At 66.5% G+C, this 57671-nt stretch carries 51 protein-coding genes (2 of these 51 cut by a window edge); 9 read left to right on the top strand and 42 right to left on the bottom strand.

The window, feature by feature from the left end; all coding sequences use genetic code 11:
* The 3 genes from G3545_RS26725 to G3545_RS26715 form a co-directional block, all read right to left on the bottom strand.
* A protein-coding gene (locus tag G3545_RS26725; RefSeq protein ID WP_170017334.1) for an LLM class flavin-dependent oxidoreductase crosses the window boundary here: on the bottom strand, positions 1-366 show its 5' portion. The gene continues 981 nt to the left of window position 1, outside the view; 366 of the gene's 1347 nt are visible here — the first part of the coding sequence; its start codon is at positions 364-366; its stop codon lies off the left edge, out of view.
* A gap of 197 nt (positions 367-563) precedes the next feature.
* A complete protein-coding gene (locus G3545_RS26720; RefSeq protein WP_170017333.1) occupies positions 564-2726 on the bottom strand; it encodes a xanthine dehydrogenase family protein molybdopterin-binding subunit in 2163 nt (720 codons plus the stop codon).
* Positions 2727-2736: 10 nt separating this feature from the next.
* Entirely contained in the window at positions 2737-3189 is a 453-nt protein-coding gene (locus G3545_RS26715; protein WP_170017332.1) for a (2Fe-2S)-binding protein, read from the bottom strand.
* Positions 3190-3432: 243 nt separating this feature from the next.
* Here G3545_RS26715 and G3545_RS26710 point away from each other — a divergent pair, with 243 nt between their 5' ends.
* A complete protein-coding gene (locus tag G3545_RS26710; RefSeq protein WP_170017331.1) occupies positions 3433-3882 on the top strand; it encodes a MarR family winged helix-turn-helix transcriptional regulator in 450 nt (149 codons plus the stop codon).
* A 66-nt stretch (positions 3883-3948) separates the two neighbouring features.
* On the opposite strand, the gene G3545_RS26705 is transcribed toward G3545_RS26710, so the two are convergent.
* From G3545_RS26705 to G3545_RS26680, 6 genes are all read right to left on the bottom strand, one after another.
* Positions 3949-5325 carry an FAD-containing oxidoreductase gene (locus tag G3545_RS26705; RefSeq protein ID WP_170017330.1) on the bottom strand — a complete coding sequence of 459 codons (1377 nt, stop codon included), beginning with the start codon at positions 5323-5325 and terminating at the stop codon, positions 3949-3951.
* Positions 5326-5445: 120 nt separating this feature from the next.
* Positions 5446-6510 carry a siderophore-interacting protein gene (locus G3545_RS26700; protein ID WP_170017329.1) on the bottom strand — a complete coding sequence of 355 codons (1065 nt, stop codon included), beginning with the start codon at positions 6508-6510 and terminating at the stop codon, positions 5446-5448.
* A complete protein-coding gene (gene fhuB, locus G3545_RS26695; protein WP_246702579.1) occupies positions 6503-8473 on the bottom strand; it encodes a Fe(3+)-hydroxamate ABC transporter permease FhuB in 1971 nt (656 codons plus the stop codon). The genes G3545_RS26700 and fhuB (G3545_RS26695) overlap by 8 nt, the downstream gene beginning before the upstream one ends.
* The gene (locus G3545_RS26690; protein WP_170017327.1) at positions 8466-9365 is read right to left on the bottom strand and encodes an iron-siderophore ABC transporter substrate-binding protein; all 900 of its coding nucleotides are present in this window, start codon (positions 9363-9365) and stop codon (positions 8466-8468) included. The genes fhuB (G3545_RS26695) and G3545_RS26690 overlap by 8 nt, the downstream gene beginning before the upstream one ends.
* Positions 9365-10165: an ATP-binding cassette domain-containing protein gene (locus G3545_RS26685; RefSeq protein ID WP_170017326.1), complete on the bottom strand. Its 801-nt coding sequence runs from the start codon at positions 10163-10165 to the stop codon at positions 9365-9367. Before G3545_RS26685 ends, G3545_RS26690 begins: the two co-directional genes overlap by 1 nt.
* Before the next feature lies 1 nt (position 10166).
* Positions 10167-12407: a TonB-dependent siderophore receptor gene (locus G3545_RS26680; RefSeq protein WP_170017325.1), complete on the bottom strand. Its 2241-nt coding sequence runs from the start codon at positions 12405-12407 to the stop codon at positions 10167-10169.
* A 248-nt stretch (positions 12408-12655) separates the two neighbouring features.
* On the opposite strand from G3545_RS26680, the gene G3545_RS26675 reads away from it, so the two are divergent.
* On the top strand, positions 12656-13546 hold the full coding sequence (locus G3545_RS26675; RefSeq protein ID WP_246702578.1) for an AraC family transcriptional regulator: 891 nt from the start codon (positions 12656-12658) through the stop codon (positions 13544-13546).
* Between the two features lie 83 nt (positions 13547-13629).
* On the opposite strand, the gene G3545_RS26670 is transcribed toward G3545_RS26675, so the two are convergent.
* On the bottom strand, positions 13630-14505 hold the full coding sequence (locus tag G3545_RS26670) for a LysR substrate-binding domain-containing protein (RefSeq protein ID WP_170017324.1): 876 nt from the start codon (positions 14503-14505) through the stop codon (positions 13630-13632).
* A 124-nt stretch (positions 14506-14629) separates the two neighbouring features.
* Between G3545_RS26670 and G3545_RS26665 the strand changes: the two genes are divergently transcribed.
* Positions 14630-15244 carry an urea carboxylase-associated family protein gene (locus tag G3545_RS26665; RefSeq protein WP_170017323.1) on the top strand — a complete coding sequence of 205 codons (615 nt, stop codon included), beginning with the start codon at positions 14630-14632 and terminating at the stop codon, positions 15242-15244.
* 43 nt (positions 15245-15287) lie between these two features.
* Positions 15288-16223 (top strand): LysR family transcriptional regulator, encoded by a 936-nt coding sequence (locus G3545_RS26660; RefSeq protein ID WP_170017322.1) that lies wholly within the window; start codon positions 15288-15290, stop codon positions 16221-16223.
* On the opposite strand, the gene G3545_RS26655 is transcribed toward G3545_RS26660, so the two are convergent.
* From G3545_RS26655 to G3545_RS26645, 3 genes are read right to left on the bottom strand one after another with little or no spacing between them, the layout of a single operon-like run.
* Complete coding sequence (locus G3545_RS26655; protein WP_170017321.1) at positions 16201-17088, bottom strand: polysaccharide deacetylase; 888 nt, start codon at positions 17086-17088, stop codon at positions 16201-16203. The two genes, G3545_RS26660 and G3545_RS26655, sit on opposite strands and share 23 nt — an antisense overlap.
* Positions 17085-18446, bottom strand: coding sequence for an amidase family protein (locus G3545_RS26650; protein WP_170017320.1), 1362 nt, complete (start codon positions 18444-18446; stop codon positions 17085-17087). Before G3545_RS26650 ends, G3545_RS26655 begins: the two co-directional genes overlap by 4 nt.
* 20 nt (positions 18447-18466) lie before the next feature.
* A complete protein-coding gene (locus tag G3545_RS26645) occupies positions 18467-19138 on the bottom strand; it encodes an NAD(P)H-dependent oxidoreductase (protein ID WP_170017319.1) in 672 nt (223 codons plus the stop codon).
* A 334-nt stretch (positions 19139-19472) separates the two neighbouring features.
* On the opposite strand from G3545_RS26645, the gene G3545_RS26640 reads away from it, so the two are divergent.
* Together G3545_RS26640 and G3545_RS26635 are read left to right on the top strand one after the other, a co-directional pair.
* Positions 19473-20936 (top strand): cytosine permease, encoded by a 1464-nt coding sequence (locus tag G3545_RS26640; RefSeq protein WP_170017318.1) that lies wholly within the window; start codon positions 19473-19475, stop codon positions 20934-20936.
* A gap of 49 nt (positions 20937-20985) precedes the next feature.
* Positions 20986-21552, top strand: a complete 567-nt coding sequence (locus G3545_RS26635) for a VOC family protein (RefSeq protein WP_170017317.1) — start codon at positions 20986-20988, stop codon at positions 21550-21552.
* A gap of 25 nt (positions 21553-21577) precedes the next feature.
* Here the strand turns inward: G3545_RS26635 and G3545_RS26630 are convergent, their stop codons facing one another.
* From G3545_RS26630 to G3545_RS26565, 14 genes are all read right to left on the bottom strand, one after another.
* Positions 21578-21772: a hypothetical protein gene (locus G3545_RS26630; protein ID WP_170017316.1), complete on the bottom strand. Its 195-nt coding sequence runs from the start codon at positions 21770-21772 to the stop codon at positions 21578-21580.
* A gap of 29 nt (positions 21773-21801) precedes the next feature.
* Positions 21802-22932 carry a hypothetical protein gene (locus G3545_RS26625; RefSeq protein WP_170017315.1) on the bottom strand — a complete coding sequence of 377 codons (1131 nt, stop codon included), beginning with the start codon at positions 22930-22932 and terminating at the stop codon, positions 21802-21804.
* A 28-nt stretch (positions 22933-22960) separates the two neighbouring features.
* On the bottom strand, positions 22961-23239 hold the full coding sequence (locus G3545_RS26620; protein ID WP_170017314.1) for a hypothetical protein: 279 nt from the start codon (positions 23237-23239) through the stop codon (positions 22961-22963).
* Entirely contained in the window at positions 23236-23709 is a 474-nt protein-coding gene (locus G3545_RS26615) for a hypothetical protein (protein WP_170017313.1), read from the bottom strand. The genes G3545_RS26620 and G3545_RS26615 overlap by 4 nt, the downstream gene beginning before the upstream one ends.
* A 29-nt stretch (positions 23710-23738) precedes the next feature.
* A complete protein-coding gene (locus G3545_RS26610) occupies positions 23739-25817 on the bottom strand; it encodes a sigma-54-dependent Fis family transcriptional regulator (RefSeq protein WP_246702576.1) in 2079 nt (692 codons plus the stop codon).
* A gap of 83 nt (positions 25818-25900) precedes the next feature.
* Positions 25901-26407 (bottom strand): hypothetical protein, encoded by a 507-nt coding sequence (locus tag G3545_RS26605; RefSeq protein ID WP_170017312.1) that lies wholly within the window; start codon positions 26405-26407, stop codon positions 25901-25903.
* Between the two features lie 255 nt (positions 26408-26662).
* Entirely contained in the window at positions 26663-28294 is a 1632-nt protein-coding gene (locus G3545_RS26600) for a molecular chaperone GroEL (protein ID WP_170017311.1), read from the bottom strand.
* Positions 28295-28356: 62 nt separating this feature from the next.
* Positions 28357-29217 (bottom strand): iron-sulfur cluster assembly protein, encoded by an 861-nt coding sequence (locus tag G3545_RS26595; protein WP_170017309.1) that lies wholly within the window; start codon positions 29215-29217, stop codon positions 28357-28359.
* A gap of 4 nt (positions 29218-29221) precedes the next feature.
* Positions 29222-30244, bottom strand: coding sequence for an amidohydrolase family protein (locus tag G3545_RS26590; protein ID WP_170017307.1), 1023 nt, complete (start codon positions 30242-30244; stop codon positions 29222-29224).
* 109 nt (positions 30245-30353) lie between these two features.
* Positions 30354-30725 carry an MmoB/DmpM family protein gene (locus tag G3545_RS26585; RefSeq protein WP_170017306.1) on the bottom strand — a complete coding sequence of 124 codons (372 nt, stop codon included), beginning with the start codon at positions 30723-30725 and terminating at the stop codon, positions 30354-30356.
* A 6-nt stretch (positions 30726-30731) separates the two neighbouring features.
* Positions 30732-31802 (bottom strand): aromatic/alkene monooxygenase hydroxylase subunit beta, encoded by a 1071-nt coding sequence (locus G3545_RS26580; RefSeq protein WP_170017305.1) that lies wholly within the window; start codon positions 31800-31802, stop codon positions 30732-30734.
* A 40-nt stretch (positions 31803-31842) separates the two neighbouring features.
* On the bottom strand, positions 31843-32901 hold the full coding sequence (locus G3545_RS26575) for a 2Fe-2S iron-sulfur cluster binding domain-containing protein (protein ID WP_170017304.1): 1059 nt from the start codon (positions 32899-32901) through the stop codon (positions 31843-31845).
* 76 nt (positions 32902-32977) lie between these two features.
* A complete protein-coding gene (locus G3545_RS26570) occupies positions 32978-34648 on the bottom strand; it encodes an aromatic/alkene/methane monooxygenase hydroxylase/oxygenase subunit alpha (RefSeq protein WP_170017303.1) in 1671 nt (556 codons plus the stop codon).
* Between the two features lie 663 nt (positions 34649-35311).
* Positions 35312-36364, bottom strand: a complete 1053-nt coding sequence (locus G3545_RS26565; protein WP_170017302.1) for an NAD(P)-dependent alcohol dehydrogenase — start codon at positions 36362-36364, stop codon at positions 35312-35314.
* Here G3545_RS26565 and G3545_RS26560 point away from each other — a divergent pair.
* On the top strand, positions 36363-38465 hold the full coding sequence (locus G3545_RS26560) for a sigma-54-dependent Fis family transcriptional regulator (protein WP_170017301.1): 2103 nt from the start codon (positions 36363-36365) through the stop codon (positions 38463-38465). The two genes, G3545_RS26565 and G3545_RS26560, sit on opposite strands and share 2 nt — an antisense overlap.
* A gap of 37 nt (positions 38466-38502) precedes the next feature.
* On the opposite strand, the gene G3545_RS26555 is transcribed toward G3545_RS26560, so the two are convergent.
* The 10 genes from G3545_RS26555 to G3545_RS26510 all read right to left on the bottom strand — a co-directional run bounded on the left by G3545_RS26555 (position 38503) and on the right by G3545_RS26510 (position 49334).
* Positions 38503-39768, bottom strand: a complete 1266-nt coding sequence (locus tag G3545_RS26555; RefSeq protein ID WP_170017300.1) for an FAD-dependent oxidoreductase — start codon at positions 39766-39768, stop codon at positions 38503-38505.
* Between the two features lie 7 nt (positions 39769-39775).
* Positions 39776-40558, bottom strand: coding sequence for an aldolase/citrate lyase family protein (locus tag G3545_RS26550; protein ID WP_170017299.1), 783 nt, complete (start codon positions 40556-40558; stop codon positions 39776-39778).
* 19 nt (positions 40559-40577) lie between these two features.
* Entirely contained in the window at positions 40578-42269 is a 1692-nt protein-coding gene (locus G3545_RS26545) for a GMC oxidoreductase (protein ID WP_170017298.1), read from the bottom strand.
* Positions 42270-42279: 10 nt separating this feature from the next.
* The gene (locus G3545_RS26540; RefSeq protein ID WP_170017297.1) at positions 42280-43761 is read right to left on the bottom strand and encodes an aldehyde dehydrogenase family protein; all 1482 of its coding nucleotides are present in this window, start codon (positions 43759-43761) and stop codon (positions 42280-42282) included.
* 1 nt (position 43762) lies between these two features.
* Positions 43763-45202, bottom strand: a complete 1440-nt coding sequence (locus tag G3545_RS26535) for an aldehyde dehydrogenase family protein (protein ID WP_170017296.1) — start codon at positions 45200-45202, stop codon at positions 43763-43765.
* A 17-nt stretch (positions 45203-45219) separates the two neighbouring features.
* Positions 45220-46038 (bottom strand): amino acid ABC transporter ATP-binding protein, encoded by an 819-nt coding sequence (locus tag G3545_RS26530; protein ID WP_170017295.1) that lies wholly within the window; start codon positions 46036-46038, stop codon positions 45220-45222.
* A gap of 14 nt (positions 46039-46052) precedes the next feature.
* On the bottom strand, positions 46053-46709 hold the full coding sequence (locus tag G3545_RS26525; RefSeq protein WP_170017294.1) for an amino acid ABC transporter permease: 657 nt from the start codon (positions 46707-46709) through the stop codon (positions 46053-46055).
* 71 nt (positions 46710-46780) lie between these two features.
* Positions 46781-47623, bottom strand: a complete 843-nt coding sequence (locus G3545_RS26520; RefSeq protein ID WP_170017293.1) for a transporter substrate-binding domain-containing protein — start codon at positions 47621-47623, stop codon at positions 46781-46783.
* A gap of 44 nt (positions 47624-47667) precedes the next feature.
* Positions 47668-48651 carry a proline racemase family protein gene (locus G3545_RS26515; RefSeq protein ID WP_170017292.1) on the bottom strand — a complete coding sequence of 328 codons (984 nt, stop codon included), beginning with the start codon at positions 48649-48651 and terminating at the stop codon, positions 47668-47670.
* Positions 48652-48653: 2 nt separating this feature from the next.
* A complete protein-coding gene (locus tag G3545_RS26510; protein WP_170017291.1) occupies positions 48654-49334 on the bottom strand; it encodes a GntR family transcriptional regulator in 681 nt (226 codons plus the stop codon).
* A gap of 223 nt (positions 49335-49557) precedes the next feature.
* Between G3545_RS26510 and G3545_RS26505 the strand changes: the two genes are divergently transcribed.
* Positions 49558-50388: a transporter substrate-binding domain-containing protein gene (locus G3545_RS26505; protein WP_170017290.1), complete on the top strand. Its 831-nt coding sequence runs from the start codon at positions 49558-49560 to the stop codon at positions 50386-50388.
* A gap of 294 nt (positions 50389-50682) precedes the next feature.
* Complete coding sequence (locus tag G3545_RS26500) at positions 50683-52140, top strand: PLP-dependent aminotransferase family protein (protein ID WP_170017289.1); 1458 nt, start codon at positions 50683-50685, stop codon at positions 52138-52140.
* Between the two features lie 62 nt (positions 52141-52202).
* Here the strand turns inward: G3545_RS26500 and G3545_RS26495 are convergent, their stop codons facing one another.
* The 5 genes in view from G3545_RS26495 to G3545_RS26475 are tightly spaced (at most 23 nt apart) and all read right to left on the bottom strand, a layout consistent with a single transcriptional unit that may run on beyond the window.
* Entirely contained in the window at positions 52203-53009 is an 807-nt protein-coding gene (locus tag G3545_RS26495) for an ATP-binding cassette domain-containing protein (protein WP_170017288.1), read from the bottom strand.
* A 23-nt stretch (positions 53010-53032) separates the two neighbouring features.
* The gene (gene fhuF, locus G3545_RS26490) at positions 53033-53782 is read right to left on the bottom strand and encodes a siderophore-iron reductase FhuF (RefSeq protein ID WP_170017287.1); all 750 of its coding nucleotides are present in this window, start codon (positions 53780-53782) and stop codon (positions 53033-53035) included.
* The gene (fhuB, locus tag G3545_RS26485) at positions 53779-55791 is read right to left on the bottom strand and encodes a Fe(3+)-hydroxamate ABC transporter permease FhuB (protein ID WP_246702575.1); all 2013 of its coding nucleotides are present in this window, start codon (positions 55789-55791) and stop codon (positions 53779-53781) included. Before fhuB (G3545_RS26485) ends, fhuF begins: the two co-directional genes overlap by 4 nt.
* Entirely contained in the window at positions 55784-56686 is a 903-nt protein-coding gene (locus G3545_RS26480) for an ABC transporter substrate-binding protein (protein WP_170017285.1), read from the bottom strand. The genes fhuB (G3545_RS26485) and G3545_RS26480 overlap by 8 nt, the downstream gene beginning before the upstream one ends.
* Before the next feature lie 5 nt (positions 56687-56691).
* Positions 56692-57671: the 3' portion of a TonB-dependent siderophore receptor gene (locus tag G3545_RS26475; RefSeq protein ID WP_170017283.1), read on the bottom strand. It continues 1354 nt past the right edge of the window; 980 of the gene's 2334 nt are visible here — the last part of the coding sequence; the start codon falls outside the window, past its right edge — the gene reads right to left on this strand; the stop codon is at positions 56692-56694.

The following is a 57671-nucleotide window of genomic DNA, read 5'->3' as shown; positions in this document are numbered from 1 at the left end:
GGCGCGCCCGCGGCTGACATGGTCGAGCGTCGCGAAACGGCGGGCGATGCCATAGGGGTCGTTATAGGTGGTCGAGCCGGTGGCGACGAGGCCGATCCGGCTGGTGACGCCGGAGAGCGCCGTGATCAGCGTGAACGGATCGAGCGAATCCCAGGGGCGATCCTCGGAGCGATCCTTCAACGCGGGGTGGTCGGCGAAGAAGATCGCATCGAGCTTGCCTTGCTCCGCAATCTGCGCGAGGCGCTGATAATGGCCGATGTCGGTGACCGCCTTGGTGTCGGTCTCCGGCAGCCTCCAGGCCGCTTCGTGCTGGCCGACATTGCGCAGGAAGGCGTTCAAGTGGATCTGCCGCGGGGTTTCGACCATCTGTCTCAGCCTATTTTTCCATAGTTTATGTAGACTATATGCAAAGTGACTGGTCCGACAACAGCTATCTTCCGTGGCTGATGAAATGCTCTCACGTCATGGCCGGGCTTGGCCCGGCCATCCACGGTTGCTCCTTCGTCAAGGACGTGGATCCCCGGGACAAGCCCGGGGAAGACGACGCGAATTGACTGGCAGCCTCAGCCGCTGGAGCCTTCATCGAGCTTGAGCGGAAGCTTGCGCAGGCGCTTGCCGGTGGCGGCGAACACTGCGTTGGCGAGCGCCGGGAAGGACGCCGCCGTACCGGTTTCGCCGAGGCCGCCGGGCGTCTCAGTGCTGTTGACGATGTGCACCTCGATCGGCGGCACTTCGTTCATGCGCAGCATCTGGTAGGTGTCGAAATTGGCCTGCTCGACCTGGCCCTGATCGAGGGTGATCTCGCCATAGAGCGCGGCGGTGAGGCCGAACACCAGGCCGCCTTCGAGCTGCGCGCGCACCGAGTCGGGGTTGATTGCCTGGCCGCAATCCATCGCCGCCACCAGCTTGCGCAGCTTGATGTCGCTGCCGTTGGAGACATCGGCCTCGCACACCACCGACAGGAACGAGCCGAAGGCGTTCTGCACCATGACGCCGCGCCCGATGCCCTTCGGCAGCGGCGAGCCCCAGCCGGACTTCTCGGCCGCAAGATCGAGCACCGCGCGGGCGCGTGGGTTCTTCGCCAGCAGGCCGCGGCGGAACTCGACCGGGTCCTTCTTCGCCGCGTTGGCCAGTTCGTCGATGAAGCTCTCCACCACGAAGATGTTGTGGGCCGGGCCGACGCCGCGCCACCAGGCGGTGACGACGCCGGGCGGCTCGTGACGAACCCAGGAGACCCGCAGCGTATCCATGTCGTAGGGCGTCTCTTCGGCGCACTCGACTGCATCGGGATCGATGCCGTTCTTGCGCATGCCGGGGGGCGCCCAGCGCGCCAGCACGCTGGAACCGGTCACCTTGTGGGTCCAGCCGACTAGGCGGCCCTGGCTGTCGAGGCCGGCGGAGAGCCGGTCATAATAATAGGGTCGGAAGCGATCGTGCTGGATGTCCTCCTCGCGGGTCCAGATCAGCTTCAGCGGATAGTCGACCTGCTTGGCGAAAGACGCGGCGATGCCGGCGTACTCCCATTCGAGCCGACGGCCGAAGCCACCGCCGATCAGATGATTGTACACCTTCACCTTGTCCACCGGCTGGCCGGTGGCCTCCGCCGCGGCGGACTGGCAACGGGTCGGTACCTGCGTGCCGACCCACACCTCGACGCCGTCAGGCCGCACATGGACAGTGCAATTGACCGGCTCCATCGGCGCATGGGCGAGGAAGGGCAGTTGATAGACCGCCTCGAGCTTGGTCGCCGCGCCGGCAATGGCGGCGACGGGATCGCCCTCCTCGCGCGCGACGATGCCGTCGCCATGCGAGGCCTCCTCATGGCCGCGCACGATGTCGGCCTGGGTCAGCTTCGCATTGGGGCCGAGGTCCCATTTGATGTCGAGCGCGTCGACGCCTTGCTTGGCGGCCCAGAAATGGTCACCGACCACCGCTACCGCGTCGTCGATCTTCAACACCGCGCGCACGCCCGGTATTTTCATCGCGGGCGCCTCGTCGACCGAGACCAGCTTGCCGCCGAGCACCGGACAGCGCGCCACGGCGCCGATCTTCATGCCGGGCAGCTTCACGTCGATGCCGTAAGTCACCCCGCCATCGACCTTGTGCCGGGTGTCGACCCGCTTCTGCGGCGTGCCGATCAGCTTCCAGTCCGCGCGATCCTTCAGCGGAGCATCGGTCGGCAGTGGCGCCGCAGCCGCGGCCGCGACCAGCGAGGCATAGGGCGCGCTGCGCCCGGAGGCGGCGTGCGTCACCGTCCCGCGATCGACCTTGCAATCGGCGGCATTGACGTTCCATTGCTTGGCGGCAGCCTGCACCAGAGCGAGCCGGGCGATCGCCGCGGCTTTGCGCAGGCTCTCCCAATCGCCGCGGATCGAGGTGGACCCGCCGGTCGCCTGGAAGCCGATGAGCGGATTGGCATAGAGCTTGTCATTGGGCGGCGAGGCCTCCGGCGTCACCTGGTCGAGCCCGACATCTAGTTCCTCGGCGAGCAGCATGGAGGCACCGGTCCAGATGCCCTGCCCCATCTCCGCGTCGCGCATCACCAGCGCGATGCGCCCGTCGGTGCCGATGCGGATGAAGGCGTTGGGTTCGAAGCTCGCTTCGCCCGCGGCCTGCGCCATGCGCCCGCCGAACGGCAGTGAAGCCGCCACCACCAGCGCCGTGCCGCCGGCGATGAAGGAGCGACGGTCGAGGCGGAATTCGTCCTGTTTCACGATCTTGGTCATTGCCGCCCCCTCACGCTGCCGAAGCTTGCTTGATGGCGGCGCGGATCCGCCGATAGGTCCCGCAGCGACAGATATTGCCGCTCATGGCGTCATCGATATCGCTGTCCGAGGGCTTCGGATTGGCTTTCAGCAGCGCCGTCGCCGACATGATCTGGCCGGACTGGCAATAGCCGCACTGCACCACTTCGAGGTCCAGCCATGCCTTCTGGATCGCCGCACCCTGCGGGGTCGCGCCGACGGTCTCGATGGTCGCGATCTTGTGCCCGACGGCATCGCTCACCGCGGTCTGGCAGGAACGCACTGCCTCCCCGTCGAGGTGGACGGTGCAGGCGCCGCACAGCCCGGCGCCGCAGCCGAACTTCGTGCCGGTCAGGCCGGCGACGTCGCGCAGCACCCACAGCAAGGGCATGTCGGCCGGGACGTCGAAATTATGGTCCTGTCCGTTGATGTTGAGGGTTGCCATCCGGTTCTCCCATGGGTTGGGCGCGCCTCCGGCCTGAGCCCGTAGCGAGGCGCAATGGAGCGTGAAAGCCTGCTGGCGAGATAGCGCCACGCACTGCTCTGGCCAGCCGTAGATTTGAATATTTCCAGCTACGATGGCATATGCCACTATCTTGTCAAGCTAACGCCCCGATGGCACCGTGCTTTCAGACAAAGGTGGTGTGCTGCCTGTCTGCGACAGCATCGTCCGAGAGGAGCACCGGCCGTGGCGGCTGTCGATCCCAACCTCTGTAACAATGCCGTGCTCCGCAAGGCGACACGCCGGCTCGGTCAGTTCTATGACGCGGCCATTGCGCCGAGCGGCCTGCGCGCGACGCAATTCGCGCTGCTGGCAGAAATCGTCGCCCTGGAAGGGCCGACCTTGCGCCAATTGGCGGGTGCCCTGGTGATGGACCTCTCCGCCCTGGGCCATACGCTGAAACCGCTCGCCCGCGATGGCCTCGTCACCATCACCGCCGACCCGCACGACCGGCGCGCCAAGCGCGCGCTGCTGACCGAAGCGGGTATGGCGAAGTTCAACCACGCGCGGCGGCTCTGGCTCGGTGCGCAGCGCCGCTTCGAGTCGACGCTTGGCAATGAGCGCGCCGCCGAGCTGCGCTCGGTCCTCGGCTACATCGCCTCGGAAAGCTTTACCGAGGCTTATCTGGACGGCTGAAGACGCCCGGAACCGCTGGAAAGATCCGCTGGAGATCGCAATGGAGGCAGACCAACCGCAAGGAGCCTAGCCCGGCTTCATCTCACCCAGCATGGTGGGGATGAGCTCGGAGACGGTCGGGTGGATCGGCACGGCGCGCTGCAGCGTCGTGTACGGTGCGCCGGCATTCATCATGTCCAGGATGCCGTGGATCGCCTCGTCGCCGCCAGTGCCGAGGATCGCGGCGCCAAGGATCCGCTTGGTCTCGGCGTCGACGGCAACTTTCATGAAGCCCTGCGTCTCGCCTTTCTCCACCGCGCGGCCGACCCGCGTCATCAGTCGCTTGCCGATGAGCAAGGGGCGACCGGTGGCGCGCGCCGCCGTCTCCGTCATGCCGACCCGCCCGAGCGGCGGATCGGTATAGAGCGCGTAGCCGGGCACGCGCTCGCTCAGCTTCCAGTCCTGCCCGTCGAGCAGATTGGCAGCGACGATCTCGAAGTCGTTATAGGCGGTGTGGGTGAAGGCGCCGCGGCCGTTGCAATCGCCCATCGCCCAGATGCCGGGCACATTGGTGGCGAGGTGGTCGTCGACCTTGATGTAGCCGCGCGCATCGGTCTCGACGCCGGCGATCTCCAGGCCGAGATCGTCGGTATTGGGCCGGCGACCGACCGCCAGCAGGACGTGCGATCCCACGATCTCCGGCGCGCCGCTCACGCAGTCGACCGCGACCGCCACCCCTTCGCCATGCGGTGCGAGCCGGATGCACTTGGCACCAACGCGGATGCCGACGCCTTCCGCCGCCAATATGTCGGCGATCGCTGCCGAGACATCCTCGTCCTCGCGCGAGACCAGGCGGTCATTCATCTCCACGACCGTGACATCGGCGCCGAAGCGGCGATACATCTGCGCGAATTCGAGCCCGATATAGCTGCCGCCGATCACCACGAGATGCTTCGGCAGATGGTCGAGTTCGACCATGTTGCTGTTGGTCAGGAACGGCACGGTGTCGACGCCGGGCATGTCCGGCACCGCGGCGCGCCCGCCGACATTGAGGAAAATGCGCGGCGCGGTGAGCATCTCGTCGCCGACCCGGAGCCTGTCCGGTCCCTCGAAGCGGGCATGGCCGCGCAGCACGGTACAATTTGCCATGCCGCCCAGCCAGCTCTCGATCCCCTGGCGCGAGTCGGTGATCACCTTGCCGGCACGCGCCTTCACGCGCGCCATGTCGATGCGCGGCGGCCCATCGATGACTACGCCATACTCCGCCGCGCGGGCGGCCATGCGGGCCGCATAGGCGCTTGCCACCAGTGTCTTGGTCGGCTTGCAGCCGGTGTTGACACAGGTGCCGCCAAAGAACTTGCGCTCGACGATGGCGACGCTCATGCCGGCGTCGGCGAGGCGGCCGGCAAGCGATGGCCCGGCCTGCCCGGCACCGATGATGATCGCGTCGAAGGTAACGCTCATGGCAATACCCGCGCTATTGGGCAGAGCAAGCTGCCGCTCGCCGCGCATGATGTCAAAGATATCTTCGCATAGTACCCGCAGGCGCCCGACCTCGGGAGCCGGCAGAGTGGCTCACTCGTCTCACTCCTGTTGGCAGCCACGGTTCCAATAGGCGGCGACGAGGACGTTCTTTTTTGCCAGGCCGCGTTCCTTCTGGAGGAAGCTGCGGATGTTGCGCGCTGCCGCCTGTTCGCAGCCGACGAATACGAAAACGTCGTCGCTATCGGACCAGTCCGCTCCGCGCAGCGCGGCCTCGACATGGCGTGTCGTGCCCGGCGCGGCACCGTTGCGGTGCAGCCAGACCGTCTCGAGCCGCGCGGCGGACGCGAGCGGCTGCTCCTCGGCGGCGTTGGCAATCTCGATGAACGCGGTTGCCTGGACGGTGGCCGGCAAGCCTTCGGTGATGCGCGCAATGGCGGGAAGCGCCGTCTCGTCGCCGGCGAGCACATAGCGTTTCGCCTTCGCGATTTCGCCACCGCCAGGCCCCATGAGCCCGACCCGGTCGCCGGGTGCGGCAGTCGACGCCCAATGGGAGCCGGGCGCAGCTTCGTCACCGTGCAGCACGATGTCGATATCGACCTCGCGGCAGGCATGATCGATGCGGCGGATCGTATAGACCCGCGCCGTGAGTTCGTCCTCGCCCTTCGGCCATAGCGTGCGCCCGTCAGGCGCAGCTTCGGGCCAGCGCGGCTCGCGTCCAGCCGGCGGAATGAGTACGCGGACATGCAGCCCGCCGGTTTCGAAATGTGCCACATCCTCGCCCGTCAGTGTCACGCGGCGCATCAGCGGCGTCACATTGCAGGCCCGGCGCACCGTCATCTCGCGGAAGAACGGGATGCGAAGCTGATCCGAGCCGTCGCCGCTCCAGGTGAACGCCGCGACCTCCTCGCCGGCCAGCAGGAAGACGTGCTCGGAGACCGACATCTTCACCACATAGAGCGCGGTGTCGTTGGTGCCGCCAGCCTCGATCCGCAGTGCGCCCGTCTCGGGCACGAGAGTGGCATAGCCGAACTCGGTCTCGATCCGCCCGCCGTGCTCGGTCATCGTCACGGCGCCGTGCTCGGCGAAATGGGTGCAGAGCCTGTGCAGCACGCCGTGCGGGTCGTTGAGCGCGATGCGGGTCGACGCCGTGCGGGTATCAGCCATGGTTTGCGTCTCCATGCCGGAGCAGCCGAAGCAGATACGGCCCGCCGATGAGCGCGGCGAACAGTCCGACCGGCACCTGATAGGGGAAGGCGACAATGCGGGAGAGCCAGTCGGCGCCGATGAGCAGCGTCGCCCCGATCAGCATCGCGGCCGCCAGCCGGGTGCGTCCGCGCGGGAAGCGGGCGGCGAGATGCGGCGCGAGCAGCCCGACGAGGCTGAGCGGGCCGACGATGAAGGAGGAGATCGCCGTCAGCCCGGCGGCGAACAGCGCCAGCACCAGCCGCGCCCGGCCGACCTTCAGCCCGACGCAGCGCCCGACATCGGCGCCGAGCGGCAGGATGTCGAGCCAGCGGGCGAACAGGAAGAGCGGCGCCGCCAGCACCAGCGCTGCGACGAGGGCCGTCGTCGCTTCGAATGGGCCGACCCGGTTGGTGGAGCCCGACAGCCACACCAGCAGCGCATAGGCGCGCATGCCCCCACCGGCCAGCACGGCGGAAAGGATCGCCATCGAGAAGGCGCCCACCGCGATGCCTGCCAGCAGCAGCCGCTCCGGACCGAAACTGGACCGCGCAGCGACGATGAGCATGACAATGAGCGCCACCAGGGCGCCGGCCGCCATGCCGCCCAGCATGAGGATGGGACCGGGGAATCCGACGAGGAACAGCACCGCGGCGAGGCCGACGCCGCTGCCGGCGCCGACCCCGAGCAGTTCCGGACTTGCCATCGGATTGGCGGTGATGCGCTGCATCAGCGTGCCGGCGGCGGCGAGCATGACACCGGCTGCACCGGCCGCCACCAGCCGCGGCCCGCGGAACGCCAGCAACTCGCTGAACAGGTCTCCGGTGGCGATGTCCCAGCCGTCCGGTCCGCGCCCCACCAACAGGGCAAGGACGATCAACGCGGCCGCCAACAGGAGCAATGGTGTGGCATTGCCAGAGCTTGGCTTCAGCATTGACAGCGGCGCGACGAGACCCGCGGGTGCCCGGTCAGTGGAGCGCACGCGCGGCAGCAGCCACAGCAGCAGCGGCCCGCCGAGCAGCGCGGTGGCGGCGCCGGTCGGCGCCAGATCGGCGAAGCCGGAGCCGGCAAGCTGCACCGCGCTGTCGGTGATGGAGAGCACGACGGCGCCGGCAATCGGCGCGACCAGCAGGATCTGGCGCGGCGTGCGCGCGCCGGCGAGCCGGGCGAAGGCCGGCGCTGCGAGCCCGACGAAGCCGATGATGCCGACCTCCGCCGTCACCGTGGCGGCAAGCCAGACGGCGAGAAGCATGACCATCAGCCGCGTCGCCAGCAGGCCGACGCCGAGGCTGCGCGCGCCGGCATCGTCGAGGCCGAGAATGGCGAGCGGGCGCAGCAGCAGCACCGCGGCCACCACGCCGACGGAGAGCCGGGTGGCGATGGTGATCGGCGCGTCCCAGCTCTGCAGGCTGAGCGAGCCGGCGCCCCAGATGTAGAGCGACATCAGATACTCGCCGCGGGCGAGCACGACGAAGGCGCCGAGGGCCGCCGCGATCATCGAGATCACCATGCCGGACAGCACGACGATGACCGGATCGAGCCCGCGCTTCCAGGAAAGCGCCAGCACGCCCGCCGCGGCGGCAGCGCCTCCGGCCAGCGCCACGCCCTCGCGCGAGACGGCGACCAGTGCCGGCGCAAAGGTCATGGCCAGCGTCAGCGCAAGCTGCGCGCCGGCGGCGATGCCGAGCGTCGAGGGATCGGCGATCGGATTGCGCAGCACCCTTTGCAGCAGCGCGCCGGAAAGCCCGAGCGCGGCGCCGCACAGCAGCGCGGTCGCGGCCCGGGGCAGCAGGGAGTGCATCAGCAGGATGCGGTCGAGCGCCAACGCATCCGGACCCAGCAGCGACGGCCGCGTCTCCAGCACTGCGGCGAACAGAGCCAGAGCAAGGAGGCCAAGCCCGACCCAGGGCCGCAGCAGGCGCAGCGAGGAGCCGATGTCAGCCAAGGCCACGGCCCTTCGCGACGAGTGCCTCGACCAGCAGCCGGGCGAAGCGCGCCATGGCCGGCAGCGCACCGAACGGATTGACCGGGCCGAGATCCAGCACGCGCCCGCTCCGTACCGCAGGCAGCGCGTTCCAGAAGGCGCTGCGGGCGAGCACGGGGCCGACTTCCCGAGGCGTCGGCCCGATCAGCGCGATCCATGCGTCATCATAGCCGGCGAGAGCTTCGAGCCCGACCGGGGCGGTCGCCGAATAGCTGGTCGGCGCCTTCCAGGCATTGACGAGGCCGAGTTGCTCCAGCGCCGCGCCAAACATGCTGTCGGCGCCGAAGGTGCGGAAGTGCCGGGCATCGCCGAGATTGATCGGCAGCACCGCACGCGGCCTCCCACCGAGCCGGGCGCTCAAGGTCGCCATGTCATCGCTGGTGCGGGTGATGAAGTCCTCCGCCTCCGCCCGCCCTAGACGGGCGCCGATGGCGCGGGTCATCTCGACCGCGGCGTCGAAGGGTGGCTTGCCGGGCACATAGATACTGAGGCTCTCGACCGGCGCGATGCGCGCCAGCAACGGCTCGGACGAGGCGTAGAAGTTGGAATTGAAGATGATGTCGGGCCGCGCCAGCAGCAGCGTCTCGAAATTCGGCAGGCCGCGCAGCCCGAGATCGGTGACGCTCAATGGCACCGCCGGCTCCACCGCCACGTCGCGGAACTGCACCAGCTCGGTTGCAGCCACCGGCGGCGCGCCAATCGCGAGCAGCGTCTCCAGGATCGCCCAGTCCAGCGTCGCCGGGCACGTGGCGGCAGCGCTCACGGCACCCTTCGGCCATGCCGTGCCGGCGAGGAGCGCGGCGCCCGCGGCCAGTGCCTGCCGGCGGTTCAGCAAGGGGCCATGTTCCCGCATCACAGCACGTAGCTGAGCGGCTCGCCGCGGGTCGGGTGCGGGATAATGCCCATCGGCACCCCGTAGATCGCGGCGAGCGTGTCGGGCTGCATGATGTCGTGAGCCGGAGCCTGGGCGAGCACCCGGCCGTCGCGCAGCGCGACGATGTCGTCGCAGATGCGCGCGGCGAGATTGATGTCGTGCAGCACCACGACGACGGCGGCCCCGCGTTCATGGCCGAGCTCGCGGACGAGGTCGAGCATGGCGGTCTCATGGGCAACGTCGAGCGCCGAGGTCGGCTCGTCGAGCAGCAAGCAGTGCGTGTCCTGCGCCAGCATCAGCGCCAGCCAGGCGCGCTGGCGCTCGCCGCCGGAGAGGCTGTCGACGATGCGATGGGCCAGCGGCTCCAACCCGGTGCGGCGGATGGCGTCCTCCACCTTGCCGGCATCCTCGCTGGTGAAGCGGCCGAGCATGCCGTGCCAGGGATAGCGGCCAAGCGCGACCAGCTCGCGCACATTCATGCCGTCCGAGCGCGGCGTGAATTGCGGCATATAGGCGACGTGGCGGGCGAACTCGCGCTCGCTCCATTCGGGATACGCTCGCCCGCCGAAGCGGAGGCTGCCGGAAGCGGGCGCGAGTTGCCGCGCCAGCAAGCGCATCAGCGTGCTCTTGCCCGAGCCGTTGGGGCCGATCAGCCCGCAGATGCGGCCCGGTGCCAGCGTGAGCGACAGCGGCACCAGGATCTGCCGGCCGGGGACCGCATAGCTCACGCCGTCGAGCTCGAAGATCGGGGCGTCATCGATGGGAGAGGCGCGGTTCATGCTACCATTTGTAGTGGGCCGACAAGGTGAGGGTCCGGCTGTCGCCATAGCCGCAGCCGGTGAGGCCCTGGCAGCCGGCGACATAGACCTTGTCGAACACGTTGTTAACGTTGAGCGCGACGCCCCAGCTGTCGCGCTCATAGCGGATGGCGGCATCGAACAAAGTGGCGCTCGGCACCTGGAGCGTGTTGGCGTTGTCGATCCAGGACGAGCCGATATAGCGCACGCCGGCTCCCAGGCTGACATCCTTCAGCGGGCCCTGGTCGAACTTGTAATTGGCCCAGGCGGAAGCCGTGACATCCGGTACCAGCATCGGGAAGTTGCCGATGAGTGCAGCGTTGGCATCGTCGGTGATCTCCATGTCGAGGATGGTCAGGCTGGCAAGCACGCGGAAATTCCTGGTGATGTTGGCCTTGCCTTCGATCTCGAAGCCGGTGGAGCGCACTTCGCCGATCTGCGACGATATGAAGGGCGGATTGGGATCGCTGACCACCACGTTCTGCTTGGTGATCTGGAACACCGATGCGGTGATCAGCGCATCCATGAAGCCCGGCTCGTATTTGACGCCGGCCTCGTACTGGTAGCCCTTCTCGGGTTCCAGGCCCTGATTGGTCGCGGTCGTGCCTACCAGCGGGTTGAAGAAGCTCGACACGCTGACATAGGGCGTCACGCCATTGGCGAACTCATAGCCGAGGCCGGCGCGGCCAGTGGTGGCGGTGTCGTTGCTCTTGTAGTTGGGCGAGAACGCATATTGCGCCGGGCTTTCGGAATCGGTGTCGACATAGTCGTAGCGCCCGTTCAGCGTGAGGATCCAGCCGCCGCCGAAGCGCATCTGGTCCTGCACATAGGCGCCGACCCGCTGCTGGGTCAGCACCTGGTCCATGTAGATGAAGGTGGGGCCCTGCGGCACGCCATAGACCGGGTCGGTGGCGCTGATCGGCGTGCCGCCGCCCGAAGCCTGGACATTGTCCAGCCGGTAGAGCGTGTAGTCGACGCCAGCCAGGAAATCATGGTCGATCCCGGCGGTGGAGAATTTCTTGCCGAAGCGATTGTCGGTGGCGAAGCTATCGACGATGGAATTGCCTTCGAAGCCGATGCGGTACAGCAGATTGTCCGGCGTGGCAGGCTTCGGGCCGCCGCCATAGGGATAGTCGGGATCGACATAGCCGTACGGGTACGGCCCGATCTCGCGCTTGTCCAAATGGCCGTAGCGGGCGCTGGAATTGAAGGTCCAATCGCTTTCGAAGATGTGCTCGAACTCGTAGCCGACCATGGTCTGGCTGTAGCGGCTATTGTCTAGGCTGGGCTCGCCGAAATAGGCGTCGCGGGCGATCTTGCCGAACGAGGCGTTCTTCACCGTGCCGTAATAGGGCAGGAAGCCGCCGCCGACATTGATCTGGTCGAGCGCGGCGAACTGGGCATAGACGGTCAGCTCGTTCTGGTCGTTCGGGCGGTAGGTGACCTGCGGCATGATCACGCCGCGGAAATCCTCGCTCTCCTCGGTGTGCTGGCCGCCGCCGGCGATGCGCCCGGTGATGCGATAGGCCCAATAGGGTTCGGCGGGTGCGGGCGGAGCCTTGCCGATGACGTCCTTGTTCGGCGTGCTGCCGCCGAAGGAATCACCGATGTCGAAGGCGAAATAGCCATTGCCGAAATTATTGATGCCGGTCTCGACATAACGCAGCGGTCCGTCCTGCGGCCGCTTGCTGATCATGTTGACGATGCCGCCGGGATTGGAGCCGCCATAAAGCACCGAGGACGGGCCCTTCAGCACCTCGATGCGCTCAAGCGTGAAGGGGTCGACCTGGAAGCCGCCGAAGCCGTAGCTGTAGAGCGACAGATTATCGAGGAAGACGCCGGTCTGGGTGGCGTTGAAGCCGCGGATGTAGAACCAGTCGGTGTCCGGGTCCGGGCCGCCATAGGGCGCGGAGACCACGCCGGCGGTGTAGCGCAGCGCCTCGTCGACCTTCAGCGCGCGGCGATCGTCGATCTCGTCGCGGCCGATCACCGACACCGATTGCGGGATCTCGACGATCGGCACGTCGGTCTTCATGCCGCTGGTGGTCTGGGTGGCGACATAGCCATTGACCGGCCCGGTGCCGTTGTCGGCCTCGCCCTCGACCGAAATGGTTTCGAGCTCCGTCGTCGAAGGCGATGCGTCCTGGGCACGGGCGACCGCGAGCGGTGGCACCACCGCCATCGCGCTGCCAAGAAGAAGAAAACCGAACCTCTTAGCGTACATTGTAATCGCTCCAATCAACGGCAGCCATGCGCGCGGCAGTTCGGAAATATTCGAAACAAAAGATTTGCCATTTCCGTGCCTTACACGACGCTAGTAGCAATTGCGTTTTTGCGCTGATTGGTCATTGTTGTGCCCGATAGCACGTTTTTGGGTTTTTAGCGGCCAACGTTGTACAGCGCTACGATAGCGTTGCACGGCAGAGACACCATAGGCGCATGGCAACACTTCGTAGCCGCGGAGGAGAATGAATGACGCTTCCGTTCCGGCCGCGCATGACGGCGGCGCGCCAGGGCATCTCGGTCATCGGCAAGGGCCATCGCCGTTCCTGGCACGGCGTGCTGGCCGAGGTCTGGGAGGCGGAGGGCACGGTCGGCGCCGGCGGCGAGTATATTTCGCAGGACCCGCGGCTGTTCATCCTGCTGGACCGTGCGGGCGGCGGCTTCGACCTTCGCCTGGCGCCTGACCGCGCGCCGGAACAGATGGCGCACGCAGCACGCCAGATCAGCTTCATCCCGGCAGGCGTGCCACTCTGGACACGTTTCGACGACGCCACCTATATCCGCCACCTCGACCTGCATTTCGACATGGAGGCGCTGCGCCAACGGCTCGGCGAGGAGTTCTCGCTGCAGCATTTCAACACGCCGCGGCTGATGTTCTCCGACCCGCGCATGCTTAACCTCGCCGGCCTGATCGCCGACGAGTGCGCCGCGCCGAAGGCGTTTCACGAACTCTATGGCGACAGCCTGACCACGGCGCTGCTGATCGATTTCCTGCGCCTCGAAGGCCGGACCCAGCGCAAGCGCAGCCCCCTCGCCTCCTGGCAGTTGCGGCGGGTGGTGGACTATATCGAGGCGAACTGCCTGCGCCGGATCCGGTTGCAGGAATTGGCCGGGATGGTCGACCTGTCCGAATCCCATTTCAGCCACGCTTTCAAGGCGTCAACCGGCATGGCCCCGCACCAGTGGCAGATCAACGAGCGGATCAAGAAGGTTCAGGGTCTCTTGTTGCGAGCCGACATGTCGCTGACCGACGTCGCGGTCGCCGCCGGCTTCTTCGACCAGGCGCACCTTACGCGGGTGTTCCGGCGCATCGTCGGCGAGACACCGGCGGCATGGCGGCGCGATCGGCGGCAGCATTAAAGGATAGCGGGCGAAGTCTGAGTACCGGGGTCCCGGCCAGAAGCTGCGATCGCTCCTGGCGCGAGCCGGAGTGCCCGGACCGTCTAGTGCCGGAGGTGCGTTCTGAGGGTGGCGAGGAAATCCTGCGCGATCTGCGACAGCTCCTCGTGCGTCGGGTGGAGCACCGCGATCTCATAGGTGATCGTGGGCAGGAATGGCCGGCGCACGACATTGGCAGTGAAGGGTGCGCTCACCACGGGATCGACCAGTCCGACCCCGCAGCCGGCGCTGACCAGCTCGCACGCGGTCGAGAAGAATTCGGTCTCCGCGATCACGTTCCAGCGCGCGCCATGTTCGGAGAAGGCGGCGGCGAGTTGCTGGTAGATCGGATCGCCGCGAAACAGCGTGACGAACGGCACGCCGTCGAGGTCCGTCGGCGTGATCCGCGCCCGCTCGGCGAGTGGATGATCGACCGGCATCATGCATTCGCATGAGTAGGAGAACACTTCCATGTGCGTGGTGGGGTAGTCGACCGGCAGTTCGGCAATGGCGAAGTCGAACTGCTGCGTCGACATCAATTCCCGGACCGTCATGGAATTGCGCGTGATGATCTTCATCTGCAATTCGGGGCGTTTGGCCTGGAACAGCGACAATATTCGCGGCAGCAGGCTGATCGAGATGCTGGGATAGGCGGCGATGGCGAGGTGTCCGCGCCGCCCAGCGCGTATTTCGCCGGCGATGCGCGTGGTGTTCTCGACCGCCTCCAAAGCGCGTGCGGCCTCGGCATAGAACAGATGGGCCTCGGGCGTCGGCTGCAGCCGCCCGCCGCGCCGCACGAACAGGGTCAGGCCGATCTCATGTTCGAGCGCAGCGATCGTGGTGCTGACAGCAGGCTGCGATATGCCGAGCAGCTCCGCCGCACGGGTCATCGTGCCGTGGATCATCAGCGCTCGGAAGCATTCGAGTTGGCGCAGGCGCATAGCGGCAGACTATATGTTTTGCTTATAACGGAGCCAATCTGAATTATTAGATTTTGGCGGCGTCCTGTGATCTCCTCGATCGGACCGGCTGCACGGCGCGGCCGCCGACGAAGGAACAGCAGCGTTGAACCAGCGCCCCGATATCCGCCAAAGCGAGACCGTCCTAATTCCGGCGCGACGCGGCATCGCCGCGCATGTCGCCAGGGGCCGAACGATCCAGGTCATCAATACCCACGGCAAGCAGGTGGTCGACACCTGGGCGTTCAACGCCGACGACATTGCCGAATTCATGTCGATGGAACACTCCCACGCCGCGTTGCTGAAGCTGGTCCCGAAGGTGGGCGACACGCTGGTCACCAACCGCCGTCGGCCGATCCTCACCGTAATCGAGGACACGACGCCCGGTATCCACGACACCCTGATCGCGGCCTGCGACGTCCATCGCTACCAGCAGCTCGGCGCCGAAGGGCATCACGACAATTGCGCGGACAATCTCTGCCTGGCGCTCCAGGCGCTCGGCCTCACCGCCCCGGAGATTCCCAGTCCGCTCAACCTCTTCATGAACGTCCCGGTCGACCCGGACGGACGGCTCGCTTTCGCCCCCCCGACCAGCGAGCCGGGCCAGCACATTTCACTGCGGGCCGAAATGGACCTGATCATCGTGTTTTCCGCCTGCCCGCAGGACATGATCCCGGTCAACGACATGCAGCCGACGGACGCACATTTCGCCATTGTGTGACGACCGATGGGTGCAGGATCTTCGAACCGGGTGGAGCTTCGCCATGCGTAAATTGCCTCCGCTCAACGCCATCCGCGCCTTCGAGGCGGCAGCGCGCCACTGCAGCTTCACCGCGGCCGCCGACGAATTGTGCGTTACCGTGACCGCGGTGAGCCACCAGGTCCGGCATCTGGAGGCCACGCTCGACATGAAGCTGTTCGAGCGGTCCGGCCGCTCGGTATCGCTGACCCCCGCGGGCAGGACGATCTTTCCATCCCTGCGCGACGGCCTCGACCGGCTGGCCGATGCCTTCGCCACGCTCCATGAGGAGCGTTCGGGCGAAGCCATCAGCGTATCGACGACACGGGCTTTCGCCGAACGCTGGCTGATGCCGCGGCTCGGGCGCTTCAATGCGATGTTCCCGAACATCGTCGTCCATGTCGATGCCACCGAGGAGGTGGTGGATTTGCGCGCCGGCGGCATCGATCTCGCCATCCGCTACGGGCCGGCCTCTCCCGAGCAGCGTCCCTCGATCCTGCTTCAGGATGTCTATGTGGCGGTCGCCGACCAGACCCTCTGCCCGCAGGGGCGGTCCGCGACCATAGAGGATGTGAGCAGCCGGCCGCTCATCGCCTATCGCTGGAAGAACCGCGAGCTCGACGCGCCGACCTGGTCCGCCTGGCTCGCCCGCACGCCGCACGACACCGCGAGCAATTTCCGCATTTCGTGGTTCAGCGAGGAGACGCTGGCGCTACACGCGGCTGAGCGCGCCTTCGGGCCCCTGCTCTGCAGCAACGTGCTGGTGGAGGACGAGATGCGCCGCGGCACGCTGCGCCAGCTCGACGGGCCAGTGATGGCGGGATTCTCCTATCGTCTGGTCGACATACCGAGTGCCAGCCGCAAGCGCAGCCTCGCCGCCTTCAGCGAATGGCTGAAGGACGAGGCGGCGACATTCCGCGCCCGGTCCGCGCTCGCCGTCACAGCATCACGGGCCGCGTGAAATAGGGCATTTCCTCGGTCCGGATCTGGTACTGCCCGTCCTGCACGAGCCGGTCGACATGGGCGACGATGTCCTCGAGCGGTGCGAACCACACGCTCTTGGTTGCCAGCACCTCTTCCAGCCACCGTTCCACCACACGCCAGCGCGCCAGGCGTCCGGTGAGGAACGGATGCCAGATGCCCATCCAGAAGCCACCAGCCTCGTACTGCGCCTCGAACTCCTCGAAGGATGCGGCAAGGCCCTCGGTGGGCGATTTGACCGGCATCATGTAGCCGATCTCCGCATAATGCGCGAAAGGCGGCCAGTCGTCGGATCCCCAATGCGGCGGCATCTCGTAGAGCGTCGCGCCGTTCGAGCGCATCAGATAGGGGATGTCGTCGGCCATCAGCGAGGAATCATAGGCGAAGCCGTGCTCGACCAGGAGGTCGATGGTGCCCTGCGTGGCATTGTAGACCGGGGCGCGATAGCCGCGCGGCTTGCGTCCCGTCATGGCGCGATGGACGTCGAGGGCGCGTTCGAACCATGCGCGCTGCTCGCTTTGCGAGATCTCGGTCGGGTCTTCATGGATGTAGCCGTGATGGCCGATCTCGTGGCCGCCCTCCAGGATCGCCTCCACCGCCTCGGGATAGCGCTCCATCGTCCAGGCCGGGATGAAGAAGGACTGCTTCAACCCCAGCCGGCGATAGGTGTCGAGGATGCGCGGCACGCCGACGGTCGGGCCGTAGCGCCCCATGGTGATCGGATAGAGCCGGTCGAAGCTGTCCTTGGGGCGTGCCACATGGATGAGGCTGTCCGCATCCATGTCGAAGGTGATGGCGCAGGCACAGCGGGCGCCATTGGGCCAGGGAATGGGATTGCGGATCATGCCGGATTTCCTTGATGTGACTGACGGAGCGCCACCTCGATTGCCAGGCCTGCCGCGAGCAGCCGGTCGTCCTCACCGCTCGGCAGCGAGAACAGGATGGACGTCGGCAGTCCCGCCTCGCCTGTTCCGGAGGGGAGCGCGATGCCGGGCATGTCGAGCAGGCTGCCGATCATGGTCAGCGACAGGCTGGCGAGATTGACCCGGGCGAAGAGGTCGATATCTGCTTCGAGCGGTGCGAGAAGCGGCGCCACGTGCTTGACCGTGGGCAGGACCAGCACGGCGCCATCCAGCTCGCGGGCGATCGCCACTATCAGCTCGCGTCGCGCCTGCCGCATCCGCGCGACCTGTTCCGGGTCGAGCATGGCGGCGGCTTCGAGCCGCGTGCGCACCCGTGGGTCGATCCGGTCGCGCCGCGGGCCTTCGACCACATCGCGCAGCAACGCCCGCGCTTCGGCGGCGCCGAGCCAGCCGAAGCGCGCCACCACATCCAGCGCTCCGGCGACAGCGCGGACGCGCGTGCAGACCACGCGGGCGCCCTGCCCGCTCAAGGCTGCCATGACGCCGAGCAGATTGTCCCGCACCGCGGGTTGAAGCTCGCCGTCTTCGAAAACGCCTTCGTCAACCACGAAGCGAAGCTCCGCGATCTTGGCCGGCGTCGCGGTCGGCGCCGCCAGCCCGCGCATGGCGGCGTCGAGCCGCGTGCAATCGCCGACCGTCCGGCAGATCGGCCCCAGGCTGTCGAGCGATGGGGCCAGCGGATGGACGCCGCGCATATCGTAGCGGGCCACTGAAGCCTTGTAGCCAACCAGGCCGTTGAAGGCCGCCGGCACGCGGATGGAGCCTGCCGTGTCGGTGCCGATCGCCGCCACCACGATGCCGCGCTGGACCGCAATGGCGGAGCCGGAGGAGGACCCGCCGGGCGCGCGGGGCTCGCCGCCTGCGAAATCCGCGATGGGGGTGCCGAAATGCGGATTGAGGCCGAGGCCGGAAAAGGCGAACTCGCTGAGATTGGTCTTGCCGAACGGGATGACGCCGCGCGCCTTGAGCGCCACGATGACGGGCGCATCGGCTTGCGCGGGCGCGATATCGGAGCGGGTGAGCGAACCCGCCGTGGTGCGGCTGCCGCGCACATCGATCAGGTCCTTGATCGCGACGGGGATGCCGTCGAGAGGGCCAAGCGCGCGGCCCAACTTCCAGCGTGCCGCCGCAGCCTCGGCGTCGCGACGAGCCTCTTCCTCGGACAATGAGATGAAGACGTGCTCAGCGGTGCGGACGCCGGCCAGCGCCGCTTCCATCAGCGCGACAGGGGTGACCTCACCTTCCGCGAGGCGCCGGGATATTTCCGCGAGGCTGTGCATCGGGGTTCGTCCGTGACCGGCTATTCCGCAGCGGCCTTGCGGGCACTGACCGCGCCGAACAGTTGATCGACCAGCACCGGGATCGCCGCATAGGCCTCGGCCACGGACTGCGCGTGGCGGGCGTCGTCGAACTCCTGATAGTCGATGGCGATGAGGTGGCACGCTTCGACGCCGAGATAGTGCGCGCAGGTGCGGATGTGGGTTTCGAGGTGGTTCATGTCCTCGCGCACGCCGCCCGGCCCGAAGCCGAACTCGCCGCGCGCGCTCAATATGACCAGCGTCTTGCCGCTCATGATCGGCTCGAGCGGGTAGTCGCCGCGTGCAAGGTCGAAGGTGAAGGTCTTGCCGATGCGGATCACCTTGTCGAACCAGGATTTCAACGCCGCCGGCATGCCGTAATTGTACATCGGCGTGCCGAGGACGATGAGCTGCGCGCGATCGAGCTCGTCGATCAGTTCGTCCGACAGGCGCAGTTCCTCGCGCTGCTCCGCCGTGCGCCGGCCCTCCGAGGTGAAAGCGGCGCCGATCCAGCGCTCCGAGACGATGGGCGGAGGGTCGCGGCCGATGTCGCGCGCAATCACCGTCGCATCCGGGTCACGTACCGCCCATGCCTCCACGAAGGCCTGCGAGAGCCGACGGCTCAGCGAGCGGTCGCCGCGTGCGCTGGCATCGATATGAAGAAGTGTCGTCATGGCCCGGCCCCTGGTGCGCTCGGCGGCTGGCTTGCCGCTCCCGCGGATGTTCCGCACCTCGTCAGGGTGTCCCGGAAGACGCCGGGAGCACTATCGACAATCTCTTCAGGACCGTTGAGAAGAACTCAACCTTCAAGAAAACCGCAGCATTCTCAGGTGTTTTTGTCGTTCTCCATGCAAAGGAACGGCACCATGCCAGGCGACCGTCAATATATATTTGAATGTCGAGCTTCTCTCATCCTGGTTTGAGAATTTCTCATTTTCCGGACAACGCGCCCTCGGTCGATATCGATCCTTCAGACGAAGACACAACTCGTCGATTTGAGAGGAAACGATGTCCAGGAACCCCGGATCGGAAGCCAATTCGCTCCACCATTCCAATTATGATGCGCTCGGGATCACCCCGGTTCCACCTTCCCACCGAACCTCGTCTCAACTGGACCAGTTCTGGATCTGGGCGGGCGCGAACATGGCGCCGATCAACTGGGTGCTCGGCGCGCTCGGCATCCGGCTCGGGCTCAGCCTCGTCGAGACCGTCACTGTCATCGTCATCGGCAACCTTTTGGGATGCGCGCTGTTCGGTGCCTGCAGCGTCATGGGGCACCGCACCGGCGTGCCGCAGATGGTGCTCTCCCGCCTCGCCTTCGGTCGGCGCGGCGCCTGGCTGCCGACGCTGATGCAGGTGCTGATGCCGATGGGCTGGGTGGCGATCAATACCTGGATCGTCCTCGATCTCGCCGTCGCCGCGCTGGAGCGGATGGGAATAAGCGGCGGCATCGAACTCAAATACCTCATCGCCTGCACCGTCATGCTCGCCCAGGTCGGCATCGCTGCTTGGGGCTTCAATGCCATCAAGTATTTCGAGCGCTACACGATGCCGGCCATTTTCTTGCTCATGGTGGCGATGACGGTGCTTGCCTTCCTGCGGATCGACGTACAGTGGCACGCGACGAGTATCACCGGCACCGCCAAGCTGGCGGCCATGAGCCAGTTGATGACCGCCATCGGCATTGGCTGGGGGATTTCCTGGCTGGTCTATGCTTCCGACTATACGCGCTTCACCCGGACGTCGCTCACCGGCCGACAGGTGTTCCGCACGACCTTCCTGGGGATGTTCATTCCAACCATCTGGCTGGCCTTCCTCGGCGCCGCGATCGCGTCCGGCGGCAACGGCTCCGACCCCGCGCAACTCATCATCGCGGCGTTCGGCGTGATGGCGCTCCCGGTGCTGCTCGTCCTGCTTCACGGACCGATCGCCACCAACATCGTGGTCATCTACTCCGCCGCGCTGGCGACGCTCGCCCTCGATCTGCGCCTGCCGCGCTGGGTGGTGTCCGTGGTGTCCGGCCTCGTCGCCCTGGTCTTCCTCTATCTCTTCCTGCAGTCGGGCGACTTCGCGCATGCCTTCGAGAACGTCATGGTCGCGATGGTGGTCTGGATCAGCCCGTGGGCCGGCATCACCCTGGCGGACTTCTTCCTGCTGCGCGGCGGCCGCGCTGACGTCGCCTCGCTCTATGCGCCGCACGCAAACTGCCCGTACGGCGATGTGAACGCACCGGGCATGTGGGCGCTCGGCCTCGGCGTTGTCGCCGCATGGTCCTGCCAGATGGGCACGGTCGAACTCACCCAGGGCCCCATCGCACTGGCATTGGGCGGGATCGACCTGTCGTGGCTCGCGGGAATGCTCGTCGGCGGCGCCAGCTACCTCGTGCTGCAGCGCCGGAACCAACCCCGCGAGGCGATGAGCGCGGCAGACCCGCTGGCCGTTCCCGCCACCCACGACGTGACCGTCTCCTGACCGTCACCCCCAGGACTGCCGCTTCTCCTGCCCCTCCGAAGGATATGCCATGACTGATACACTCGCGACCGACGTATTGGCGCAGAGCAACGTATTGAAGGCGCTGGCGGAAGGCGCAGCGGGCGATGCGTTTCTCGGCAATGTCGTCGAAATCGCCATCGTGACGCGCGATCACAGGCGCACCATGACGGGGCTCCATCGTCTCGGCATCGGGCCGTGGCGGGTCTACACCTTCAGTCCCGACAACACGCAGCATCAGACCTATCAGGGGCAGCCGAGCCCGTTCGCGCTGAAGGTCTGCTTCGCCCAGTCGGGCAACATGGTCTGGGAATTGATGGAGCCGTTGTGGGGACCGACAATATTCGCCGATTTCCTCGCCGCACATGGCGAGGGAATTCATCACGTCGCCTATGACTGCAACAATATCCCGTTCGAGGAACGCATTGCGGAGTTCGAGCGGCGCGGATTCCGGCTGGTGCAATCCGGGAGCTGGCTCGGCACCAACCACTTTGCCTTCTTCGATACCGAGGAACGCACTGGGACGTGCTTCGAGACCTATGCCTTCCCGCAGGAATGGGAATACCCCGAGCCGGAAGAGTGGTTTCCGCCGCGCTAGACCACGACGCGGAAGCCTGATCCGTTCAGGACGGCGCTGGCCAACCTTGAGCACCGGCGTCCTTCTTCTCGGAAATCTTGTTCTCGGCGATGAACCGCGCGGCGAGGATGAACGCTCCCATCGAGAAATCCTTGCCGTGCGCGGCGATCATCCGCTCCGCCAGTTCGGCTATTTCGGTGAAGAATCCGTCCTTGCTCTCGGTCTCGGTATCGTTGGGCATGGCGTACGCTCCTCTCGATGGTCGCAGGTCTATTTGAACATGTGGGAAGGCAGGTCGAGGACGCCGGCGCTTCCCTGCGATGCGCCGGCGCCGCCCTGCGATGCATGGAACGCCAGATGCTCGCCGTCGGGTGACCAGTCGAGCCCGCCGACCGCCCCCGGCGATGGATCGCGCACCACCAGTTCGTCGCGCGCCCCGATCCGGGCGATGACGATCACGCCGTTCTCATAGCCGAGGGCAAGCAGCGGGCGGTTCGGATGCAGGCGCACGACGGTGATGGCAACGAAGCCCACGCGACCAGTCTCGATGGTCTTCGGCTTGCCGTCGCCCGCATCAAAGCTCCAGACGATGGCGCGGAACGCACCGGCAGTGGCGAGCAGCCGGGAATCGGCGGACCAGTCGAGCGAGCGCACCGGGGCCGGGTAGTCCGGCAGGCGCAGGACCCGCCGCGTTTCAAGCTCGATCAGCGCAATGCCGCCATGGTCAAGGCCGGCAGCGAGGATGCGGCCGTCCGGTGACCACGCCAGCACCCGCGACGCCGCGAGATCGAAGCCGAGGCGCGCGGCACCATCGTCTTCGGCCGGCTCCACTGCGATGCGTCCATCGAAACCGAGCGCAATGTGGCGGGCGTCGGGTGACGGTGCCATGGCCCTGAGCGGCTCTTCATAGCGGGCAATGGCGCGCGCCGTCGCGTCGCCGGCGCCATAGCGCGCGACCAATCCGCCCGCGGCGACGAAGGCGACCTGCCGCGAGGTTGCGCAGATCGCCTCGACCGGTCCGCTGTCCATGTCCACCAGCGAGCGCACCGCTCCATCCGGCGCGACCGTGACCAGCCGGCCGCTGGCTCCGCCCACCAGGAAGCCGGCATCGCCGAACGGCGCGAGGCGGATCGGCGCCACGTCGATGGGTACGATGGCCGGAGGCGGCACTGGGCGCGAGCGCGTCGAGACGGTGGCGCGGCCGTTCTCGATCGACACCCGCCAGCGGACATTCGCGTTTTCCTCATCCCCCATTGACGCGAGGGCGAGCGTGCCGTCGCCCAGTGCGAAGCCGACGCTCATGCCGGAGGCATCGAAGGCCGAGGCTTCGACGCCGCCAAGCCGCCAATGCCGCGCCAGCAGGGCGAAGAGCGGCGAGACTTCGGCTTCCATGGCACTCATGAGATCTCGCTCCCTGTTTCCATCCGCCTCATGCGCCGGCGATGTGCCGGTCGATCTCCTCGAGCCGTGCATTCCACGCTTCGAGCTCGTCGGCATGCGTTGCGAGTTGCGCTGCGCTCGCCTCGACCTCGGCCCGCGCGGCGTCGAGTGTCGCGGCGTCGCATTCCGCGTCCTCCTCGCAGCTCGCGAGTTCGAGCTGGCGGCCGCCGAGCAATTGCTGGTCGCGGAGCTGGCGGGCATTGAGCCGCGCGATCTCCTGGACGATCTCCATGCGCCGGACGAACAGGTCGCGGATCTCCTCGCTCATGGTGCGTCGTCCCCGCCGGGCGCCGACACGCCTTCTCGCGACTTCCGCAGGTCCTCGATCTCGGTGAGGATCTCGCGCATGCCGCCGAGGCCGGAGCGGAAATGACGCTCGGCCGCCTCGATGTCGCCGCGCAGCGAATCCCACAGGTCGGTGCGCAGCATGTGCATGGCCTCATGGGTCATGTGCTGGAACATCCGCAACTCGAAGCGATGCCTGAGCGTGAGGCTGCTCAGCACGAACTCCGTCAGCTCACGGCTGTGAGTCTCGACGAACAGGCGCAATAGTGGATGGTCGCCATAGACAACGCCCGCCCGGGCAAGCTCGGCCTCGATGAAGCCGATGAAGTGCCGCGACAGCAGATCGAGGCCCTCGCCGGACAGACGCACCACAAAGGCCATGTCGCGATCGGCATGCGCGATGATCTTCGAAGCCGTCGCGGTGGCGCCGGCATTGGGCTCTGAGCCGTCCATGATCGTCTCGCCGTCCGCTTTCGCTGGCCTTATCCGCCCGAACGATACTGGTGGAGCTTGCGGTAGAGGGTGCTGCGGGAGATGCCGAGACGCTCGGCGGCGGCCGAGGTGTTGCCGCCGGAAGCCGCCAGCGTCTTTTCGATCAGCCGGCGTTCAGTCTCGTCGATCCGCGAAATCTCCTCATGCTCGTCGCGCCCAGCGCCATCCGCGAATGCAGGCGCGCGCTCCGAACGGTCCGAGCCAAACAGGTCCGCGACGAAATCCTCGGGAAAATCGTCAAAGCCGACCAGCCGGCTGGTCGACATCAGGAACAGGCTTTCGACGATGTTCCGCAATTCGCGGACATTGCCGGGCCACGCATAGCTCTCGAGCATGTCGAGCACCTCCGGCCTGAAGCGCAGCGGTTCGGCCGAATAGGTCTCGGCGGCCTGCGTGTTGAAGTGCTCGATCAGCAGCGGGATGTCGCCCCGGCGGGCGCGCAGCGGGGGGATGCTGATCTTCACGCCGCTGATCCGAAAATAGAGATCCTTGCGGAACCGGCCCTCGGCCGCCTCCAGCTTGAGATCGCGGTTGGTGGAGGCGACGAGGCGCACATCCACCGGCCGCGGCCGGCTGTCGCCGATCCGGTAGACCGCCTTCTCCTCCAGCACGCGCAGCAGATAAGGCTGCAGCTCGAGCGGCATCTCCCCGATCTCGTCGAGGCTGAGCACGCCGCCATTGGCGACCTCGAAACGCCCGGCGCGGCCTTCGCGCGTGGCACCGGTGAACGCCCCGGGAGCATGGCCGAACAGTTCGCCGCCGAGCAGTTCCTTCGAGACCGCGCCGCAATTGAAGGCGACGAAGGGCTCCTTGCCGGTTTCCTGTCCGCAGGCATGGATGAGCCTGGCAAACAATTCCTTGCCGGCGCCTGTCTCTCCCTCCAGCAGAATCGCGGCCTTGCCCATCGCCGCGCGCTCGGTGCGCTCGATCGCCGCCAGCAGCACATCACTGACGCCGATGATGGCGGCCCGCGCCTCGTCCACGGCGCGCCGGGCGGCGAGTTGGGTGGACGGCCGTCTCGGCGGCGCCTGGCGCGCCGGCGGCGGCAATATCAGCATCGCGCCGGAGAAGCTGCCGTCGAGCATCAACGGCTCGATACGCTCCATCAGCGCCCCTGGAACCGCGACCTCTCCGATCCCGCCGTGCCAGCGCTCGCCGTCGAGATCCAGCAGCCGGTCGCCGATCCTGAGTTCAGTCTCGGAGCTGAAGCTTCGCCAGCGTGCAGCCGCCACGTCGCAATGATGGATGATGCGGCCGAAGCGGTCGAGGAGGACGAAGCCATCTCCACGCACCGCTTGCCCGAGATGCGAGAGCGACGCTTCCAGAAGCCGCACCCGCTCGATCCGCATCTTGTCGGCAAGGGCGAGCTCGATGTGGCTGGCCGCCATCATGCCCAGCGCCACATTGTGGCGATGGAAGATGTCCTGCGGGCCGGAAAAATCGATGACGCCGATGACGCTGTTGTCGAGCGGGCTGAAGATCGGCGTGCCGATGCAGGTCCAGGCCTTCACGCCTTCGCAGAAATGCTCGGCCGCGCGCACATAGACCGGCTGGCCGGTGATCAGCGCGGTGCCGATACCGTTGGTGCCGGTAACGGTCTCTCCCCAGTTGGCGCCGACCTCCAGGTGGATGTCGTGGCCGGCGTCGATGGTCCTGGGATCACCGGTGGTTTCGATGACGATGCCCTGGCTGTCGGTGATCACCACCATGGTCGCGGTGTCGCCCAGCACTTCGGCGATCCGTCCAAAAGTCTTTCGGGTGGCGTCGAGGAGGTCGGTGTTCTGCCGTCGCAGCCGGTCGACCTCGTCGGTCGTGACGACGAGTTCGCTGCCGCGCCCTCGCGCATCGACGCCTGAGTGCACGCTGCGTTGCCAGGAACGCTCGATCACGCCGCGCACGAGCCCGGCGGCCGGCTTCCGATCGGTGGCCAATAACCGCTCCCACGCCTCCATCGTCGCCGAAGCGTCGTAGGAGGCGGCGTCGGCCGGATCGGACCGGCGGTCCTTGTCATCCCGGTCCGTCCCGCCCGGCGGCAGGGATGGCATGAAGGGGCGCTGCGGTTTGACCATGGGCGCTTCCGTGGGCATTCGGGCATCCATGAATGTGGTGGTGTCTTCCGGCCGAGGCCGGTGAAGAGGCGCTTGCGCGCGGTTCAGGCGCCACCGCTCGTTGTGTCGGCAATGCCGAGGCGCGACGCCAGTTCCTGCTTGAACGCCTCGTGGACCTCTTCGCCAGGCATCAACAGCCCGTCGAGGTCGAGGAGGCAGTTCAGCGCGTCGCCCTCGAGCGGATCGAAGAAGCCGTTCTCCCGGGTGGCGAGGCGGAAGCGCTCGCCCTCGGGCCCGCGCCGCAATTCGCCGAGGAACAGCACCTGCCGGCTGGTCTCCTCGTCGACCACCACGACACGGTTGTTCGGGCTGATCCGCACATAAGGCCGGGTCGAGGTGCTGCGGTCGGTCGGCTGATAGCCCGCCACCGTATTGCGTTCAGGCTCCGTGACGACGGGAGGCGCCGAGCGCGCCTGCCGGATCTCCTGCCATCGGCCGCCGCTAAGATGATTGGCGAGACGCTCGATGGTTGAGCGATTATTCTCGATCAATTTCCTGACGGCGACATCCTCTTTGCGAGGACCGTCATTCTTGGTGATGATATAAACCACCATTCCCTCCCGTTATTTATGTCGACATCATGAATTCAGCTTGAAAGCTGAGATGAGTGATGCCGCTTTATTTATGGACCGCAATTTATCATGCCTCCAATCTGACGTCACTTGCCTGTCATCGAGGGGGCGGCGGACAGCGGCGTCCGCCGCCCCCTCGGCATCAAGCCGGTACCGGCTCGCGTGCCAGACCCACGCGATACAGCGCTCCGGCGAGCACGGCGCCCACGCAGCGGTGCGGTGGCGTCGCCGTCGTCAGGCGCGCCCGAGTTTCTCGGCACCGCCGCCGAGCGCGGGACCGGCGGTGGGGTCGATATGTTCGGGGATGTCGGCCACCAGGGTGTTGGTCGACAGCACCAGGGTGGCGACGGAGGCGGCGTTCCTCAGCGCGGTGTAGGTGACGCGGACCGGATCGACGATGCCGGCCGATATCATGTCGGTCATCTCGCCGGAGGAAGCATCGAACCCGACACCCGCAGGTGCCGACCTGAGGCGATCAAGGACGGTGTCGGGATCGTAACCGGCATTGCGCGCGATGAAGGCAGCGGGACGCGAGAGCGTCTCGCTCACCAGGCGAATGCCCTCGCCGACATCGCCATTGAGATTGCCGAGTTTGGCCCTGACGATCGGCGCGCATTGCAGCAGCGCCGTTCCACCGCCGGCGACGATGCCTTCCTCGGCTGCGGCGCGGGTCGCGTTGAGCGCGTCATCGATGAGCTGGATCTTGCGCTTCTGCTCCACCGGCGTCACCCCGCCGGCATAAATGATGGCCGTCCCGCCGGACAGCTTGGCGAGCCGCTCCTTGAGCTTGTCCTGCTCGATATTGGGGGGCGCGAGCTCATGCTGCCGGGTGACCTGGGCACGCCGCGCCGCAACAGCCTCGGCATCGCCGCCTCCCCGCACGATCACGGTCTCGCGGGCGCTGGCGCGCACCTGCCGGGCGCCGCCGAGATCCTCCAGGGTCGCATCTTCCAGCCGGCCGCCGAGCTCGCGCGCGATGACGCGGCCACCGGTGATGATGGCGAGATCGTCCATCATCGCCTTGCGCCAATGCCCATAGTCCGGCGGGTTGACGACCAGCACCTTGCCACGGTTGCCCTCGCCGAGCAGCGTGACCACGACGTCGGGCGCGATCTCCTCGGCTACGATCATCAACGGGCGCCCGGTCCTGGCGACGGCGGCGCGGATGCCGGCGATCTCCTCCGGCGTGCGGATCTTGAGGTCGGTCAGCAGGATGTAGGGCTCCTGCAGCACTACCTCCATCTTCTCGATGTCGGTGACCATGTGGTGCGAGATGTAGCCGCGGTCGAACGACATGCCCTCGACCACGTCCAGCGTCGTCTCGATGGTGAGCCCGTATTCGGAGCTGATGATACCGTCGCGGCCGACCCTCTCGAGCGCGTCGGCGACCAGGCTGCCGAGATGGGCATCGGTCGCGGCGATCGTCGCCACCGCTTCCAGCATATGCCGCTCGCCGGCGGGCCGGGCCTGGTCCTTGAGGGTGCTGACGACGAGATCCACGGCCGTGTCGATGCCGCGGCACAGGTCGATCGGCTTGGCGCCGCGCTCCAGCGCGGCGACGCCGTTCTGGATGAGACCATTGGCCAGCACCATGGCGGTGGTGGTGCCGTCGCCGGCGACCTCGTTGGTCTGCATCGAGACCTCGCGCACCACCTGCGCGCCCATATTCTCGAAGCGGTCGGGCAGCTCGATCTCCGAGGCGATGGTGACGCCGTCGCGTGAGACGATGGGCGTGCCGATCGGCCGGTCGACCATGGCGTTCATGCCCTTCGGCCCAAGCGTCGCCTCGACGGCGGCAGCGAGCTTGCCGACGCCCCGGGCAAGGGCACGGCGGGCTTCGATATCGTGCAGGATCCGTTTTGCCATGGCGTTTTCCTCTCCTCGATCGTTTCTCTGTTGTGGGTCGCCCGGGATCGTCGGCCCGAGGCTCAGAACGCCATCGGGGCATGCGCCGGGATTTGCGTGTCCGGCCTTGCGCGGGTCCCGCCCAGCGCGCAGCCGGAGCAGGCCTCCGCCTTGCCGGCTGCGCCGCACGCGTGCTCCTCACCGGGCTCGGCCGGTTCGACGTGATGCTCGCGATAGCGGGCCTCGGACAGGCCGCGGCACAGCGCGCCGTTCGCCTCCATATTGATGCGGATGGCACGCAGTGCGCGCAGGTGCGCCGCCAGTCCGGAGGCCGCGATCGGCTCGCCCTCCAGGGTGACGAAGGCGAGATCCTGCGGCCCGGCGGCGAGCCCGCGTTCAAGCAGGAGGGAGCGATAGCGCGGCTTCTGCCGCAGCCCTTCCGCATCGCGCACCGTGAAGCGATCGAAGCGGGCGAGATCCATCGCCACCAGTTCGGCGTCGGTGCAGCCGGCGCGTCGGAAGCCGAGCATCACCGCCTCCTGGCGCCGCTGGAAGGCCTTCCTGAGGAAGGTCTCCCGCAACTCCTCGATGCTGCCGCCGACCTGATAGCCGGCGAACGCATCCGCGAAGCTGAGACCGAGCTCGACGCCGCGATTGACCTCGTCCGAGCACATATGGTCCTCAAGGCGCGGGCGCACCTCGCCGACCCATGGCAGGGCACGCACCGCGCGGGCGATGTCGTCGGCCATCAGGAAGGCGAAGTTCGGCGAGCACCAATAGGTCGGTAGCCGGAACCGGACGTAGACGCCGCCATCCGCATCGATGTCCACATCCTCCACGAAGCCGAGATCGACGATGGATTCGTCGAGCTCGGGATCCATGACGTGCGAGGCGCGCTCCCACACCGCTGCCGTGCGGCGATCAAGGCTGGCCGAGCTGCCCATCGCCCTACTCCGCCGCTACCGCCAGCGAGGCGTCCTTGAGCTTCGCCTTCTGCGCCTCGACATCGACGCCGTAGAGGCGAGCGGCGTTGAGCCCGAGGATCTTGCGCTTGGCCTCGCGCGTCAGGTCGACGCCGTGCTCCTGCTTGATGTCGTCGGGGATCTCGAAGTTCCAGAACTTCTCCACCAGCCAGCGCGGCGTCCAGATCGCGTAGTCGCTGCCGAACAGCAGCTTGTCCTCGCCGACCCAGAACAGCAGCTCGCTGATGACTTCGGCGAAATAGCGCGGGCGGGAATGGATGAAGGGCAACGCTACGGCGAGGCCGCCATAGACATTGGTCTCCTGCACCGCGATCCAGCAGAAATCGTCGAGCCTCGGCAGGCCGCAATGCTCGATGATGAAGTTCAGGCCCTGGAAATCGGTCGCCGCATGGTCGACGTCGTGGACGTCGAACGCATCCTTGTCGAGCGGGATGATGGTCGGGCCCTTGTGCACGTGGATGTTGGTGATGCCAAGCTTCTGGCACAGCTCGAGGCAGCGATAGGCGCTCGGGTCGGTGAGCTTCCAGCCACGGGACTCGCCCTTCCACTCGGCGGTGTAGAGCTTCACGCCCTTGACGCCGTAATTCTCCTTCATGAAATGAATGTATTCGAGGGCCTTCTCGCCATCGCGCGGATCGAACGCCCCGTTCACGATGAAGCGGTCCTTGTAGGCCTTGGCGATCTCGAGGTTACGCTCGATGGTGTTGAAGCCATTCTTGTAGAATTCGGTGAGATAGGTCGACTGCACGATCGCCATGTCGTCGGGACCGTCGACGAACAGATCGTGGTGCATCTGCTCGGCGCTGTATTTCTCGAACTTGTCCTTGGCCCAGAGCTTGTCCTTTGGGCTCAGGGCGGTGTGGTAGGCGTAGAAGCAGTCGATGAACTGCTTGCCGTGAATATTGCTCTGGTTCTCCGGGCTGCCGTCCCAGAAGTGCGTATGACCATCGATGATGAAGACCTCTTCACCGTCCGGCGTCCTGAACATCGTCCCTCTCCCGTTCATCGGAATGCATGTGCGCGTGGCGTCGCGTCGGGCGCCGATTTTCGTGCCGGCCGGGGAAGGCACCTGCCCTCCCCGCCGAGCCTGTCCCCGGTTACTCGATGTATTGGCGTATTTCGTCCATGTCGCCGAACAGGGTGACCGTATTGTCGTCGACCCGGATCATGCGTCCGTAGTGAGTGGACGTATTGACCTCGAAGATTTCGGCGGTCATCTCCTTGCCGAGGATCTCGCTGATCTCGTCCATCTTGAAGACCAGCTTGCCTTCACCGTCGATGCGGATCAGCGCGGGCTGATAGGTCACCGTCACGGCGGGCTTCTGCCCCATGAACTCGGCGATGGCGCGAGCCTCGACGCTGTCATTCATGGTAACGCCGCACTGATGCGAGATCGTCTGGTTGAAGACGATGTCGCCCATCTTCTGGAAGATGTTGTGGTTGGTGGCGGACCGGGAGGATACGGACATCTGTGCTCACTCCTTGGGAAGATCGAGACCGAGCTCGCCCAGGATCTTCTGGATGCGCTCGACCGACTGCGCGCGCGCATCGGAATACTGGACAGGCTTGGAATGCGGCTGCGACCAGATGGGCTGCAGGCCGGCGGCTGCCTTGTTGGCGAGCCCCACATGCTTGTGCAGCCAGGTCTGGAACAGGAGCTTGTTGTGCGCGCCGTGTTCCGGGTCGTGTGCCAGCAGGTGGAACAGGTCGATCGCGTTGGCGAGGTTGCGCTCGTAGTCGGCCTCGGCCGCCGAGATCACCGGCGGCGTGATGAAGTCGCCGTTCGGGGACGCCGCCTGCATCAGGAAGCCGCTGCGGAACAGTTCGCCGACCAGCGGCTCGAACACGATGTTGGTGGCGAAGTACTGCTCGAGATAGTCCGTCGCGCCCATGATGGACTCGACCGCCTCGCGCGTGCCCTGCCAGATGCCGTCTTCGAGCCAGGTCCGCTTGCCGGCCTCGTCGTCGAAATTGCCGATATCCATGCCGATTTCGGCAAGATACAGCGTGATGTCCTGGGCAAGGCGCAGCTTGTACGACGAGTTCGTCAGCGTCGCATTGTTGATCATCTGCGTATAGCCGTAGCGCTGTGCCTGCATCAGCGACGTGCCGAGGCCGAACTCGACGTGCTTCCACGCGCCGAGATGGTTTTGCAGCACTTTCACCCAGGCCTTGTCGAACGCCTTCGGCGCACCGGACTTGCGGCCATTGGCGATGACTGACTGCACCATCCCCTCGATCTTGGACTGGCGCTGATAGTGGGTGCGCTCCCACTCCTGGTCCGGCGCGCGGAACAGGTGCCAGTTGGAACTCAGCGCCGCGGTGTTGTCCTTGGAATAGGCGCCGCGCCCGTCGGGAAAGGAGATGATCCAGTCCTGCAGCAGATAGCGCTCGGGATCCGGCTGGACGTCGACGGTGACGTCCTCATAGTGGGTCGCGCGCTTGCCGCGCGGCTCGAAATAGCGGTACTTCCGGCTATCGGAGTCGGCAAAGATCGCCGAACCCGCGGCTCCCGACTTGACCGGTGCCGTTTCTGTTGCAGACATGATGGTCCTCCCTTTTCTTGATGCTTGGGAAATACTTTGTTCAGGCGTGGGCCAGCTCGGTGGCGCTGGAAGCCGGCGTGAACTTGTCGAAGAAGATGCGGTCGGTTGAGACGTCATTCATCTGCAGGACCGGCACCAGGGCCTCGATCATGGGCTCGGGGCCGCAGGCATAGACGTCGACATCCTCGCCGAACGAAAGCCTGCGCAGATGGGCGTTCAGCACCTCGTGGACGAAGCCGCGCTCGCCGGTCCATTCCTCGTCCTCGCCCGTATTGGACAACGCGGGAATGAAGTGGAAGCGGGAATTTTCCTCCGCCAGGCGCGCAAGTTCGTCGAGGTAGAACAGGTCCTTGGCGGTTCGTGCGCCGTAGAAGAAATGGACTTCGCGATCCTCCCCGCTTTCCAGATGATCGTGAAGGATCGACCACAGCGGCGACATGCCGGAGCCGCCGCCGACCAGTATCAGGGCTCCTCCCTTGTCTTCCCGTCGGAAGCAGGTGCCGAACGGTCCACGGACGTCGAGCCGGGTTCCGGGCTTGAGGTCTCCGTCGAGACGGGAGGAGAATTGTCCGTTGGGGTACTTCTTGATGATGAACGCAAGCTCTTTGCCTTCGACCGGCGTATTTGCCATGGAAAACGAGCGCGTAATCTTCTCTGGTCCCGGGAGCGTGATATCGACATATTGCCCCGCCCAGAATTTGAGAGGCTGATCGAGCACGATCTCCAGACGCCTTATGTCGTGGGTCAGTTCGACGACCCGCGTTACCTGCCCTTCGAGATTGCGAACGGGTATCGATTTCGACAGTATTTCCTCGTCGAAATTGAGTAGATCGACCTCAATGTCCGAATAGGCCAGCGTGCGGCACAGCAATATGTGGTTCTGATCCCGTTCCATCTCGTTGAGCGCGAAGGTGGAATACGGTTTCAGCTCGACCTCGCCCTCGTTCAGCACGCATTTGCAGGCGGCGCAGCGTCCTTCCTTGCAGCCGTGCGGCAGGGCGATACCCTGGCGGAAAGCCGCATCGAGGACGGTCTCGCCCTCCTTGACCTCGAACTCGACGCCGACCGGGCTCAAGCGGACGGTATAGACGTCGCCCATCGCGCGACCTCCCCTTGAATTTCTGGAGTGAACCCTTGGTCGATGCGGGACTGGGAAGCCCGGTCCCGCCCGACATTCAGTTGCAGGGGTTGATGGTGAAGCCGGCGCGGTATTCGGCGAGATGCTTCTCGCGCTGGCCCTCGCTCATCTCACGCAGGGTGATGAGCGGGCTCTTGATGGTGAACCCGCGCACGTCATCGAGGGTCCACATCTCCTTCTCCTCGAAGCGCAGATGCGGCTGCGGGATCAGGGTCTTGCCGTCGGTGCGGACGAAGCCGAGGTCCTGGATGGCGTCGGCGAGATCCCAGTCGTGGTAGCAGCTCTCCCATTCGCGCCGGCCGCTGAACCGGCCCATCGCCGGAGTCGGGCGACCCTGGTATTCGCTCGCAAAGGCCTCCACTGCGGTCCAGCGGTCGAGTTCATGCGCGAAGGTGTGCAGCTTGCCGTCGATGGTGTCGGTGACGATGTCCTCGCGGACCACGCACGGCACCATGCTGCTCCAGCACCGGTGCGGATAGACATATCCGGTATCGGTGTTGAATGTCATGTTGGTCTGGCCGCGGTGCGAGAGCTTGTCGTACCACTTCCAATATTCGCCGAACTGCGCATACCAGCCCGGATACTTGTGCTCGAACCACTCGAAGTCCTTATCGGTCTGGGCTTCGATGCGCCAGAAATTCAGCGGCCAGCCGACCGAGAAGAACTGCGCGATCTTGTGCACATAATGCTTCTCGGTGATGCGCTTCCAGGCGGTCTGCACGTCATCATGATGGATCTTGATGCCGTACTTCTCCAAGGGCAGCATGTAGGTGCGATAGTAATCCTCGAAGATCCAGCGATGCCACATCTCCGCGTAGGATTCCTTGTTCTTGTCGCGGTTGGTAGTGCCGTATTCGATGAAGGTACCGATGGCGGCATCGACGATGGCGTGGTTCTGCCAGAAGGCGTAGCGCATGTCGCGCTCCAGCAGGAGGTGGTTCTCCGGCTCCTTCAGCATCGACATCAGCATCGAATGGCCGTTGCCGACATGCCGGCTCTCGTCGGACTGCACCGACAGGAACACCGTGGGCAGTGCATAGTCGCCATTGCGGGCGGCTTCCGACGGCATGGCAACGAACAGCGTGTTGGTGAACGCCGTCTCCGCCACGACGGTCAGGTATACGTTGGCGGAGGTGATGGCATCGCCGGTGATGAAGCCCTCACCGAACTGCCGGCCGATAGTGGTCGCATAGCACTTGCCGAAGGCTTCTTCGGTGATATCGAACCCGGCGGGGTCGATATAGTTCTCCATGTACCACTTCTTCAAGTTCATCTGGATGGTCGAGTGACGAAACTCGTCCACCATCTGCATGGTGAAGCCGGTACGCAGGTCCTCGCCGGGCGCCAGGCGGCCGACCATCGCCATGGAGCGGGCCGCCGAGATCTCGGGGAACGGGATGATGGCGAGGAAGAGCTTCATCCACTCGACCCAGCGCGGCTCGACATTGCGGAACATGTCGCCGCGCAGCGCCGCGTCGAGCGCGCCGTAGACGCGATTGTCCTTTTCCTCCTGCATCGGGAAATAGGACCGCAGCACCTGCTTCATCGGGTCCTTCGGCGCCTTGGTGATCTTGTAGTCGGTCGGGAAGGTCATCGCCTCCTGGACATAGGAGGGGTTCCAGCCGAGATCGGCGATCTTCTTGGCCGCATCGGCGACGGAAATGCCGCGCTGCGCGGTGATCTTGTTCAGGGTCAGTGTACTCGTCATTATTGCCATCCTCCTCTTGGGGCGGAGTCCACGGTCAATTCCCTCCCGCGGCGTGGTGCGGCTTTCCCGCCACCCCGGCCGTCGGGCTTCGGACATGAGCAGTCGCTCGCCCGCCGCGGCGGGCTCGACGTGGCAAAGGTCTGCGATGCCATGGGCGTGCTTGAAAGCGGCGCACGGCTTAGAGCATTTTCCGCAAAAGTTGAATGACTTTTGCGATCAGAAAATGCTCCAGCCTATTGAATCTAGAGCACTTTCTTGTCGTTCGGATGATTCCATCCGAACGACAAGGGCTCTAGCTGGCGCCCGAGCCGGCGGGCTCATCGCCCGTCCGGCAGCATCCCTTGGCTTCTCCCCTTCGTTCTTGTCGCGGCTCGTCCCGTGGGACCAGTCAGCATTGTTCTAATGTCAATCTGGCAAGTGTCGTGCCAAGTTGTCGCATTAGCCATTTCAACGTCTTCGCGTCGTTCAGGCTTTCATGCCAGCGCGCAAATTGAACTGTTTTGCGAATTGGCAGTGTACAAGTGTTTCATTATGCGAATATTTTGCACTGCAAAAAGTAATACGGTAACGAATACTTACCTAGGTATTTTGCACTGCACAAGTCGAGCAGACATCGCTAAACGATGATGATATTTATTATCCCACACCCGTCGCACGGAACTGTCAGGGGATCAGTACCGCCCTGCCATGGATCTTCCCGTTGTGCAGGTCGTGCAGCGCCTGGTTCGCATCCGACAGCCTGTATTCCGCGGTCGCGAGCTCGACGAGGCCGCGGTCTGCCAGCGCCATCAGTTCCGTGAGCTCGGCCCAGGTGCCGACCAGGTTGCCGATGATGTTGCGCTCGGAGATGATCAGGTCGACGGTCGGGATGCGGATATCCTCGCCATAGCCGACAATGTAGTAGCTGCCCATCGGGCGCGTCATGGCGAGGCCCTTGGAGGTGGTGCCTTTCTCGCCGACGAAGTCGATGACCGCCTCCGCGCCGTTGCCGCCGGTCAGTCCCAGGACGGCCTCCACCTCATCGCCGTCGGCCTTCACCGTCTTGTCGGCACCGCTCTTGCGGGCGAGTTCGAGCGAGGCATCGGACTTGTCGACCACGATGACGTCGGCCGCGCACATCGCCTTCAGGCACTGGATGCCGATATGGCCAAGGCCGCCGGCGCCGATCACGACGCAGCTCTCGCCCGGCAGCAGGTGTCGCGTGGCCTTCTTCACGGCGCGATAGGCGGTGAGGCCGGCATCGGCATAAGGCGCCACGTCCTTCGGCGCCAGCGAGCGCGGCAGCGGCACGATGTTGCGCTCGGCGGTGCAGATGAACTCGGCATAGCCGCCGTCGCAGTCGAGCCCGGGGAACTTACCCGGCCCGTGCATGTCGAAGCCGCGACGGCAGGCGAGGCAGGTTCCGCCGGTGATCTTCGGATGCACGATGACGGGATCGCCCTTCTTCAGGCCCTCGACCTCCTTGCCGACCTCCTCGACCCAGCCGGCATTCTCGTGGCCCATGATGAGCGGCAGCAGGGCGTCGCCGTTCGGGTCCATGTGCGGCTTCCACACACCCTCGATGATGTGAAGGTCAGTGCGGCACACGCCGGCGCCACCGATGCGGACGATCACGTCCGTGGACTTCGTGATCCTGGGGTCGGGAACATTCTCTTCCGCCACCCAGCGCCCAGCGGTCAGGCGTTCGTCGTAGGATCTCAGGACTTGCGCCCTCATGGCTCCCTCCATTGCCGGCGTATGTGCCGGCTTGTTGGGACCACCAACGCAGCAACCGTGCCAATCGGTTTATTCCGGCTTTATCAAAGACTTCGCGAATTCAGGAGGTTCAACGCGCGTCCATTGGATGAACAGGCGCGGATACGAGTGTTCAGTTTCTGGATATTGCGCTTCGCCGATTTTGCGCGGAACCTGCCGGAAAACGACAAGGGTCAGGCGCTGGGAGCGCCGAGGAGACGCCATGCCACCCCTCTCCAGCATCGAGCGCGCGCGCGCGGCCCTCGAGGCCGGCGGACGCTTTCCTGCCGGGATGCTGTCGCCGGAGATCGCACTGAGCTGGGAGCGCTGTGTCGCCGGCGGCCTCGATCCTTCCGGGCGACCGGAGGAGGTCGTCATCTCCTTTGCGCAGGTGAAGGCGCGGCGCGAGGAGCGCGCGATGCTACGCCGCCTCGCCAGCGTCCAGATGCAGTTGCTCTACGAGCAGATCGCCGGCTCCAACTTCATGATCGCGTTCGCCGATGCCGATGGCGTCGTGCTCGACACGCTCTGCGACCAGCAGTTCGGCGAGAGCGATGCCGGGCGGGCCATCATGCCGGGCAGCGTCTGGCACGAGGAACGCCGCGGCACCAATGCGCTCGGCCTGGCGCTGGTCCAACGGGCGCCCGTCGCCATTCATGGCCGCGAGCACTTCTTCGCGTGCCACGGCCATCTGAGCTGCATGGCCGTGCCGATCTTCGATCCGGCCGACCGCCTGGTGGGACTGCTCGATGCGTCGAGCCCCAACGAGGCCCGCCAGCAGCACACCCATGCTCTCGTGCGCATGGCCGCGGCGGCGGTCGAGAACGGCCTGATGATCGAGGATCGTGGCGACCTGCTGCTGCTCGCCTTGCATCCGCGCGCCGAGTATCTCGACACTTTGTCCGCCGGCCTGGTGGCGTTGTCGCTGGACGGTGAGGTGCTGTCGCTCAACCGCCCTGCCCGTGCCTTGCTCGCCGGCCTCGATAGCCATCCGGGCGGTACGTTCGAAAGCCTCTTCGACGCCTCGTTCGCAGCAGTCATCGAGGAATTGCGGCTGCGCGGCATCGTGCGCATACGCGACCGCGCGGGAAGCGCTGTGTATCTGGTTTGCCGCCGCTTCGCCGGACGTGACGTGCGGGATGAGCCGTCGCCTCGCCCCATACCGACGCGCATCTCTCCCCCGGCGACTGAGTTCGTCTGTGCCGATCCCGTGCTGCGCCACGCGATGAGAGGCCTGGAGGCTGCGACCCACACCCCTCTCGCCGTGCATATCCATGGCGAGACCGGCACCGGCAAGGAACTCATGGCCCGCCATGTCCACAAGCTCAGCGGCCGTACCGGGGAATTCGTGGCGGTCAATTGCGGCGCGGTGCCGGAGTCCCTGTTCATCGCCGAACTGTTCGGCCACGAGCGTGGTGCCTATACCAACGCCCGTGCCGAGGGATCGCCAGGCCTCATCCGGCTCGCCAACAAGGGCACTCTCTTCTTGGACGAGGTCGGCGACATTCCGCTTCCCGCCCAGACTGCGCTGCTGCGCTTCCTCGACACGATGGAGGTGCGCGCGGTGGGCGGCGCGAAGACCGTTCGCGTCGACGTGCAGATCGTCTCCGCAACCAATCGCGACCTCGCCGCGGCTGCTGCGGCCAATCAGTTCCGCGCGGATCTCTATTATCGGCTCAATGGTTTCCCGGTTCGCCTGCCGCCGCTCAGGGAGCGCAAGGACTTCGACGACATCGTGCGCCATCTGGCAGCGCAGCAGGGACGGGACATTCCGATCGACGATGCGGTTCTCGATCTGTTGAGACGCCAGCCTTGGCCGGGAAACATTCGCGAGTTGCAGAACTGGGTCCGCAGGGCCTGTCTCGAGGGAGCGTCGGCCGACATCACCGCTGTCGACGGCTCCGGCCTGAGGCCGCCCGATGTATGTAGCCATTGCGCCGGCACGATGCTGAGCCGGAGCAAGTGCCGCCAGATCCGCGAAACCTACGCAAATACTGGCATGAATGTCCAAATGACGGCGCGTTTGCTGGGTATCTCGCGGACCACCGTCTACAAGCACATAGATGTCGGAGCAGATGAATGATAGGCGCCGGCACCCCTGGCGCGAGCCATGGCACAGGTCAGAAGCGGTCGGCGCGAAAGGGGTGCAGATCGATCGATGGCGGCTTGCCGGCAGCAAGCTCCGCGACCAGCCGGCCGGTCACCGAGCCGCCGATCAGGCCCTGATGGCCGTGGCCGAAGGCGAACAGGACGTTCGCATGCCGGGTCGAACGGCCGATGACCGGAATGCTGTCGGGCGTCCCCGGCCGATGCCCCATCCAGCGCGTCACCTCGCCGACCTTGAGGTCCGGGAACATGTGGCGCGCCTGCCGCAGCAAGATGTCGGCGCGCGTCATGTTCGGCTTCGCTGTCAGCCCGGCGAACTCCACCGTGCCCGCCAGCCGCAGCCCGTCCTCCATCGGTGAGGCGACGAATTTCCGCTCGGCGGAAATGGTCTGGATGCGCAGGCCCGTCTCGGCGCCCTTGACCATGATGTGATAGCCGCGCTCCGTTTCCAACGGCACACGCGTACCGAGCTGGCGCGCGAGTTCCCCCGACCAGGCACCGGCGGCGAGCACCACCTGCCCAACCGGCCGCGTCCCGGCATCCGTGCGCACCGCGGTCGGCCCCGCCGCGCCGAACTCGAAGCCGAGGGCACGTGCCCGGACGAACCGGGCGCCGTTGCGGGTAGCGAGCTCGGCGAGGCGGGCAACCAGGCGGCCGGGATTGGGGCACTGCCCCTGCTCGGGGAGATAGACCCCGCGCTGGAAGATCGGTGCCAGTGCCGGCTCAAGCTGACGCAGCTCATCCCGGCCGAGAACCTCGACCTTGACGCCATGCTGGCGGCGCAGGCCGAGCGAATAACCGCTCTTCTCCGGCCCCTGCGGGTCCTCATAGACAAAGAGCTGGCCGCGCTGCTGGATCAATTCCTCGCATCCGGCCTCGCGCACCAAAGGCTCGTAGCATTCGAAGGTGAGGCGGTGCAGCGCGCGCATCGCCGCCGAGATCTCCTCGACCCGCGCCCGGCGCCCGCTCGCCAGGAAGCGCAGCAGCCACGGCAAAGCCTGCGGCAGATAGGCGAGCCGCACATAAAGCGGCCCTTCCGGATCGGCGAGCCATTTCGGGATCTGCCGCAGCATGCCCGGCATCGCGTTCGGGATGCAGGAGCCCGGGCAGATTCCGCCGGCATTGCCGTAGGAGCACTGGTCCTCTGAGCCGGGGGCTACGGGGTCGATCACCTCGACCTCGAACCCCTCGCGCAGCAGATAGTTCGCGGTGCAGACACCGATGATGCCTGCACCGATGACGGTGACGCGCCGCGACGCGCAGTCGATGACGCCGGTCATGGCCGGGTCACGGCGCGAAGTTGTCCGGCTTGCCGGAGCGGAACACCGGCAAGGCGCGGGCGACGGTATTCTGCAGCATGCGGAAATCCGACAGATACGCCATGAACTGGTAGCCGAGCTCGCGCATCTCCTGCGCATACTGCACCGAGCCGGTGTGGATGCCCGGGATGACGCCGGCTTCCTTGGTCTTGGCGGCGATGAACCTGATCGCCTCATAAACCTCGGGCTTGCGCGGATCGAACCCGGCCGGCCCGCCCATGGCGAGCGAGAGGTCGGAGGGGCCGACGAAGATGGCATCGAGGCCGGGCGTCTTCAGTATGTCCTCAAGGTTTTCGAGGCCTTCCACGGTCTCGATCATGGCGAAGGTCATGATCGTCTCATTGGCCATCTTGATGTAGTCCGGCCCGCCATAGAGCGAGGCGCGCAGCGGGCCGGCGCTGCGCTGGCCCACCGGCGCGTAGCGGCAGGCGCGCACGAAGGCTTCGGCGTCGGCGCGGGTGTTGATCATCGGGCAGATCACGCCATAGGCGCCGGCGTCGAGGATGCGACCGATGATGGACGGATCGTTCCACGGCGCGCGTACCATCGGGGTGGCGTCGGAGGTCGAGATCGCCTGCAGCATGGGCAGCATGTCGGTGTAGTCGATGGCACCGTGCTGCAGGTCGATGGTGATGGCGTCGAAACCCAGCTTGGCCATCAGCTCGGCCGAGACGGTCGCGGGTATGGCGAGCCATCCGGTTATCACTTCGCCGCCCGCGAGCAGCGTCGTGCGCATCTTGTTCTCTCTCATCTTTCTGGTTCCTTGCTCTTCAGCCGTTCAGGATCAGGTCCGCGGCCTTCTCGGCGATGGCGATGGTGGTGATGTTGGTGTTGGCGCTGCAGATCGAGGGCATGATGGAGGCATCCACCACCCGCAGCCCCTGGACCCCGCGCACCCGGCAACTGGCGTCGAGCACCGCCATCGGGTCGCCGTCGGCGCCGAGCCGGCAGGTTCCCGAGACGTGCCAGCCCGGCCAGACCGTGGACTTGACCCACTCGGCGATCGCCGCGTCGTCGCGGGCCATGGCGTGGATCTGCTCGGTGGTGCCGAAGCGGCGCCTTATCAGCGTGTCGCGCGCGAACGGCGCATAGTCGAACAGCGCGGCGGCGGCGGCGGTCTTCAGCCAGTTGGTGGGCTTGCGCACGCTCAGCGCGCGCACCGCGTCGGTATAGCCGGCGAGGAACCAGGTGTTGATGCCGGCCTGCACCGCCGGGCTCTCCATGATGCGGTAGAGCCGCTTGAAGCCGTCGACCAGGCGGACGAGGTCGCGTCCATCCGAGGCGAGGTTGAGGTCGACTTCCGGCTCGACGGCCGGGTCGGCGCTGTTCAGCCGCACGGTCCCGGTCGAATAGGATTTGTTCACGCAGACATTGAGCGCGCCGAGGCTGCGCCCGAGCGGATGCCAGCCGGCGCGATTGACCGGCATGAGCAGCATGTCGCCGGGATCGCACCCCTCGACGCCCGAGGAGTAGCGCACGCCGAGGAAGATGTGCCGTCGCATGGACCGCGGCAGCCGGGCCGGTGGCTTGAGGTGCGCGCCGACGGCGAGGTGAGGGTGCTCCGTCAGGTTCTCGCCGACCCCGGGCATGTCGGCCACCACCTCGATGCCGTGATGCCTGAGATGGCCCGCCGGGCCGACGCCGGAGCGCATGAGCACGGCCGGCGAATGCAGCGCGCCGGAGGAAACGATGACCTCGCCGGCTTCCACCCGCTGGCGCTGCCCCCCGCGCACGATGTCGAGCCCCTTGACGCGGTTGCCCTCGAACACGATCCGCTCGACGAAGGTGAGCGGGAAAATGGCGAGGTTCGGCCGCTTGCGGGTCTCGGCATCGAGATAGCCGATTGCGGTGGAGACGCGGCGCTCATTCTCGTTCGACAGGGGCAGCGGGAAAGAGCCGTCCTCCGTCGTCGCATTGTAGTCCGGCCGATAGGTTGGGCCCTCGCTCTCGACCGCCTGGAGCACGTCGCGGGTGAAGCCGGCCCACTGCTCCGGGAAGACGCGGCGGATCGGGATGCGCCCATCCTTGCCGTGCAGTTCGCCGTCGAAATCGAGATCGCGTTCGAGCTTTCTGAAATAGGGGAGCATGCCCGACCAGCCCCAGCCAGGCAGGCCCATCGCCTCCCAGCCATCATAGTCGACCGGCAGGCCGCGCACCGCGAACTGGCCATTGATGCTGGAGCCGCCGCCCATCACCTTGGCCTGTTCGAGCTTGGCGAGCCGCGCGGAGCCGTCGTTCAGCCGCGGAGAGCGGTTGTAAACCCGCAGGTCCGTCCAGTGATAGCGCGGATCGAAATAGGACAGGCCGGGATAGCTGTCGGCGATGATATCCGGCACCGCATCGGGCGGCGTGTCGGGGCCGGCCTCGAACAGCGCCACCCGGTTGCCGGGGCGCGCGGAGAGCCGGTTGGCGAGCACGGCACCCGCGGAACCGCCGCCGACGATGACATAGTCGAACTGCATCTGACGCGCCTTACTGAGCGTAGTTGACCCACACCGCCTTCTGGCGCGTGAATGCCTCGATCCCGGCACGGCCCATGTCCTTGCCGAAGCCGGATGCCTTGAAGCCGCCGGCCGGAAAGGTGAATTCCGGTCCGCGGCCGTGCTGGTTGACCCAGACCATGCCGGCCTCGATCTCATCGGCCGCCTTTAGCGCCTTGCGGATGTCGGTGGTGTGGACGCTCGCGGCGAGGCCGTAGGTCGGGTGCGCGGCGAGCGCGAGCCCCTCCTCCACCTCGTCGAAGCGATGGACCGACAGCACGGGACCGAAGAACTCCTCGCGGAAGCCGGTCATCGCGTCTGTCACGCCTTCGAGGATGGTGGGAGCGTAGAAGGAACCCTCGTTGCGCGCTTCGAGCGGCGTGCCGCCGATGCGCGCCTCCGCGCCCTCGGCGATGGTCTGGCGCACCAGGCGATCGATCCGCTCGGCCTGCCGCCGGCTGATGATCGGCGCGAAAGTGGTGGCTTCCGACCAGGTCGGGCCGGGCCGGATCGCGCGGCAGCGGGCCTCGATCGCCTCAAGCAGCCGGTCGGCGATGCCGCGCTCGACGACGAGGCGCGAGCCGGCAGTGCAGACCTGGCCGGCATTGTCCATGAAGCCGGTCGCGACTTTCGCCGCAGTCGCCTCGATGTCGGCGATGTCGGCGAACACCACCATCGGGCTCTTGCCGCCGAGTTCCAGCGTCACCGGCTTCATGCCGGACTGGGCCGCCTGCGTCATGATGACGGCGCCGGTCGCGGTGGAGCCGGTGAACGAGATCTTGCGGATGTCCGGATGCCGGACGATGGCGCTTCCGGTGGTGTGGCCGAGCCCGTTGACGACGTTGAAGAGGCCCGCCGGCAACCCGGCTTCGACCGCAATGGAGGCGAGCGCCAGCAGGCTGTGCGGGGTGAGCTCCGAAGTCTTCATGACCACCGCATTGCCGGCGGCGAGCGCCGGCGCGAACTTCCAGGCCGCGGTGATCAGCGGGAAGTTCCAGGGCACCACGGCGCCGACGATGCCATAGGGCTCGTTCTTCACGAGGCTGAGGGTGTCGGCATCGGTCGCGGTGACGATGCCTTCGAGCTTGTCGCAATACTCCGCGTAGTAGCGGATCACGCCGGCGGTGCGCGGCGCATCGCGCACGGAGGTTGCCGAAATCAGCCGGCTGGAGCCCAGCGCCTCCAGCCGCGACAGATACTCGCCGTTCGCCTCGACGGCATTGGCGAAGCGGTGCAGCACCTTGGCGCGTTCGAGTGGGGAGACCTTGCCCCAGCGCGTGGCGGCGAGCGCCGCCTTCGCCGCCTCCACCGCGCGCTCGACCGCCGCCTTGCCACCGTCGTGGATCGGCGACATCGGCTGGTGGTCGGAGGGACGGACCACCTCGATCGCCTCTCCGGGCAGATCGACAAATGCGCCGCCGATATAGTGCCCGCTGGGCAGTGCGATCGGGTTCGGATCGAAATCGAGGCTCATATCACGCCACCTTCATGTAGACGGTGCGCAGCTCGGTGTAGAAATCGAGCACCGGCCGTCCCTGCTCCTTGACGCCGAGGCCGGAGGCCTTGGTGCCGCCGAACGGCGCCTGCAGCTCGACGCCGGCGGTCGGCAGGTTCACCGAAGCGACGCCGCTCTCGGCCTGCGTCACGAAGGCGTGGGCGCTCAGCAAATTGGTGGTGCAGATCGAGGCGCTCAGCCCGTGCTCAGTGTCGTTGGCGACGGCGATCGCCTCGTCGAGCGTATCGACTGCGAATAGCGCTACCACCGGGCCGAAGATCTCGTCGCGCGCGATGGTCATGTCGGGGGCGACATTGTCGAAGACGGTCGGCTCGACGAAATAGCCCTCGGTGTTGCGCCGGCTGTCGCCGCCGCACAGCAGCGTCGCGCCCTCCTTCAACCCGGTGCGGATGTAGCCGACGACCTTGTCATATTGCTTCTCATCGACCACCGGACCGACGAAGTTCGCGGGGTCGGCCGGATCGCCGACACTGAGCGCCTTGGCGCGAGCCACGAACTTGCTGGTGAAGGCTTGCCTGATGCCGCGCTGGAGGATGACGCGGCTGGTCGCCGTGCACTTCTGGCCAGCATTGCGGAACGCGCCCTCGATCGCCGTGGTCACGGCGGCGTCGAGATCGGCATCGTCGAGCACCACCAAGGGGTTCTTGCCGCCAAGCTCGCATTGCACCTTGGCCCGGCGGTTCGACGCCGCCTGGTGCACGGCAAAACCGACCTTCTGCGAGCCGGTGAAGGAGATGCCGGCGAGGCCGGGATGGTCGACGATCGCCTGTCCGATATCGAAGCCGTCGCCGTGCACGAGATTGAGCACGCCGGCCGGCAGGCCGGCTTCCGCGAACGCCTCGGCGAGCGCCATCGAGGTGAAGGGCGCCTGGAGGCAGGGCTTCCACACCGCCGTATTGCCGGTGACGAGCGCCGGCCCGATCTTCCAGGCGGCGATCGACATCGGGAAATTCCACGGCGTGATCAGGCCGACGCTACCGAGCGGCTTGCGGGTCGTGAAGGCGACGACGCCGGCGCGACCGGAGGGCAGGTTCTCGCCGCCGAGCCTTAGCCCTTCCGCGGCATAGAATTCGAGCACGCGGGCGGAATAGAGCGTCTCGCCGCGCGATTCCTCCAGCGGCTTGCCGACCTCGCGGGTCATCTGCTGGGCGATCGGCTCCAGCCGCACGCGGATGGCTTCCGCGGCCTTGCGCAATATCTCGCCGCGCGCGCCGGGGGTCTGCGCCGCCCACGCCGGGGCCGCCTTGCGTGCCGCGCTCACCGCTGCCTCGACATCGGCGATGTTGGAGAGAGCGTAGTCGGCTATGAGATCCGTGGTCCGGGCAGGATTCACCGCAAGGTGACGGCGCGATCCACCGGGTGCGACGCGCTGGCCGGCGATGAAATTGACGACGTTCATGATGGCGTTTCCTAAGGTCAGCGGGCTTCGAGGAACGGCCGCAGCAGTTCGGCGGTCTCATGGAAGCGGTTCACGAAACTCTTCAGGCGTGGATGGCTCGGATTGAGCAGCACCTCGTGCGGCGTGCCTTCGGCGGCGATCCGCCCCTCGTCGAGGAAGATGACGCGGTCGGCGATCTCGAAGGCGAAGCCAAGCTCATGGGTGACGACCACCATGGTCATGCCCGAGCGGGCGAGTGCGACCATGGCTTTCAGCACCTCGCCGACCAGCTCGGGGTCGAGCGCCGAGGTCGGCTCGTCGAACAGCATCACCTTCGGATGCATCGCGAGGGCGCGGGCGATGGCGACGCGCTGCTGCTGGCCGCCGGAGAGCTGCGCGGGGCGCTTGTGCTCATGGCCTTCGAGGCCCATCCGGCACAGCAGCGCGCGGGCGTTCACCTCCACCTCGTCGCGCCTCTCGCGCTTCACGATGACCGGCCCTTCCATGACGTTTTCGAGCGCCGTCATGTGCGGGAACAGGTTGAACTGCTGGAACACCATGCCGGTCTTGGAGCGGATGCGGTTCACCTCGCGGCTGGGCACCTTGGACGGGCCGAGATCAGCGGATTCGACCTCGAACAGCACCTCGCTGTCGATGATGATGCGCCCGCTCGATGGCGTGTTGAGCAGGTTGATGCAGCGCAGCAGCGAGGTCTTGCCGGAGCCGGACGCGCCGATCAGCACGACGACTTCGCCTTCGCGAACGGCGAGGTCGACGCCGCGAATGACTTCCTTGGCACCGAACCGCATGCAGATGCGGTCGAGCCGCAAGACTTCCTGGGAGCTTTGCACGTTCATGTCGGGCGCCGGGTTCATTTCGTGGGGACGCCGCGGCGCTCCAGCATGCGCGAGAGCATGGTCAGCGGCACGAGCAGGATGAGGAAGATGGCGCCGATGGCCGTGTAGACCTCCATCGGGCGATAGGTGAAGCTGGAGATGTAGCTGCCCTGATAGAGCAGGTCCGGCACCGTGATGGCCGAGAGCAGCGTGGTGTTCTTCATCTGGATGATGGACTGCCCGGCGAGCGGCGGGATCATGCGCCGGAACGCCTGCGGCAGGATGATGCGCCGCATCCGCTGGCCATAGGACATGCCGAGCGCGGTGGCGGCATCGGTCTGCCCGGGGTCGAGCGACTGCACGCCGGCACGCAGTATCTCGGCATAGAAGGCGGCGGTGTAGCAGCTCAGCGCAAGGAAGCCGGCCCAGCCCTTGGTGATGTTGACACCGAGGAAGATCGGCAGCGCGTAATAGGTCCAGAGCAGGATGACGAGAAGCGGGATATTGCGGAAGAACTCGACGAAGATCCGGCCGAGAATTACCAGCGGGCGGAACGTCGTGAGCTGCATGAGCCCGACGGTAAGGCCAATGACGAGGCCGGCCGCGATGGTGATCACGGTGTAGTAGAGCGTGATCAGCAACCCCTGCCAGAGCAGATGAGCGTTGCCGGTAATGACTGAGAAATCGAACATGGCTCCGTCCTGTTATGAAGGGCGCCGACCGCAGCCAGAGAGAGTCGAGGCAGCGGCCGACGCATCCGGCTTCAGAAGCTGAAGCCGGGAGGCAGGATGGACAGATCGATGCCGCGGGCTTCCCAGGCGCGGGCGAGCTTGCCCTGGGCGAGGCCGAGCGAGCGTTGCTGCTGCACCCAGTTGGTGAGGAAGTTGATGTAGCCGGCATTGCCCGGCTTGCGCGCCACGGCGAGCGTCGCCGGATTGCGCAGGATCGGCTCGGGCAGCGAGACGTCGCCGATATTGTGGTTGGTGATCTGGATGGCGTCGAACACCGCAAACACGACGGCGTCCGCGCGACCGGCCTGGAGTTCCAGCAGAGCGAGGTTGCGGTCTTCGACCGGGGTGATCTTCGCCTTGGGCAGCAGCGCCTCGGCCACCACCTGCATGGTGCTGCCCTTCTGCACGACGATGGTCTTGGACGGGTTGTTGAGCTCGTCCCAGGTCTTCACCGGCTTGCCCTTGGGGGTGAGCACCGCCCAGGCGTCGATGAACAGCGGCTCCCAGAGATAGTCGACCACGAGACCGCGCTTCGGGTTCGGGTTTACTCCGATGGCGATGTCGATCTTGCCGGACTGGAAGTCGGCGGCGAGGTTGCCCCAGGTGGTCTCGACGGGCTGCAGCTTGACGCCGAGCTGCGTGGCGATCTCGTTGAGGAACTCATAATAGAACCCGCTCCATTTGCCGGTGGCGGGATCCTTGATGTAGCCCGGCTCCTCGCCGGTCATGACCGGGATCTTCAGCACCCCGCTCGACCGGATCTGGTCGAGCACGGCGGAGGGATTGTCCTGCGCGGGTGCTGCAACGGGTGCCCCGAACAGCGGCAGCAACAGCGCGGCTGCGACGAGAAGAGACTTGAATACTGAATGTTTCATCGAATTCCCCTTCTGACTTCTGCCAGTATTGTTTGCCGATACCATTATCGGCAAAGAAATCCCTGCGCGATCGGGTCGCTCGTCTCGAGAACGATTGTCGAATGCGCGGTGAGATGGGCCATGCCCTCGATTTCCGCGACGATCGCGCCTTCCGGCGTGCGCTCGGCCACGCGCGCGAGGAAATCGACGCCGAGGATATTGCGTGCCCGGTAGGTGCCGTCCGCTCCGAGCCGTCCGCGCACGGCGAGTTGGGCGACGCGCGCCGCGGTGCCGGTGCCGCAGGGCGAACGGTCGAACTTGTTGGATTCCAGCACCAGGAAATGCACCGCTTCGCCCGGCGCGCCGTCGGCATAGAACAGCACGCTCGGAGCGACGGCCCCGGCGAATTCCGGCCGGCCGGCAATGGCCGCCTTGATGGCCTGCTTGAGCGCGCTGCCGATGCGCAGCAATTCGGAGACCCGTTCCGGGACCAGTTCGAGCCCCATGGCGGTGGCGTCGACCAGCGCGTACCACATGCCGCCATAGACGATGTCGGCCTTGACGGTGCCGAAGCCCTCGAAATCCACGGCAAGGTCGGCGATGCCGACATAGCTCGGCACGTTGCGCAGCCGGACACCGGCGAGATCGCCGTTTGCTCCCCAGACGAGGCCGACCGTCACCACGCCGGCCGGGGTTTCCAGCGTGAAGCTGTCGCCGAGCTGCGGCGCGATCTGCCCGGTCGCCGCGAGCGTGCGCGCATAGCCGATGGTGCCGTGGCCGCACATGTCGAGATAGACATAGGAGGAGATGAAGAAGGCGCCGTAGTCGGCGACGGTCGAGGCCACCGGCACCAGCCCGACCATGGCGGCATGGCCGCGCGGCTCGTGCAGCAACAACGGGCGCAGATAGTCGAAACGCGCGCGGAAATCCTCGCGCTTCTCCAGCACACTCGCACCGTCGAGCTTGGGAACGCCGCTCAATATCACCCGCGTCGGGTGCCCGGCGGTGTGCGAGTCGATGACGTCGAACGAGGAGGCAAGGTTCAGCATGCTCAGCCCTCGCCGAATGACTGTGCGAAGGCAGCGCGCATGACCTGCCAGATTTCGCGGATGAGGTTCTCGGTCATCTCCTTGGCCGCCGGCGCATCGCCATCGACGATGGCGTCATAGATCCGGCCGGTGTCTTCGAGCGACAGGTCGACGATCCTGGGGTTGCGCAGATAGGCGAGGAAGCGATAGCGCAGCGCCTGTTTTTCCAGGCCGGCGAGCAGGCGCGTCAGCGTCCGGTTGTCGGCGAGCTCGTACGTGAGGGCCGAGCCCCGCACGTCCACCAGGAAGAATTCATGCGCGTCGCCACGCTCCGCGGCGGTCTTGAGCTCGGCGAACAGGCCGGCGAAGGCCTTCTTGCGCAGCTTGTCCCGAGAGCGCGCCGCACCGTCCGCCGCCAGCCCTTCGAGCTCGATGCGGCAGGCATAGATTTCATCGAAGTCCTTGAGCGAGAGTGGCGCCACCCAGATGCCGCGCCGCGCCTCGCGCAGCACCAGCCCGTCGCGTTCGAGCAGCCGTAGCGCCTCGCGCACCGGCGAGCGGCTCACGCCGTAGCGCAGCGCCACCTCTTCCTCGGTCAGGCGGGCCGAGGGCGGCAGCCGCCCAAAGATGATTTCCTGCTCCAGCAGCGCAGCTAAACCCTCGGGGATCGCCCGCGACAGGGAATTGGCGCTCGCCGGAAACATGTATCCTCCATACTGTATACAATTGCCGGTACCGAAGAACCTCACAGGGAGGCTCCGTTCCGCCAAACGCTCCGAGCGGCTGCCGCCCCGTATCGCTTGTGTCACTACGATCTACAAATTGATCTATGACATTTGGCGTAATGTTCTCTAGCCTGTCAATGCCCTTCTTGCTCCGTCATGCGGAGGGGCGTGGCCCGATACGAAATCCGGAACAGGGAACGACATGAAACGACTGGTGCTGGCCCTCCTCGCCGCCTTTGCGATCCTCGCCTCGGCCCCGCCCGCGGCGCACGCCACCGATCCCTCGCTGGTCATCAACGAGATCAAGCAGCGCGGCGTGCTGCACTATCCGGTCATGTCCGGCGAGGAGCCGGACTTCATCAAGGATCCGGCGACCGGCGAATGGAGCGGCTTCTATCCCGACTGGGGCCGGCAGATCGCCGATCTGCTGCAGGTGAAGATCGAGTTCGTCGAGACCACCTGGGGCAACCTTGCAGCCGACTTCCTGGCCGGTCGGCTCGATCTCGCCTTCGGGGTGAACCCCAATCCGAAGCGCGGCCTCGTCGTCGATTACGTGCTGGAGCCGATCGTCGAAGGTGTCTGGACCGTGCTGGCGCGCGACGGCTTCGAGCCCAGGAGCTGGCGCGATCTCAACAAGCCGGAGGTTCGTCTCGTCGCGCAGAGCGGCAGCACCATGCAGGTGATCGCCGAGACCATGGCGCCGCAGGCGACCATCGTGCTGGTCAAGAACCGCGACCAGGCGGTGCTGGAGCTACGCTCCGGACGCGGCGACGCCATCGTGTTGGCCGACCAGAACGCGGCGCAACTGCACAAGGCCGGCATCGGGCACGCCATCGTCCCCTCCCCCGTGCTGCGTAACCCGATGATGACGGCGGTGCCGCGGAAGGATGGCAATCAGGGCTTCATCAATCTGCTCGCCAACTGGTCGATGCAGCAGCGCACGCTCGGCCTGTCCTGCGCGCTGATCACCAAATATATGGCCCAGCGCGGCATTGACCTCTCGGTCGTGCCGCAATCCGGCAAATATTGCTGAAGGCTGGCGGTGGCTCCGCTCCGACTTTGACCTTCCCCGTACTGGGCTCGGCAACAGCCGAATTCAGTACGGGAAGTTGGAGAAGGGCAGTCCCCGTTGCCTCACAACCGCATGACTGGCGCAATCAATTGATGATTGTCATGCGACACCGGCCGCCGGCGTGCTAGAAGCGATTCTCCCGGGCCGCGCGCCGGACGCCCGGGCTCGATGCGGAAACGCCCTTGTTCCCGCCATTCGTGCAATGCTTCGTGCCGGCGAGTCGTGTAGGTGTGATGCCAGCAACCATGAGGCGATATGCCGGTCACGCAGCAGCGGGTTGGCGAGACGATGAACAAGCATGACGGGGTAGCCGGCACGGAGATCGCCGGCAGCAGCTCCGAGATGAGCTGGACCCCGAGATCGCTCGACCGCGGCCTCGCGCCCTATCTCGCCTTGCTGCAGGCACTCGAGGACGATGTCCGCACCGGCGCGCTGCCACCCGGCACGCAACTGCCGCCGCACCGCGCGCTGGCGAGCCATCTCGGCCTCAGCCTTTCCACCGTGACCAAGGCCTATCGCGAGGCCGGCATACGCGGTGTCGTGGTGGGGCGCGTCGGACAGGGAACCTTCGTCGCCGCGCCGGACCAGCGCCAGAGCTCCGGCCGGTCGGGCGGCCTCATCAATCTCGGCATCAATCTCTCCCCCGCGGGCGATCAGCGCGAGGCGCTGCGCACCGTGTTCGCCGAACTCGCGCGCGGCAACGGCCTTGACGGGCTGTTTGCCTATGATGCCCAGCAGGGCCTCGCCGAGCACCGCGCGGGACTGGCGGACTGGATCGCGACGCCGGGCTTTCGTCCCTCGCCTGAACAGATCCTCGCCACCAACGGCGCCCAGCACGGTCTCGACCTTGCGCTCAGCCTCACTTGCGCGCCGGGCGAGACGATACTGGTGGAGGACCTGACCTATGTCGGCTTCAAGGCGCTCGCCGACCTCCATGGCTACAGGCTCGAACCGGTCGCCATGGACGAGGAAGGGCTGGTGCCGGAGGCGCTGGAGGAGCGGATCCGCGAGACGCGGGCCAGGCTCGTCTATGCGATGCCGACGCTGCACAGCCCGACCGCGCGGACCATGTCGCCGGCACGCCGGCAACGGATCGCCGAAATCATCGAGCGCCACGGCCTCCGTCTGATCGAGGACGACGTCTATGGCTTCCTGCTCGACACCAAGCCGGAGCCGATTGCCGGCCTGATCCCCGAGCGCACGCTCTATCTGTCGAGCTTCTCGAAGATCTTCGAGCTCGGCTTCCGCGCCGGCACTATGGCGGTCCCGGCCCCGCTGATCGAGCGCGCCCGGCTCGCGGTGCGGGCCAGCACCTGGAGTGCGACGCCGCTGCTGTTCGAGGTTGCCTTGCGCATGGTCCGGACCGGGGTGATGGAACGGCTCGTCCGCGAGCTGCGCCAGGAAAGCCGCCGCCGCCACGCGCTGTTCCGGAAGATCTTTCCCGGTCAGCGGACACCGCATGACGGCGCCTTGTCGGGCTATCATGCCTGGCTGGAGCTCCCGAACGGCTGGACGGCAGCCGATCTCTTCTTCGCCGCCCGCAATGACGGCGTACTGATCACGCCCCCTGGCTCGGCCTCCGTCGCCGGGCGGCCGGAAGCCGGTGTTCGCCTGTGCCTCGGTGCCGCCGGCCGTGCCGAGCTCGAACGGGCGCTGGCAATCCTCAGGCAACTTATCGATCGGCCTGCGGGTACCATGTACTCGGTCGCATAGGCTCTCAGGCCAGGCAGAGGTCAACTCGCGGCGCTCTCGATGGCCGCCGCCCCGCGGCCGCTCTATCGGGCGACGGCGACCAGGGCGCTGGTCGCGGGGTGGGTCAGGACGTCCATCTCCAGCCCGTAGATGGTCCGCAGCTGCTGCGGGTGCATGATGTCTGCGGGTGCGCCGTGCGCGATCAGCCGGCCGGCGCGCAGCGCCAATATCTCGTCACAGAAGCGCGCGGCCATGTTGATGTCGTGCAGCACGATCACCACGCCGAGGCCCTTCGCGTGGCTGAGCCGCCGGACCAGCGCCAGCACCTCGATCTGGTAGGCGATGTCGAGCGCCGAGGTCGGCTCGTCGAGCAGCAGGCATTGTGTGTCCTGCGCGACCAGCATAGCCAGCCAGACACGCTGGCGCTCGCCGCCCGACAGCGTCTCGACTAGGCGATCCGCGAGCGGGCCAGTCCCGGTGAGGGCCATGGCCTCTTCGACTTTGGCCCGATCGGCCTCGCCAAACCGCCCGAGCGCACCGTGCCAGGGATAGCGGCCGAGCGCGACGAGCTCCCGCGCCAGCATGCCCGCGGCGGGCGGCGTCTGTTGCGGCAGATAGGCGAGCTTGCGGGCGAGCGCGCGATTGCCCCAGTGCGGCAGCGCCTTGCCCTCGAACCGCACCGTGCCGGTGGTGGCCGGCTGCTGGCGCGCCAGTATCTTGAGCAGCGTCGACTTGCCCGAACCATTGTGACCGACAAGGCCGACCATGCGCCGCGCCGCCAGCCTCAGGCTCAGCGGCTCCAGCAGCGCGCGACCGGCTATCGAGAAACCCACTTCGTCGAGTTCGAACAGCGGAGCGGCGTGGGATATCTGACCTGGCGATGAGTCCATGATGCGTTCTTCTTGGTGAGCGATCAGTCGTTCCCGCCCAGCCGGTCGAGCGGACAGGTCTTGCACAGCGGCAGCGCGGCGATCCGATAGCGCAGGCAGCAGATGCGCCGGCGCCGTGCCGGGGTACGATCGGGGAAATGGCGGATCGGCTCGAACAGCGGGTTTCGGCGGCCATCGGCGAGGCTCTTCGCCGCGAACAGCGCGCGGGCGTGAACCACCCCAGGGCGGTCGGCACCGAGCCGCGCCACGCATTCGCCGACGATGCTCTCGGCGATGTTGCCGGCATTGCTCCACAACACCTTGGCGGGCAGACCGCTGGCGCGCGCCAGCGCCGCGATCAGTGGCGCCAGATGCCCGTCGATGAGCATCGCGAACCGCTCATGGGCGTCAGTGACCTCGCGCCGTTCGCCTGCACCGGGGAGTCGCACCGCCGCGGTCCGATGATCCGGCGACAGCACGATACCGGCCTGCGCCAGGTCGGTCGGCAAATGCCAGTCCGCCACGATGCTGGCGATCAGCACCGGCGGCACCAGCACCGAGAAATGCCATTTCGACCATTGCGTCACCACCGCCTGTATTTCGACGCCGGCAAATTCCGCGACGCCGAGGCGGGCGGCGTAGCTGCGGCCGAAGGCGGCGAGCAACTCCCGCAAGCGCGCGTCATCGAGCAAGGCGGCGCCGGGCAGAACAGGGCGCGGATCGTCGTCCAGCACCAGATTGGCGCCGATGTCCTCCAGTGGACCGCGGAAGATCGGGGCGAGCGCCGGGATCATCGGCGAACCGGCAGTGCCAGATAGAAGGCGCCACCGATCACGGTCGCCACCAGCCCGGCGGGGACCTGCCACGGAAACACGACGGTGCGGCCGATCCAGTCCGCGGCGATCATGATGCTCGCCCCGGCGATCGCCGCCGCATAGGCGTGCGCGAGCGGGGTGCGGATGCCGGCGAGGCGCGCGAGCGACGGCGCCATCAGCCCGACGAAGCTCAACGGGCCGGCGATCAGCGTCGCCGCGCCGGTCAGCAGGGCGGCGGCGAGTATCATGACGAGGCGGCTGCCGGCCTCGGCGACACCGAGCTCCCGCCCGATGCCCGGGCCGAGCGGCAATATGGCGAGCCAGCGCGCCAGCAGCGGCAGCAGCGCCAGCGCGGCGGCGGCGAAGCCCGCGACGATGACGCTCTCGGCCGGCGTCACGGCATATGTGGAGCCGGACAGCCAGCCTATGACCCGCAGGATGCGCGGATCACCCAGCGCGGCGAGATAGCTCACCAGCGCCCCGATCACCGCGCCGAGGGCGACGCCGGAGAGCACGAGGTGGTCGGCGGCGTAGTTTGAGCGTCGGCTAACCCGCAGCACCGCCATCAAAGCGAGGAACGCGCCGGCGGCGGCAATGCCCATGGTCGAGACGCGGTCGAGCGGCGGCAGCAGGAAGCTCATGACGATGAGCAGCAGCGCCGCGCCGGAGGAGACGCCGATCAGCTCCGGGCTTGCAATGGCATTGCCCGTCAGGCGCTGCAGCAGGCAACCGGCGAGCGCCAGCATCAGACCGGCCGAGCCCGCGGCCGCGGCACGGGGCAGCCGCCAGGGCAGCAGTGCCCGGAACTCCTCGCCCCATGACAGATGCCATCCCTCCGGCACGCGACCGAGCACCAAAGCGAGGGCCAGCACCGCGGCACAGACAGCGAGCGCGAGCAGCAGACGCCGGCGGATGGCGGCGGCGCTCAGGAGACGGCCACCGAGCGGGCCGGCATCGCCGGCCGTGCCCTTCGCATCAAAGCTGGGCCGTACCCGGCGCACCAGCCAGATCAGCAAGGGCGCACCCAACAGCGCACAGACCGCGCCGGCCGGAATCTCGACCCCGCCGGAGACGCGGATCAACGCCTGGTCGGTCACGGCGAGAAGCGCGGCCCCAAGCAGGGGAGCGGCGAGGAGCCGGTCGCGAAAGCGACGGGCGCCGGCGAGACGCGCGATCGCCGGGCCGGCGAGGCCGATGAAGCTGATGAGCCCGACCAGGCCGGCGACGGTCGCGCTCAGCGCCACGGCGAGCAGGAGACCGCAGAGCCGCGTCGTCGCCAAGGGCAGGCCGAGGCTGCGGGCACCATCCTCTTCGAGATCGAGCAGTGCGAGGCGCCGCCACAGCAGGGCGCAGATCCCGCCGGCGAGGGCGAGCCGCAGCAGCAGGGCCGAGGCGACGCTCCAGCCATTCTGCACCAGCGATCCCGCCTCCCAGGTGTAGAGGTCGTTCACCGCGTCGAAGTGGGTCGCCATCAGCATCGAGGCGAGCGAGCCGAGGCTGAGCGACAGGATGAGGCCGGAGAGGATCACCTGCAGCGGCGCGAAACCCTGCCGCGCGGCGAGCAGCAGCACGATCGCGGTCGCCGCGCCGCCGCCGATGAGGGCGATGACGTCCCAGCCGAGCACCAGCGCTCCGGGCAGCCACAGCGTAGCCGCGACCAGCGCGCATTTGGCCCCGGCGAACACCCCGAGCGTGCCGGGCTCGGCGAGCGGATTGCGCAGCACCTGCTGGAACAGCACGCCGGCGAGGCCCAGCGCGGCGCCGGTGAGCAGGCTCACAGTGAAGCGCGGCAGCAGCGCGTCCCGCAGCATCAGGCTCGGCAGGTCGACCGCAGCGCTGAACGTGAGGATGGCCGGCCAGCGTGCCGGCGGCAGCAATGCTTGGGCATTGGCACCGAGCAGGCAGACCGCGAGGCCGAGCAGTGCCGCCGCCAGCAGCGTGGCGCGATCCGGCAGCGGCGCGTTGCGGACCAGCGCCATTTCAGCCATGCGGCGCCTCCGCGGCCAGCGCCTCGGCGAGCTGCGCAGCGAAACGGATCGCGGTGAACACGCCGCCGCTCGGATAGACTACCGGCATCCGTGTCACCCGTCCGGCCCGCACCGCCGGCAGCGCCCGCCACAGTGCGCTGCGCGACAGGGTCTCCATGGCCCTCAGGGTCTCGGCGCCACGATCGAAATGCACGATCCGCGCTTCGGGATCGGCGGCGAGCTGTTCGATGCCGACCGAGACCACGCCCGAAGCGTTGACCCGGCCTTTCCACGCATTGCTCAGCCCCAGCTGGCGCACGACGTCGCCGACCAGCCCATTGCCGCCGAACACCGCGACATTGCGGCCATTGGCGGCGAAGCGGCACACATAGAGCGGACCGATCGGCCGGCCGGCGAGCTTCTCGCGGGCCTGCGCGAGCCCCTGCTCGAGCCGGGCGATGCAGAGCTCGGCCTCGCTGCTGCGCGCCGTCAGCGCACCTACCTGCCGCAGCAGCGCGGCGGCGTGCGCGCTCGCCGGCACAGTGCCGGCGATGGTCTGCAGCGGCACCAGCGGGGCGATCTGCGCGAGCCGCTCGAGGGCGCCCGATTGCCAGGCCGCGAGCAGGATGGCGTCGGGCCGCAGCACTTGCAGGTACTCGACATTCGGCTCCATCAGCGGCCCGAGATCGGGGACGGCATCCGGCAGTTCCGGCGTGGCGACAAGGCGCCGATAGAGCGGGGCATTGGCGATGGCGAGCGGCGTGATGCCGAGCGTGAGCAGCAGCTCGGTCGGCAGCAGATCGAGCGTCACCACCCGCGCCACTGGCGCGGCGATCGCGCGCGCGCCACCAAAGGCATAGGGAGCGGCGCAGGCCGCCCCCAGAAAATGACGCCGGCTAAGGATTTGTCCCGGCACGGTCGCTACCATTTATAGGTGAGCGTCGCCGTGACCGTCGCCGGCTCGCCATAGCGGCAGCCGGTGGAGCCGGCGCAGGTGAAATACTGCTTGTCGAACAGGTTGCGCGCATTGACCGTCAGCGTCGTGCCGTCAAGCCTGCGGTCGAGTGCGCCAAGGTCGTAGCGCAGCATCGCATCGACCAGCGTGTAGCCCGGCACATCGGGCTCGACGTCGAGCATGTTGGTCTCGCCGATGTAGCGGACGCCGGCGCCCACCGTCAGTCCGCGCAGGCCAAGCGAGAGCTTGTAGTCCGCCCACAGCGCGAAGGTGTTGCGGGGAACCAGTTCCACCTGCTGGCCGATCTGGGATTCAACGGCACTGTCGAGGATCTCGGCGTCCGTGTAGGCATAGGCACCGATGAGGCCGAAATCCTCGAACTGCGCCCGGGCTTCGAGCTCGATGCCGCGCGAGCGCACCTCGCCCACCTGATAGGACAGGCCGGTGGCGGTATAGCTTACGACATTGGTCTGGGTGAGTTGATAGACCGCGGCGCTGAGCAGCAGGATGCTGCCGTCAGGCTGGTAGCGCACGCCGGCTTCATATTGCAGGCCCTTATTGGGCTTCAGCGGGTCGAGGTTCGGCGTCAGATAGTTGACGCCCGGCTGGGCGGAGAAGGACGTGCTCACGCTGACATAGGGCGCAAGTCCATTGTCGAAGAGATAGAGCAGCCCGGCCTGGCCGGTGGGAGCATCGTCCTTCTGCTCCGTCACGGCACCGGTCTGGTAGGCCGTCGTCGTGCTTTCGGTCCAGTCGTAGCGGCCGCCCAGCAGCAGCACCCAGCGATCCCATTTGACCTGGTCCTGGAGATAAATGCCGTATTGATCGCCCACCGCATCGGAGCCTCGATCGGTCGGGTCGATCGGCCCGGGGCCGGCATAGATGGGATCATCGATGTCGAGCGGCACGAAGGTCGTGCCGCGGTAGCGGTGGCTGTCATAGCCAC

The organism is Starkeya sp. ORNL1, from assembly GCF_012971745.1.
In the GTDB taxonomy this organism is placed as follows: Bacteria; Pseudomonadota; Alphaproteobacteria; order Rhizobiales; family Xanthobacteraceae; genus Ancylobacter.
The sequence above is the reverse complement of the archived record's forward strand: the minus strand, read 5'-3'. Positions and strand labels throughout refer to the sequence as shown.

Bases quoted from the DNA above. Each gene is read 5' to 3' on its own strand.
- G3545_RS26535 (WP_170017296.1), bottom strand. From the start codon at position 45,202: ATGAACGTCGTCAATTTCATCGCCGGCCAGCGCGTCGCACCCGGTGGA.
- G3545_RS26585 (WP_170017306.1), bottom strand. From the start codon at position 30,725: ATGTCCGTATCCTCCCGGTCCGCCACCAACCACAACATCTTCCAGAAG.
- G3545_RS26670 (WP_170017324.1), bottom strand. From the start codon at position 14,505: ATGCGCCTGCGCCAACTCGAATGCTTCCGAGCGCTGATGATCCACGGC.
- G3545_RS26570 (WP_170017303.1), bottom strand. From the start codon at position 34,648: ATGACGAGTACACTGACCCTGAACAAGATCACCGCGCAGCGCGGCATT.
- G3545_RS26705 (WP_170017330.1), bottom strand. From the start codon at position 5,325: ATGAGCGTTACCTTCGACGCGATCATCATCGGTGCCGGGCAGGCCGGG.
- G3545_RS26600 (WP_170017311.1), bottom strand. From the start codon at position 28,294: ATGGCAAAACGGATCCTGCACGATATCGAAGCCCGCCGTGCCCTTGCC.
- G3545_RS26525 (WP_170017294.1), bottom strand. From the start codon at position 46,709: ATGTTCGATTTCTCAGTCATTACCGGCAACGCTCATCTGCTCTGGCAG.
- G3545_RS26495 (WP_170017288.1), bottom strand. From the start codon at position 53,009: ATGGACTCATCGCCAGGTCAGATATCCCACGCCGCTCCGCTGTTCGAA.
- G3545_RS26635 (WP_170017317.1), top strand. From the start codon at position 20,986: ATGACTGATACACTCGCGACCGACGTATTGGCGCAGAGCAACGTATTG.
- G3545_RS26660 (WP_170017322.1), top strand. From the start codon at position 15,288: ATGCGTAAATTGCCTCCGCTCAACGCCATCCGCGCCTTCGAGGCGGCA.
- G3545_RS26680 (WP_170017325.1), bottom strand. From the start codon at position 12,407: ATGTACGCTAAGAGGTTCGGTTTTCTTCTTCTTGGCAGCGCGATGGCG.
- G3545_RS26715 (WP_170017332.1), bottom strand. From the start codon at position 3,189: ATGGCAACCCTCAACATCAACGGACAGGACCATAATTTCGACGTCCCG.
- G3545_RS26630 (WP_170017316.1), bottom strand. From the start codon at position 21,772: ATGCCCAACGATACCGAGACCGAGAGCAAGGACGGATTCTTCACCGAA.
- G3545_RS26580 (WP_170017305.1), bottom strand. From the start codon at position 31,802: ATGTCTGCAACAGAAACGGCACCGGTCAAGTCGGGAGCCGCGGGTTCG.
- G3545_RS26530 (WP_170017295.1), bottom strand. From the start codon at position 46,038: ATGAACGTGCAAAGCTCCCAGGAAGTCTTGCGGCTCGACCGCATCTGC.
- G3545_RS26610 (WP_246702576.1), bottom strand. From the start codon at position 25,817: ATGGTCAAACCGCAGCGCCCCTTCATGCCATCCCTGCCGCCGGGCGGG.
- fhuB (WP_246702575.1), bottom strand. From the start codon at position 55,791: ATGGCTGAAATGGCGCTGGTCCGCAACGCGCCGCTGCCGGATCGCGCC.
- fhuF (WP_170017287.1), bottom strand. From the start codon at position 53,782: ATGATCCCGGCGCTCGCCCCGATCTTCCGCGGTCCACTGGAGGACATC.
- G3545_RS26560 (WP_170017301.1), top strand. From the start codon at position 36,363: ATGGCTCCCTCCATTGCCGGCGTATGTGCCGGCTTGTTGGGACCACCA.
- G3545_RS26545 (WP_170017298.1), bottom strand. From the start codon at position 42,269: ATGCAGTTCGACTATGTCATCGTCGGCGGCGGTTCCGCGGGTGCCGTG.
- G3545_RS26575 (WP_170017304.1), bottom strand. From the start codon at position 32,901: ATGGGCGACGTCTATACCGTCCGCTTGAGCCCGGTCGGCGTCGAGTTC.
- G3545_RS26640 (WP_170017318.1), top strand. From the start codon at position 19,473: ATGTCCAGGAACCCCGGATCGGAAGCCAATTCGCTCCACCATTCCAAT.
- G3545_RS26720 (WP_170017333.1), bottom strand. From the start codon at position 2,726: ATGACCAAGATCGTGAAACAGGACGAATTCCGCCTCGACCGTCGCTCC.
- G3545_RS26510 (WP_170017291.1), bottom strand. From the start codon at position 49,334: ATGTTTCCGGCGAGCGCCAATTCCCTGTCGCGGGCGATCCCCGAGGGT.
- G3545_RS26690 (WP_170017327.1), bottom strand. From the start codon at position 9,365: ATGCGGGAACATGGCCCCTTGCTGAACCGCCGGCAGGCACTGGCCGCG.
- G3545_RS26520 (WP_170017293.1), bottom strand. From the start codon at position 47,623: ATGAAACATTCAGTATTCAAGTCTCTTCTCGTCGCAGCCGCGCTGTTG.
- G3545_RS26615 (WP_170017313.1), bottom strand. From the start codon at position 23,709: ATGGACGGCTCAGAGCCCAATGCCGGCGCCACCGCGACGGCTTCGAAG.
- G3545_RS26505 (WP_170017290.1), top strand. From the start codon at position 49,558: ATGAAACGACTGGTGCTGGCCCTCCTCGCCGCCTTTGCGATCCTCGCC.
- G3545_RS26620 (WP_170017314.1), bottom strand. From the start codon at position 23,239: ATGAGCGAGGAGATCCGCGACCTGTTCGTCCGGCGCATGGAGATCGTC.
- G3545_RS26685 (WP_170017326.1), bottom strand. From the start codon at position 10,165: ATGAACCGCGCCTCTCCCATCGATGACGCCCCGATCTTCGAGCTCGAC.
- G3545_RS26550 (WP_170017299.1), bottom strand. From the start codon at position 40,558: ATGAGAGAGAACAAGATGCGCACGACGCTGCTCGCGGGCGGCGAAGTG.
- G3545_RS26590 (WP_170017307.1), bottom strand. From the start codon at position 30,244: ATGTTCAGGACGCCGGACGGTGAAGAGGTCTTCATCATCGATGGTCAT.
- G3545_RS26700 (WP_170017329.1), bottom strand. From the start codon at position 6,510: ATGGCTGATACCCGCACGGCGTCGACCCGCATCGCGCTCAACGACCCG.
- G3545_RS26515 (WP_170017292.1), bottom strand. From the start codon at position 48,651: ATGCTGAACCTTGCCTCCTCGTTCGACGTCATCGACTCGCACACCGCC.
- G3545_RS26565 (WP_170017302.1), bottom strand. From the start codon at position 36,364: ATGAGGGCGCAAGTCCTGAGATCCTACGACGAACGCCTGACCGCTGGG.
- G3545_RS26650 (WP_170017320.1), bottom strand. From the start codon at position 18,446: ATGCACAGCCTCGCGGAAATATCCCGGCGCCTCGCGGAAGGTGAGGTC.
- G3545_RS26555 (WP_170017300.1), bottom strand. From the start codon at position 39,768: ATGACCGGCGTCATCGACTGCGCGTCGCGGCGCGTCACCGTCATCGGT.
- G3545_RS26625 (WP_170017315.1), bottom strand. From the start codon at position 22,932: ATGAGTGCCATGGAAGCCGAAGTCTCGCCGCTCTTCGCCCTGCTGGCG.
- G3545_RS26645 (WP_170017319.1), bottom strand. From the start codon at position 19,138: ATGACGACACTTCTTCATATCGATGCCAGCGCACGCGGCGACCGCTCG.
- G3545_RS26595 (WP_170017309.1), bottom strand. From the start codon at position 29,217: ATGGGCAGCTCGGCCAGCCTTGATCGCCGCACGGCAGCGGTGTGGGAG.
- G3545_RS26675 (WP_246702578.1), top strand. From the start codon at position 12,656: ATGACGCTTCCGTTCCGGCCGCGCATGACGGCGGCGCGCCAGGGCATC.
- G3545_RS26540 (WP_170017297.1), bottom strand. From the start codon at position 43,761: ATGAGCCTCGATTTCGATCCGAACCCGATCGCACTGCCCAGCGGGCAC.
- G3545_RS26655 (WP_170017321.1), bottom strand. From the start codon at position 17,088: ATGATCCGCAATCCCATTCCCTGGCCCAATGGCGCCCGCTGTGCCTGC.
- G3545_RS26500 (WP_170017289.1), top strand. From the start codon at position 50,683: ATGCCGGTCACGCAGCAGCGGGTTGGCGAGACGATGAACAAGCATGAC.